The following is a 57671-nucleotide window of genomic DNA, read 5'->3' on the forward strand; positions in this document are numbered from 1 at the left end:
GCCTGTTCAGGTGACCAAGGCACACGCCTTCGGGCCTGCGCGCCTCGTGTACCACTGGGCGATCGGCGAAGAGCGGCCCTGGCGCCTGGTGACCAACGCCCCCTCGCCGAGCGCGGTGCTCCGGCACTACCGCACTCGGATGTGGATCGAAGAGCTCTTTGGGGACTGGCAAGGGGGCCGCTTTCAACTGCATCGCACGCGGCTGCAGGCCCCGGAGCGCATCGCGAGGCTCGTCCTTGTACTCAGCCTCATCTACGTCTGGCTCATCGCCGTCGCAAGCGCCGTCGTCAAACGAGGCGACCGATGCTCCGTGGACCGATCCGACCGACGGGACCGAAGCTACCTTGCAATCGGCCTGCGATGGATCCGGCGATGTTTGCAGAACGACGCCCCCATCGACATGCGATTTACCCCCTATTTTTGAAAACTGTCCGGTAGCTAGCTGTGAACGTTGAACCCTGAACTCTGAACCCTGAACGCTGAACTTTGAACCGTAACCGTTTTCCTCTACCTTACGTCTGATGTTTGTAAGCGGCATCTTTATTTATCGTACCGCACCTTTCCCTAATCATCGTTGAATCATGCATTTCGCTAACCGACTGGCGTGGGCCGTCCTCGCGCCATTAGTTTGCCTCGTTCTTGCCGCCGGTGCGCCGGATGCGCAAGCCGCAACGCCGGATACGACCGGCACGTCCTTCTCCGTCCCCGTCGAGTATCACACACTCGACAACGGACTGAAGGTGGTGGTTTCGGAAGACCATACTGCTCCCACCGCTGTCGTTGCGGTCTACTACAACATCGGCTTTCGCATCGAGCCCCGCGATCGCACCGGCTTCGCTCATCTCTTCGAACACATGATGTTTCAGGGCTCGGAGAACCTGGGCAAAATGGAGTTCGTCAAGCTCGTCCAGAGTAACGGAGGCATCCTCAATGGCTCGACGCGCTTCGACTTCACGAACTACTTCCAGGTCGTTCCCTCGCACAAGCTCGAGACCATGCTCTGGGCCGAGGCGGACCGGATGCGCAGCCTCAAAGTGACGCAGGCCAACCTCACCAATCAGCAGGGCGTCGTCAAAAACGAGGTCAAGGTGAACGTCCTGAATCGTCCGTACGGTGGCTTCCCATGGCTGGACATGCCGCAGTACGCCAACGAGAACTGGTTCAACGCGCACAACTTCTACGGAGACCTTGAGGACCTCGAAGCAGCGACGCTGGACGACGTGCAGTCATTCTTCGACTCCTACTACGCACCCAACAATGCCGTTGTGGTGATCGCTGGAGACGTTGACCCGAAGGAGACGCTGAACATGGTCGAAGAGTACTTCGGCGACATCCCCTCGCGCGAACGACCGGACATGCCGGACATCAGCGAGCCGCGCCAGACGAAGGAAAAGCGATTCACGAAAGTCGACTCGCTGGCGCAGCGCCCGGCGGTAGCGTTCTCTTACCACATGCCCGAGCGCAACACGCCGGAATACTATGCGATGGGCCTGATCGACCAGATTCTCGTTCAGGGCAACGACAGCCGGCTGTACCGCAAGCTGGTACCGGAGCGCGGACTGACCGGCAATGTGAGCGGCGGCATCAACCAGCTTGGCAACATGTTCAATTACAACGGGCCGATGCTGTGGACCGCGTCGCTCATCCACGACCCCAGCGTGTCGCCCGACACCGTCATGCAGGCGGTGGACACAGTCATCAAGCCGCTTCGCACAGAGCTCGTCGACGAGGCTGTGCTCGACCGCGCTCGCGTCAAGATGAAGTCGCAGCTCTTCGACACGCTGACGCAGTTTGGCGGCTTCGGGCGAGCAGATCTGCTGGCCTCGTTTGCGCTCTTCGACGACGACCCCTCGCGCATCAACGACATCCTCGCGCAGTTCGATCAGGTGACGCCGGAGCTGATTCGATCGACCGCGCAGGAATACCTCCGTCCCACGAACCGCACGGTGCTGGTTCTGGAAGCCGGAGCCGGAGCAGGCGATTCGGCCCAGTCATCCAACTAGACGTGGCCGTCTGATCCGTTTCCACACCCCACCGTCGTCTCCTCTCTGTATTCGCTTTTCCATCATGTCTCGATTTGTCGTTTCACTATTGTCCGTTCTCCTCGCGGCCTTCCTCGTCGCCGCTCCATCCCAGGCGCAGGAGCAACCGCCACCCGGAGGTGAACCTAAGCCGTTCTCCGTTCCCGAGCGTACGTCGCTTACCCTAGATAATGGGATGCAGGTCACGTTCGTCGAATATGGGAACGTCCCGAAAGTCACTCTCGCCGCCGTCGTGAGCGCCGGGAACGTCAACGAAGGTCCAGAAGAAGTCTGGCTCAGCGACCTGCTGGGCGACCTCATCTCGGAGGGCACAACCACGCGGACGAGCGCCGAGATTTCCGCGGAAGCCGCACGCATGGGCGGCGAGATCAACATCGGTGTCTCCCCGGACCGCACGCGCCTGACGACCGATGTCCTCTCGGAGTTCGCTCCGGATGCTGCCCGCCTCATGGCGGATCTGCTGAAGAACCCGAGCCTGCCGGAAGAAGAGCTGACCCGCCTGAAGCGTGACCGTATACGCCAGCTTTCGGTGCAGCTCTCGCAGCCGCAGCAGCAGGCATTCGCCGAGTTTCGCAAGGTACTCTACAGTGACGATCACCCGTACGGTCGCGTCTTTCCCGAGCAGAGCATGCTGGAGGCCTACACCATCGACGATGTCGAGCGCTTCTACGCAGAGAACTTCGGGGCGCAGCGCACGCATCTGTACGTCGTCGGCAACTTTGACCCAGGCGCCACGGAGCAGGCGATCCGTGACGCATTCGGCGATTGGGAAGAAGGCCCCGAGACTGCGACGAACCCGCCATCCCCGTCGAGCGAGCGGCAGATCCACATCATCGATCAGCCCGGCGCGAAGCAGTCGAACGTTTACGTCGGTCTGCCGGTGATCGACCCGTCACACGAGGACTACGTGGCGCTGCAGGTCACCAACTCCCTCCTCGGCGGCTCATTCGCCTCGCGCATCACGAGTAATATTCGCGAGGACAAGGGCTACACCTACTCGCCGAATAGCACGGTCTCCTCGCGCTACCGGGATGCGTACTGGGCTGAGATCGCTGCGATTACGACGGAAGCCACCGGCCCGGCGCTGAAGGAGATCTTCTATGAGATCGACAGCCTGCAGACGACGCCTCCGCCGGCCGAAGAACTCGAGGCCATTCAGAACTATCTGGCCGGCACCTTTGTGCTGCAAAACTCTTCTCGTGGCGGCATCTACGGACAGCTCGCATTCCTCGACCTTCACGGACTGCCCGATGACTTCCTGACGGGCTACGTCGACGCCGTCTATGCCGTTACGCCGGAAGACGTCCAACGCATCACGCAGACGTACCTGGACGACGAGAAAATGACTATTGTCGTTGCCGGAGATCGCAGCAAGATCGAGGAGCAGTTGAAGGACTTCGGGCCGATCGCGGAGTAAACTTGTTCGGTCGGATTACGTCCATCCGTCGCCCGGATCGGGTCGTGTGGTTTTCACCACGCGGTCAGGTTCGGGCGATGTTTATTGTACCGGTGCGTCAGGAGATGCGCGGTCCTCCAATCACGCCTGCACTCTCGCACCGGAGTTACACTGCCGAAACAGACTCTCGTAACTTCTCCCGGGTTCGCTGCGTCTTTGTGTATGGATATCGAGACCGCCAGACGGTTCGCGCAGCAACCAATGTGGCCTCCGCGGCTCTGCGGGCGGTGATTTTCCAAGATACCGTTGCTTTATGCACACCGACTCTCCCGATATGTCATGGACGTGGCTATTGCGTGAGGGAATGATCCCTGTGCTTGCTATGGCTGTGATCATATGGATCGCCAGCATCGACCTCTCCGTCACGCCAGCCTGGTCATCAGAGCCCACCTTCGGAGCGGGTTCGACGCCGGACGCACCGGTCTCATCCGCATCGCTGACCGGTGGCGACTCTGCCGTGGAGCCTCCGTCCTTTTCGCTGATGCTCCCTGTCGCCAACATGTCGGCATCCGATCTGGTCGACACCTTCGATGATGCGCGATCGGGTGGCCGAACGCACAAAGCCATCGACATTATGGCCCCGAGCGGAACGCCCGTGGTTGCTACGGCTGACGGCGTCGTCATGAAACGCCATACGGGAGATCTTGGCGGAAAAAGTCTGTACGTCGCGTCGCTCGATTCGTCGTACGTGTTCTACTACGCGCACCTGTCGCAGTACGCCTCGGGTGTGACGTCAGGAACGCCCGTGAGCGCCGGCGACACGATTGGCTTTGTCGGTACAACCGGCAACGCAAACACCCCGCACCTCCACTTCGCAATCTGGGCCGTGGATGGACGCCTTCAATCATCGTCCCGGCACCCCATCAATCCGTATCCGCTGCTCGCTCCGTAGTCGATGCCGGATCCGCTCATTCTGCTACCGGCGCGATGAGGTCCGGTGTGAGGTCGTCGACCGATGTGACGCCGGACAGACCCATCGCCACGTCGAGTTCATTTGCGAGAATCCGCAGCACGTCCTCAACTCCGGCCTGTCCGTTGGCGGCGAGTCCCCACAGAATCGGCCGTCCGATGCAGACCCCATCGGCCCCGAGCGCCAGCGCTTTGAGGACATCCGTCCCACGGCGGATGCCACCATCCATCAGGATCTCGGTCCCAGTACCTTCCAGCGCCTGCACGATCTCGGGCAAAACGGTAATTGTCGCCGGGGACGTATCCAGCTGCCGTCCCCCGTGGTTGGACACGATGACACCGTCTGCGCCATGTTCTGCCGCACGCCGCGCGTCGTCTCCTCGCACGACACCTTTGATCCAGACCGGCAAATCCGTCAGCCCCGCCAGCCAGTCAAGGTCTGACCACTTTAAGCTCCTATCGAAGTTCTGCTCGACGTACGCTCCGAGGCCAGACCCTTCCGTTTCCGGAAAGGTCGGTTTACCGGAGGCCTCCAGGTTCTGCATCGAAATCCCTTCCGGCAATGTAAACCCGTTCCGTTCGTCTCGCTCGCGCACGCTCCAGACCTGCGCATCGGCCGTGAGGACCAGGGCCGAGCAGCCCGCCGCCTCCGCGCGTCGCACGAGATCGCGCGTGGCCTGCCGATCCCGGTACACATACAGCTGAAACCAGACCGGTCCCGACGCAGCCGCCACGACGTCCTCGACCGCCGTTGTAGCGAGCGTGCTCAGAATCATCACCGTTCCGGCGTTCCCCGCAGCCCGAACCGTGTCCAGCTCCCCCTGTTCGCTCGCAAGCCGATGAAACGCCGTGGGAGCAATCAGGATGGGGCAGTCGATGCGCTCACCACCAATTGATATCGACAATGAGCGGTCTTCCACGTCCTGCATCACGTGGTACCGAATCGCCAGCCGGTCATAAGCTCGGTCATTATTCCGCAGCGTAATCTCGTCGCTTGCGCCCCCGGCGTAGTAATCGTACACCATCTTTGGGAGCTGTTTGCAAGCTTTCTCCCGATACTGCTCAAGACTGAAGATCGATGACATATCTTTCACGGACTGCACGCAAATAGATGAACGAATGGCCTTCTCCTCTACAAGAAGGTCTTTTCTCAAACAAATGAAACCGGGGGCAAAATCGGCTTCTTCTCTTGGCTTAAAGAAGGCGATATAACTGACTCACACCGATCTTGACCAATCAAAGTCAATTGAATCAACGGATATCCGGTTTGAGAACATCAATGCATTCCTTCTTGACGAGATGATCGGTGCCCAACCATATGAGTCATCAGTTTAGAGCATGCACGACTGAACACTCAGATGGTGCACCTCTACAATCCATTGGATGACAGACGGTATCATCCATTTCATCACCCCAGAAGGCACCGGATGACGGCGTTCGAACTCACTCACGGAGTGCTTATCCGAGCAGGCAAAGGCGTATAGTGAACATCCCACGTGCAGAATATACGTCGGTGCAGTATTCGTATGAGCCTGCGGCGAACGCGTCAGAAGGTACACTCGCTGCATCTGATGGGGTTAATTTTTAACCCGCATATGTAAAACGAAACGCCCCCTTGATCCAAGACTAAAAAGGTAACGGATTCGACGCGGCTCCTGCACACCCTGTTGGAGCTGTATAACAATCCGTTCCGAACGACGCCATGAAACGATTTCTCTCTCTTGCTCTCGCCGCTATTGGCGCCTGGGTGCTCGTCAGTTTTGGTGGTGCAATGATCGACACCGCCCGCGCCGAGTTCTGGACCCAGAGCCTGATGTGGTCGCTCGTCACGACGCTCGTGCTCGCGCCCGTGCTTATCCTGATGTCCACTCGATCGGACACCAAATCGGCTGAGCCGGAAACGCAGCCCGAAGCCGAAAAAGATCAGCCCGACGCGTTCGTGCCCGAAGAGTCCGACCGGATGCGCTCGCTCTGGCCAGAAGACGCATCGAAGAAAGGGGACAAGGAGGTCGCGTAACCCCTGCTGCGCCCCCTTCCTGTAGTGACGCGGGTTGTTCTGACGGCTCCAATCTCATACGAAACCCCGTCTTATCTCGCGATAAGGCGGGGATTTTTTGTGCTACGTAATGTCGAAGATCAGGTCACGCCTCCACTTGACCTCGTTCAGTTCTGTAACGGAGCTGATGTCATTTCTCCATAGGGTTGCCCGTCAAGACGGGCGCGGACTGTCGGCAGAGCATCGGGAAATTCGCGCTGAAGATACGCCACCATCTTCTCACGGATCTCGCACCGCAACTCCCATAGCACAGGTGCACTCTCGGCACTTGCCAGACACCGAAGCTCGATGGTCTTCTCCGTGGTCTCCGTTACGTGAAGCCTCCAGACTTCCCCGTCCCAGTGCTCAGAGGCTTCCACCACACGTCCCAATTCTTCTCGGACCGCGTCGATTGGCGTCGTATGATCGACGTAGAGATAAACCGTACCGAGCAGATCGGAGGAGGTCCTCGTCCAATTCTGAAATGGTTCTTCGACGAAATGGGTGATGGGCAAGACGATGCGCCGCTTGTCCCAGACCCGCACCACCACGTACGTCAGCGTGATCTCCTCCACCCACCCGAAGTCTCCCTGCACAACGACGACATCGTCCACGCGGATCGGCTGGGTGAACGCGATCTGGATGCCCGCGACCAGATTACCCAGCGTACGTTGGGCGGCAATACCGAAGATGATACCGAACACCCCCGCCGAAGCAAGAATGCCCGCCCCGACCTCACGAAAGGGCTCATACTGAAGCAGCACGAGTGCGGCTGCAATCACGACGATAACCGTCGACACGATCCGCCGCAAGATCCGCATTTGGGTTACGATCTTTCGCGCCTTCAGATTGTCCGGAACGTCCGTTGCGTAATGCTCTGCTATCGCCTCTTCGGCCGCATGGAGCAATTCGAGGATAAGCCACGTCGCCGCTCCTAAGAAAAGAACCTGCAGAATCCCCTCTACCCACGGCGTATACTCACCCAGACTGTCCCGCACCGTCGGTATCGAAATCAGAACGCCGATGGTCGGCATCAGAAGCCGCATCGGACCCCGGATATGGCGAAGCAGCACCCCACGCAGTGGCAACTCCATGTTCACGCGGCGCGTCACCACGCGGATAATCCGACGCATCAACAGATTGGCCACATAGCCAAGAAGGGCTGCTCCCGCCATCACCCCCAGCACTTCGAGCGGCGACAATTCAGGAGGCGGAGACTCACTGGAGAAAAGGTCGCTGAGTTGCATCGGGCTGGTCGAGAAGGATGACAAAAATGAATGCACAGTTCGCTTACGCCCCTCCTTCTCACAGTGTCCGTCACGCCCCTCCTTCTACGCTCCACCGTCGCACGGCCGTGCGACAGTGGTTGCATTGAGCGCTGCAAACGCTTTGAACCTTGAGAATCTGTTAGGCCGACAGCTCGCAGCCCCCAAGTGTACGGACCTTCCGACGGTCGGTCCTCGGGACGCCTGTGCAACCAGGCCTCGTTCGTTTTGCGCACCGTGTCTATGGCACACGTGCCACAGGATCACAATCAGGCCTGCGAATAAACAGGAACGTCCGAGCTTAGGTTTTTGAGACCCATCCGCTAAACAAGTTCTCAACGTATTAACGTATCAACGCTCCAACGTCCCAACGAACACACGCCCCTACGCTTACCCCGCCATCTCCACGGCTTCGTCGAACTCCACGCCGACCAGTTTCGATACCCCCTGATCTTCCATCGTCACGCCGTACATCCGGTCCGCGAGCGCCATCGTCCGCTGGTTGTGCGTCACGAGAATAAACTGCGTGTCTCCCTCGAACCGGCGGATCAGGCTCATGAACCGCTCCACGTTCGCATCATCGAGCGGGGCATCAACCTCGTCGAGAATGCAGAAGGGGCTGGGCTTGACGAGATAGATGGAGAAGAGCAGCGCAATCGCCGTGAGCGTCTTCTCCCCACTCGAGAGCTGCTCCAGCGTGACCGGACGCTTGCCTTTCGGTTGCGCGATGACATCGATCGCCGTGTCGAGCGGATTGTCCGGCTCCTCAAGTTTCAATTCGGCCGAGGCGCCAGCACCAAAGAGCTCCGTAAAGATCTTGGAGAAGCTCTCTTTGATCTGACCATAGGTATCAAAGAAACGCTCGGCGGCCGTCGAGTTAATTTCCTCGATCGTCTCGAGCAGCGTCTCCTCCGCCTCCTCCAGATCCTCGCGCTGCTCCGTCAGGAAGTCCAGTCGCTCTTTCTCCTCCTCGTACTCCTCCAGAGCCAGCGGATTGACGTTTCCAAGACGCTTAATTTTTCGGCGGAGGCTCTGCACCTCATTCTCCGCCTCCTTCGCGTCGAGCTCGTCCGGTACGTCGACCGGGTTCGTCGCGAGATCGCGCTCGTAGTCTTCGTCGACGCTCTCCAGCAGATCCTGCATGCGCGTGCCGATCTCTGCGAGGCGAACCGCCGCCTTGTTCTCGGCCTTGACAGCCGCTTCCCGCTCCTGACGGATTTCGCGGAGCTTCTTCTCGATGTCGTTGATCTGCGCCTTGGTCGCCTTCAGTGCCTCCTCTGCCTCCTCGACAGCGTCCTCCTTATCGTCACGCTGGAGACGCGCAGTCTCAATTTTCTCGTCCAGTTCCGACTGCGCATCCATCGCCGACTCGATGGTGTCACGAAGCTGGGCGATTTCTTCGGTTCGGCGCTTCGTCTGCCGATCGATTTCTTCGATCTGCTCCTGCGTCCGCTCCAGGTCGCGCTCCAGGTTCTGGACCCGGTTCCGCGCCTCCACGGCGGCCACGTTGGCTTCAGAAAATGCATCAACGGCCTGACGCTCGGCATCCTCCGCCTCGTCGAGTGCGTCCTCTGCTTCCCCACGGCGGGCTCGCAGCCGATCGACCTCTTCTAAGGCTTCATCGACGTCCCCGCGTAAGGCCTCGACGCGCTCCTTTCCTTCCTCCAGTTCGTCAGTCAACTCTTCCAGGCGCTCGTCCAGCTCATCGCGCCGCTCGTCAATCGATTCCCGTTCATAGCGGACGCGGTCGAGGCGACTGTCGGCCTCGGAGAGCTCGTTCTCCGCTTCCGTCAGAGCGTCTTCGGACGGCTCGACCCGGATCGAATCCAGGCTATCTTTCGCCTCATCGACGACGGTCTGCTGGTACTCGACGTCTGCTTCAAGCTGTTCAAGTTGTTCTTGCGCCCGCTCTAGCTGCTCCCGGCGGCCGAGACGGCTCGCGACGGGTGAGGTGTTGTCCTGCTTGCTTCCGCCTTTCATCACGCCGCGGGCATCTACCCACTCGCCTGTGTGGGCGAAAATGCGGGATGTGCCCGTTGCCTCCCGGGCAGCTGCCGTCGCGTCATCCAGCGTGCCGGCCAGATAGCATCCCTGAAGCAAGACGTCCGCCAGTCGATCGTATCGGGAATCGGCCGTCCGAACTGTTGACCGCAGGGCGCGCGTGCCGGCAGGCCCTTCCCCATTCGGAACCGGGGACGGCAGGCGGTCGAGCACGATGAACGTCGCCTGCCCTTTCTCCTGCTCGCGGAGCTGCTGAATAGCCGTCCGTGCTTCGGCATCACTTCCGACGACGACGCAGGAGGCCAGATCGCCGAGCGCGGCATCGAGTGCGACGCGGACATCGTCGTCACACGCCAGAACATCGGCGACGGTCTGCAGGTCGTCGAGCGGACCATCGGTCGCGAGAAATTGGACGGCATCGGAGAACTCGTCGTAGCTGGAAACGAGCCCTTCGAGCAGTTCAACCTCTGCCGCCGCAGCATCCCGACGCCGCTCGATGTCTCGGAGCTTCTCCGTTGCCGCCTCGACGTCGTCACGGGCGGCATCTTTTTCGTCCTGAATCGCTATGACCGCCCGCTCTGCCTCGTCGCGCCGTTTTTCCGCTTCGGCGCGAGCAGCCTCTGCCCGCTCCACCCGGGTATCGAGCACGTCGACATCGGCCTGCAACTCGCCGGCCTGGTCACGAGCACGATCCCGCTCCTCTTCCAGAAGATCGAGTCGGTTGGTTAGCCGGTCGAGTTCGCGGCGACGTTCCGATAGCGTTTTTTCGGCCGTCTGCGACTTTCCACGAAGAGAGCGAACCCGTTCCCGGAGCTCCTCTGCACGGTGCTTTGACGAGTCTCGGGCCTCACGTGCGGCTTTAAGGGCCTCTTCGGCTTCCTCCAGCGCCGGACGGGCCCGCTCGAGGCTGTCTTCCAGACGATCGACCTCATCCACAAGATCGGCGCGACGCTCAGTTGCCTCCGTCTGCGCCTGCTGTGCCCGATCACGATCCCGGCGTGCACGGTCGAGACGTTCACGCTGCAATCGCTGCTCCGACTCCATGTCGCGAACGCGGCTTCGGTGCTCCTGCAACGCCTCGCGCTTGTCCTGAAGCGCGTCCTCCCGCTGCTGCAACGTTGTTCGCAGCTCCGCGAGGCGTCCTTCGGCCGTTTCCTCCTGATCGGCCAGCGACAGATTCCGTTTCTCTTGCTTCTCCTGCTCTTCTTGAAGCGAACGCCGCTTTTTCGTCAGACGCGAGACTTCGACCTGCGCCAGAATCAACTCCAGCTCATGAAGGCGTTCCGTGAACTCATTATATTTCGACGCCTTCTTCGCCTGCTTCTTCAGCCGGCGCACCTGCGAGCCAATTTCGTCCGTAAGGTCGCGCAACCGGTCCAGGTCCGTCTGCGTGTTGTCGAGCTTTCGGAGCGCCTGCCGGCGGCGCATCTTGTAGCGCGTAATGCCGGCGGCTTCCTCGAACATACGACGACGATCTTCCGTCGACCCCGACAGGATCTCATCGATCATCTTGAGTTCGATGACGGAATACGCATCGGCGCCCATACCTGTATCCATAAACAGGCTGGTGATGTCCTTCAGCCGGCACTGCGTACCGTTCATCAGGTACTCCGACTTGCCATCACGGAACAGCCGCCGACCGATCGTCACCTCCGAGTATTCCGTCGGCAATACGCCGCGATTATTTTCGATCGTTAGCTGAACCTCCGCCATGCCTAGTGGGCGGCGATCCGCGGTCCCGTTGAAGATGACATTCTCCATCTTCTCCGAGCGCAGTACGGTCGGCCGCTGCTCACCGATCACCCATCGAACTGCATCGACAATATTCGACTTCCCGCATCCATTCGGGCCGACGATGGCTGTGACGCCGGGATCGTACGCTAATGTGGTCGGCTCGGCAAAGCTTTTGAAGCCGTGAAGTTCGAGTTTGCTGAGATACATATAAGGGGGTCATCAGGCGGGGCAATCACTCCGACGCGACCGCCGGAGCCAGGTCCAGCAGACGAGCATATCATTGTAATTAAGCGCCTCACGGTCCGTTATGCAACCGTTTTGGCGCCATAAATCTCCGTTCTCGAATATTGGCATCAGGTTCACGAACTAGGCATGGTTATCCCGCGCGCGGACCGATACGTCTGTTCGGCAAGGTGAATTCCTGTGCCCCAGCCTCTCCAATTTGTTCAGCTCAACCCTTTCAAAATCCTTCACCATAACACGTGCTGATGGCATAGCAGTTGCATTCGTGTTACAAAGAGCGTATTCTGAATTGCCTGAACACGGGTAATTTCCCGCAGCGATATACGCCTGCGTGCATTTTGTAACGAATCCCCACAGTGGTTCGTCTTTTTAAATCCAGGCATACGTACGACCGGGAGGAGGCGCCTCGTATACTCGGCATCACGACGATAGCATATCCGGCTGTGTGTTCGTGTCGGATGGTTTGTCCTCCTGTCGTATCGTAGAATAGAAGGAAGCAATATCCGTACGCTCGGCCGAACCCATTTAGTCCCCAGGACGGTTGCGAGCCCGGGTCCACAGCCCGGTCGCGCGGTGTCCAGGTCCGACCGATCGTTACGTTGCTCGCCCTGAACGCGGCTACTCCTTCACACCGCGGCTCCGTTCGCCGGTTGCCACGGTCTGCATCGTTGGTACCCGTCCGTCCTCGCGGACGCTCTCACGTTCAGCAAATTGCCCTCAGTCTTCGACTATGGCTTCCCCCGCCCCCATGGCGACGACAGCAGACGTAACGACCCTCCTCGGTCGGTATCAAAACGGTGATCGCTCTGCCGGAGATCAGCTCTGGCAGCAGGTGTACCAGGAGCTCCGGCAGGTGGCTCATCGCCGCCTCCTGGGCGAACGTGCCGGTCACACGCTCGGTACGACGGCCCTGGTTCATGAGTGCTACCTGCGACTCATCGACCAGACGCAGGTGGAGTGGCAAAGCCGTCTTCACTTTTTCGCAATGGCCTCTCGTGTCATGCGGAATATTCTGGTGGACTACGCTCGCCGGAAAAAGGCGCAAAAGCGTGGCGGCGACGCCCATCATCTTCAACTAGAGGATGTTAGCGTGGCGGGTCAAAATGGTTCGGCCGATTTATTCCTCGCGCTCGACCGTGCCCTTGACCAGTTGGAAGAAGTGGATGAGCGCCTCGCTCGGGTAGTCGAATATCGCTTTTTCGGCGGAATGAAAGAGAAGGAGATCGCGGAACTCTTGGACGTTTCGGCCCGCACGATACGGCGCGACTGGCGAAAGGCAAAACTCTGGCTGGCCCGCGCCCTCAAAGAAGACGAGTAGCTGTCTTCGTCTTACGTACCATACCCACGTACGGTCGGAGAAACAGGTTGACGTTTCTTCGACCGTTTCGTCGTATGTAATACTGCGCCGGATTACTCCTGTCGGCTCTACCGCCGCATCCGGCTGAATCATCGTCCCGTCTACGTGTCCCCTTCGTCCCGAACTCCCTGTTGTCAATGAACATCTCGTCTGAGCGCTGGAGCGAAATCAGTGACGTTCTCGACGAAGCGCTCGATCGAGCCCCGGATGACCCGCTGTCGGTGCTGGACGATATCTGTTCGGATCCAGACCTCCGAGAGGCCGTCCGCTCCTTTCTGGAAGAGGACGATACGATCGGTTTTTTGGAGGCAGACGCGGCCGCCCACGCCGCAGACCTGTTTGAGGGCGTAGACACAGCTGAATGGAGTAACGAGCTGGCAGGAGACATCGCCAGTGCTCTCGGAGGCGGGGCGGAGCCGGACGACGGCATCGAGCCGGGCACACGGCTCGGCCCCTTCCGCGTAGAGGGCGAAGTCGGGCGCGGCGGTATGAGCACGGTCTACCACGCACGTCGGGACGACGGGACGTTCCAGCAGAACGTCGCGATTAAGCTGATGCGGCAGCTCCCCGATCGCCATTCCGTCGAACGCTTTCGCGCCGAGCGCCAGATCTTGGCCTCGCTCGACCATCCCAACGTCGCCCGTGTCTTCGATGGCGGTACGACGGACGACGGGCGTCCCTACCTCGTGATGGAGTATGTCGAGGGACGCCCCATCACGACCTACTGCGACGAAAACGAGCTCTCCATCAATGAACGGATCGACCTGTTTCAGACAGTCGCTCAGGCCGTGCAGCATGCCCACCAGAACCTGATCGTCCATCGAGACCTGAAGCCAAACAATATTCTGGTGACACCGGATGGCACCGTAAAGCTACTGGACTTCGGCATTGCGAAGGTTCTGGACTCTTCCGCTCACCACGACCGGATGAATCTGCCATCGACCCGGACGGGCTTCCACCTCATGACCCCGGAGTACGCGGCTCCAGAACAGGTCAAAGGCGAATCGATTACGACCGCTACGGACGTCTACGCGCTCGGCGTGCTACTCTACGAACTCCTCACCGGCCATCGCCCGTACCAGCTGCAGCAGCGGTCGCCGTATGAAATCGTTCAGGCCGTCTGCGAGGCCGACCCGACGCGTCCCAGTACCGTCGTTCTAGAAACGAAAGAAGTCGGTCCCCCCAGCTCGGGCGAGCAGATCACGCCGGACGACGTCAGTTCGAGACGGAACCTCGAACCCGCAGAGCTCCGCCGACGGCTCCGGGGCGATCTGGATGCGATCATCCTTCGCGCCCTCCGCAAGGCGCCAGCGGATCGATACCGGACCGCAGACGCACTGGCGGAAGACCTGCACCGCTTCCGGAACAGTCAACCTGTCGAAGCCCGAACCGGCACCCTCCGCTACCGCGTCGAGAAACTCATTCAACGCAACCGTTCCGCTGTCATCGCGAGCGGGCTCGGCGTGCTTCTCCTTATCGGGTACGCACTGACCGTCACATATCAAGCGCGACAGATCGCCGCCGAGCGGGACAAATCGGAAGCTGTCACCTCCTTCATCGTGAGTCTTTTCCAGGCGTCAGACCCGTTCACGACGGGTTCGTCCGAGCGGATGACCGTTCGTGAGGTCGTCGACCGGGGCGCAACGCGGATCCGTTCGGACCTCGCCGGCCAGCCGCTCGTCCAGGCCGAAGTCGAAACCGTCATCGGCAACGTATACGCAAGCATGGGACGCTACCCCGAAGCAGACTCTATGCTCGTTGAGGCTCTGGCAACGCGCCACCAGAATCCGGATGTGCTTCCGCACGAACTCGCGGCAACCGAAAACTCGCTCGGCCGATCGCTCTTTCGCCAGGGACGCTACGAAGAAGCAGACTCTCTTCACCAGCAGGCTCTCGATCGGCTCGTACGCGAATATGGAAAGAACGACCCACGTACGATCCCCGCCCGCGCAGGGCGTGCCCTCGTGAACAGCGAATGGGGTAACCACGCGCTCGCCGAGTCGCTTTACCGGCAGAATATGGAGGTTCGCCGCAAGAATGATATGGAGGTCTCCGCGACCACGTACCACAACATGGCTAGCGCCATCCAGATGCAGGGACGTTTCGAGGAGGCCATTCAGAACCACTTAACCTCGATTGAGAAGTACCGGAAGCAGGAAGGAGACGTTAGCGTGGCCCTGGCAAACGCCTTTACACGCACGGCGCTGACGTATCATCGCGCGGATTCGCTGGACAAGGCCGAGATGTATTATCGTAAGGGTCTCGAGATGCGACGCGAGCTCCTTTCGTCCAACCATCCTCACATCGCGTCGTCAAATGTTCGGCTGAGCTGGCTCCTCGCCGAACGAGGGAAAACGGAGGAAGCCGAACCCCTGATTAACGAAGGAATCGATATTCTGAGGTCGGTGCTCCCATCTGACCACTGGCAAATCACGGCAGCCGAGGGGATTCGCGGCATCATCTGGGCTCAGCAGGGTCGCGTCCGCGAGGCCGTTCCGCCACTTCAGAAGAGCTTCCGCGTTATGAACCAGCGGTTCGGTGCAGAGGACTGGCGAACTCGCGCCGCCGGCGATGCACTATCGAGGATCTACATGGCCATCGGGCAGCGTCAGGCAGCGCAACAGGTACAAGCCGCCCTTCAGCAGGGCAACCGCTCCAACGCCGACGGGTGAGGCTGAGCTACCGGGACAACGGTGTGGTCTGGAACCAAGCCTGGACGCTGGCCCGGTGCCCCGCCTGATACGCCACTTCCATGGGCGTGCAATCGCAGGAGCCGTAGAATGAGCGTTACACGGTGAGTCGGCTGATACGAAACCACAGATGGGCGCCTACGTCCGAGGGACGCATCAGCCCTGTCGTTTTCAGATCGGCCATCTTCCTCACGTTGCTATGACGAACCGCTTCTTCTCCGCCGCTGCTCTTTGCCTCACTCTACTCATTGCCACTCCGGCCGTGCAGGCGCAAACGGCTCCGACACCGACAACATTCGGTCTATCCGTCGCCATCCAGGAATCGCCCTCGACGATCGGGCTCCCGGCCACCGTCTCCTCCCCGATCTGGCTCAGCGATCAGTTCGTTCTCGCCCCCGAACTCGGCTTCATCTCGCGGGAAAACGGTACCGACGTGCTGTCAATCGGCGCGGATGCACGGTTTACGCTGGGAGACGGTCAGCTCGTCCCGTACGCCGGACCCGGACTTCGCATTCTCGCGGTCGATCGCGACAACCCAAACGTCCCGGATGACGACAATGACCTCGTACTCTCCGGATTTGGAGGAGCAGAATACTTCTTCTCCTCAGAATTCAGTCTAGCGGTCGAGGGTCGACTCGACATTCGCTCCGGCGACAACAATACGGTGGTCGGTACCACGGGCGTCGTCCGAGCCTCGGTGTACTTCTAGCAGCAACGCCTACCTCGTGCCACACGCCACGCCCTTTGCTCTCTGATGCCATCGGTCGACCAAATTCGCACTCCTGACGTGACGCCCCTTCTCGTCACGACGAATCACGGGCTGGAGGACATCACAGCGAAGGAAGTGTGCGAACGGGCACACGCCCTTGGACTCCACGACATCCGCACGAAAGAATCCCCGAACGGCCGAACGAGCTATGTCCGGATATCGTCATCAGCCTCGCCGGACACCATGCTCGATCTTGCGCACAACCTTCGGTCCGTTCACCACATTCAGGCGCCACTTTTTCGGTTCACCCTGCCTTCCGGACCGGCGGAGGAACAGCTAGAAAACATCCGTGCTGTGCTCCGAACAAACAAGCTGCCGGGCATGGACGACGCCGAGACGTTTCGCGTCTCAACGAACCGACGCGGCGAGCATTGCTTTACCAGCGTGGATGTCATGCGAGCCGCCGGGGCCGGGCTGATCGACCAGTACGGCACGGATGTCGACCTCGAAGACTTCGACCTGGAGGTGCGCGTGGATGTGCGTCAGCATGATGTCACGGTCGGTATCCAGCACACGCAGGAACCGTTGAGCCGGCGGCAGGCTCGTGCATTCCAACCTCCAGCGGCCCTGAGTCCGAGCGTTGCGTACGCGATGCTCCGACTGCCGTACCTGGGCGGTTCGCCGAGCACCGTGCTCGACCCGTTCTGCGGCAGCGGCACGATCCTGATTGAGGCGGCGCGCCTCTGGCCAACCGCACGCGTCCTCGGGCTCGATCGCGACAGGGATGCCGTCGCTGGAGCGAGACGAAATGTACAACAGGAGGGATTGGCCTCGCGCATTCGTATCCACGAAGGCGACGCGCTCGGTCTGGCGTCGCAGAGCAACGACAAGGCGCCCGACCTGATCGTGACAAACCCGCCATTCGGGAAACGTCTCGGGAGTGAGATGGACCTCGTGACCTTTTACCGGAGGTTTCTATCCGAAGCTCATGAGGCCCTGCCGCCCGAAGGCTGGCTGGTCCTGCTTGTCCTCAAACCGGGAGCATTCAGCGGAGCCCTGCAGGCCGTGCGAGATCGGCGTGGGATTGCCTACGACGTACGGCATGTGCGACGCATCCAGCTCGGCGGTCTGCATCCACGCATCTTCGTCATGCAGGCGCACGACTAGCGTCGTAGCCCTCCGTAGCCGATACGGTTCGGACGGCTGACGGGGAGACAGTGTCGCCACCGAACGGCACGGGTTACAGCGTATCAACGGACGTATGGCTTCCGTCGCAGAAGGGCTTGTTACCCGACGCGCCGCAACGGCAAAGCGCGCCCTTGCTCCCGCTGCACTCGCGGCTGTCACTTCCCGTTATTGTCACCGAGCCTTCGACCAGAAGCGGGCCACCGGACGTCATCTGAATACGAAGCGTATCCCCCGCCTTTCCGTCATTCAGTTGCTCGACCTGAAGGGCGCCGCGGTCCTCGAACCCGTCGCTATGGCTGCCATCGCAAAGCGGCTTGTTCGATGACAGGCCGCACCGGCACAGCGCGATTCTCGTATCCGACAGTAGCACGTCTCCGTCGGCGTCCAGCACCTCCACGCGACCCCGAACATACAGAGGACCGTCCGGCTCGACTGAGATATGATTCGACGTCGGCGCCGTCTCCTGATCTACGCCATCATGCGTGACATGCAGCGCACCGGTCGGGCAGCGCTGAACGACATCAGCAACCGACGCTGCATCCGCTTTATCCGGATCGATCCAGGGACGCCGCTCCGGGTCAAAAACCTCGGGTAACCCCTTGACACACTCCTCGGCGTGAATACACCGCTTCTGGTCCCACGTCACGGTCACTTCTTCTCCCTGATACGTATATGTCTTTCGTTCCATGATCTCCCGGAGCAACCGTATGAGTAGATGCGAAAACCGATGATTTCGCGAGCGTGACCAAATCCTGTCGTACACGGCTCAACGATCATATCGCTGAGCCGAAGATACGTTCGCGACGTTCGAACCCCGAGCGGTTATGCTTGTGGCGGGATTTTCCCCACGGTGAATCCGGGCTCGATCTGACCGATCGTTAAGCTTGCCCCATGCAGCCTGAAAGGCATCGTCCATCGATCTTTACGGCAGATTCTGCTCCGTGCATTCGGAGTCTATTTTTCCTTGACTCTCGGTGATCGACATGATCAAATTCCTCGCTTCCCCTGACGACGTCGTCGCCATCAAGATTGACCAGACGGTCGATGCCGAGCAGCTGAAATCGATTACGAACCGAATCGATGATCGATTGGCCGAGCACGAGACGATCGCCATGTATCTCGACCTGCGCGGGCTGGAGCGATTCACACTCGCAGCGATCCTGGATGACCTGCGGTACAGCCTCAAACACATCGGCGATCTGTCGCGCATTCGGCGCGTCGCTCTGGTCACTCGGGCCCGCTGGATCGATGTCATCGCATCCTGGGAAAACCGCGTCCTCCCGAGCATCGACATCCGGGTCTTCGACCCTGAAGACCGTCGATCGGCTCTCGACTGGGCGTCGGAGTCGCTCGAAATGCCCGCACCGAGCCTCCGGCGAATAACGACAGACAAAGACGCGGTTCGTGCCTTTGCGCTGACGGGCCCCCTTCGCTCATCCGATATTCGGTTGCTCGCAGACGACCTCGATGCCGCATACGCGCGCCACGGGACGATTCGGTTACTGATGCGGGTTGAGCACTACGGTCTCCGTCCGAGCGTCTTCACACAAGACATCGTCAAAATGAAGCTGCGCGCTCTCCAGCACGTCAAAGCGTACGCTCTCGTCGGTGGACCATCGTGGATGGCGGGTGTTGCCTCACTACTAGATCCACTTATGTCGATGGAGGTCCGGCACTTCGGTCTTGACGATGAGAACGACGCGTGGGAGTGGCTGGGCGCAGCCCCGGTGGGCGAATCCGCGGGCGTCGTCGCCTGATCCGCTTGACCGCTAGTGGTTCTCGGCCGTAAAAAAAAGAAGCGGCAGCCCAGGATGTATGCTCCAGGGCTGCCGCTCGTTTATTGCAAACGATGAATGGAATACTAGCGAACGACCGTAATCGATTCCGTCGTCGAGAACGATTCGCCGTTGATCCGCAGGAAGTAACGTCCACTCCCAAGCGCGCTGGCATCCAGCGACAGATCGTTTTGACCGGCCTTCATTGGTCCGTCGTGCACCACCTGCACCTCCCGGCCCAGCACGTCGTACATCGTCGCCCGCACGGTCTGCGCGTCCTGTAGCACCAGCGTCCCCTTCGCCGCCGACCGCACCGGGTTCGGCCCGAGGCTCAATTCGAACGCCGTGTCGAGGCTGACTTTGATCGTCCGCTCGCCCAGGACGGTGGCTGTACCATCCACGTCGATCTGGCGGAGGCGGAACGTGTGGGTCCCAACCTCAAGCTCGTCCAGCGTCAACGAGTAGCTCTCCGGCTGCGTCGTCGTGCCCGCGCCCTCGACCGTTCCTGCTTGCACGAAGCTCGTTGCATCTGGCGCCTGGTGCTCGATCTCGAAGCGGTCGTTGTTCTTCTCCGAGAGCGTCTGCCAGGTGATCCGTGCGCTCCGTCCATCCGTCGGCAGGACATCAAACGAGGCCAACTCAACTGGAAGCTGATCCGGGGGCGTGCTAAACTCGCTGGTATTTCCGACGTCATCAACCGTCACGCCGACCAAAAAGTCCTGGTCGGAGACCGCAACACTTGGCGTAAATGTCACCGTTGCCGTGCACGGCGGCGAACCGCAACCCGAATAATCTGTCGCCTCGTATTTGTCCGTTCCGATATACGTACGACCGACCGGACTCGTCCCATCGGCGATGTAAAAGTCAACCATCAGTGGATAGGTGCTCGCGCCCGATCCAGTAAGCGACGGATCGCTATTCACGCTGTACGTAACGCTGATCTCGTTCGCTCCGGAGTCATAGTCTCCATCCGATATCGTTGGCGCGTTCTGCAAGCGGTTCGTTCCATCGTCGGCGTCTCCGGCGTCGTTCGCCGTCGAGCCGTCCGAATCGATGTCGATGCCAAGCGTGCCGACATTGCTCATGCTATTACCGCGTATCATGTGACCGGTGCCGGAATCGATACGCACGCCGGTCTCAACATTCGCAATGGTGTTGCCAGCACCCGGATTCGTCGTTCCGACGACCTGGCTATTGCCTTCCAGCACGATGCCATTCGTGACAGGCATTGCTGTACCGTTGGGGTGAACACCGATGTAATTTCCCCCGACGATATTAAACGACCCAAGCAATCGGATGACATTCGAGGGCGTGTACCCGAACACATTCTCGGTTCCTGATGTCGTACCGCCAATCGCGTTGAGCATCGCGTTCGGGCCGGTGCGCAGCGAATTTGACGACGTCGAGAGGTCATCAGCATTCGCATTGGTCTCGAAATAATTTCCTTCGACGGCATTGTTCGACGACTTGATATAGAGGTCGACGTTGTTGCCAGCAAGGACGTTGCCTTCCCCTGCAGCTGCACCGCCGATCTGGTTGTCGTTCGCGTCGACGTCGATCAGAATTCCGCTGTCTCCATTACCAATAAGTGCATCTGCGGCGTCGTTGGTACCGACGCGGTTGCCGATAACCTGATTATCCTGCGTGGCGGCCCCAGACAGGACGATACCGTCCGATCCATTTCCGCTGACGACATTGTGCTCTTCGTCGCCGGTCCCGCCGATCACGTTACTGGCTGAACTGAAGAGGCCGATACCGTAAAACGTGTTGCCAATCGCGGCATCTTGGCGGGTTACCCCGATGAAATTGCCCATGATCTCACTTCCGGTCGTTCGGAAGAACCGGATTCCACGCTGGTTGCCCCCAATGATATTGGCGGAAGCTGAAGACGACGCTCCGATCGTTAAGTTGGCTGACCCGCCGACAGTACTGATGCCTTCCTGCGCGTTGCCGAATATGGTGCCTGAATCATTGACGCCGATAAAGGAAGCTTGGACCGTGATGTCTTCGCCGTAGATTTCGACTCCGTCCTCCCCATTTCCAGCAATGACAACCGGGGCAGCAAGAGTCGACCCGATCGTGTTATGATTGGCTCCATCGATCGAGATCCCATTTTTTCCATTCTGAATCGCCTTCGATTGGCTGGCGCTGAGACCGATAATATTCTTCGAGACGGAGTTGTTCGACGTGCTATTCGTCTGGTTGACGTCCCCGTCCATGTGGATACCATCTTCGTTATTTCCACTGATGACATTCGGAAGGTCCCCCGTCTGAGCTGAACCGATGGCGTTAGACGACGTGGAATTCAGCAGGTGGATGCCGTGAACAGCGTTCCCAAGATCCGTTTCGCCATCAGCAGCAACACCGATATAGTTTCCGCCGATCGTATTGTTTGTCTGACCGGGTGCACCGCCATCGATGCGGATGCCGCTTCCGCCGTTCCCGCTGATGATATTACGGTCGTCGGAGTCCGACTGACTTCCGATGCGGTTCAGCGTGCTTCCGTTCGTGATGAGAATGCCGTGCCCGCCATTCGCATAGCCTGCCGGCTGATCGCTCTGCGTCACGAAGTCACCAATCTGGCAATTCGTGATCACATTTTCGTCTCCCCCGTCTAAAACGATTCCATTCCCCTGAAAGCGGAGGATCTGGAGGCCTCGGAGGGTGGTACCTCCCGACTTCACCACCAATCCGTCGCCCGGACCGCCGTCAATCCGAATACGAGGAATCGCGCCCAGTGGCGCTGTTTCTCCGTCGATGACGACAGGATCCGTAATCTCAGGAAGGGAGGATGTGTTGATCACGCTGCTCGTACCGATCGAAAATTCGATCACGTCGAGCTGTCCACCCGCGCCATCTCCATCATTTGCCTCCTGCATGGCGGCGCGCAGCGTGCATTCCGGTGCGCCGGATGAGGTGACCTGCCCAGTATCACATGTGCCATCCAACGTCGCATCCGGGTCGTCGCCGTTACTGTTGACGGTGAACGTCTGCGCCACAGCCTCACCGTGGGAAGCGGTCAACAAAAACAGTGCAGAAATCAAAAGCAGTCGTGCGATTCGTACCGATCCTGACATAGGAGGTGAAGTGTGATAGATGAAGTAAAGTGGGGTTTTCCTTCACATACATCTACGAAAAGTACGCACCCGATAGGACAAATGAACCAGATGATACAGCCCCGACAACGTCGTCAGCGGCTGATCCGTCCGCGTCAACATGCGAATGGGGCGATCGACATGCTGCAGCAGGATGAATATCTACAAACCACGCTGGGTATCTTCAGCGATCACTAAATGTATCGGTAACGCCCTTTCTTCGGAAATGCTCACCTAGACGGTACGGTCGTTTTACCTCGTGTTGGTGTGTCGGCATCGCCCTTTGTACAATGATTAGGGGCAAGCCACACGGTAACCATTCTGGTTCTTCGGAATCTGATCACGCTCTTGATTCACAGAGCGACGCATCTCGCTTGCCTTCTCAAGGCTGCACTCTTCGGGTCGTCAGCCGCTTAGTGTTGTTCGCACTCATTTTCAATCCGCACGATGTCATCTAATCGCTCCTCCCGCGTCGAGTCACTTTTTGAGGAGGCCCTGGACTACCCGGAGAGCGAACGGGACGCGTTTTTAAAGTCGGCCACGGACCATCCTGAAGTCCGTGAACAGGTTGAAGCACTTCTCCACCGGTTTAAAAAGCTCGACGCCTTCCTCGAAACGCCGGCCGTCGAAGCCGCTGCCGACTTTTTAGACGAGATCGACGAACCGACTCCTTCTCCTCCTGACCGCAGCGGTGAACGTGTCGGACCATTTACACTTAAGGAACGAGTTGGCCGAGGCGGGTCCGGTGTCGTCTATCGGGCGGAGCGCGAGGACTCCTTCGAGCAGCAGGTGGCCATCAAGCTGCTGACCCGACGGGCGGACACGAGTGCCGTTCTCGATCGATTCGCACATGAGCAGCAGGTGCTGGCCGCCCTTACGCACCCTTGCGTTGCCCAAATATACGACGGTGGAGCCACAGCCGACGGGCAACCCTACTTCGTCATGGAATATGTCGCAGGTCGTCCGCTCGACGAATACTGCGACGATCAGCGACTCAGCATCCGGGAACGGCTCGAGTTGTTCACTTCCGTCAGCGACGCGGTCCACCACGCCCATCAAAACCTCGTTATCCATCGCGACCTCAAGCCGTCGAACATTCTCGTCACGGCAGATGGACGCCCGAAGCTTCTCGATTTTGGTATCGCCAAGGTGATCGGGGACGAAGGGACCGGGCTGACGCAAACCGGGGAGCGGTGGATGACCCCGGAATACGCTGCACCGGAGCAGATCCGCGGTGAGTCCATTTCGACGGCGACGGACGTGTACCAGCTCGGTGTTGTGCTTTACGAGCTGCTGATCGGCCGACGTCCGTACCATCCCGACTCCCGTTCACTCTTCGCGATCGAACGGGCGGTATGCGAGGAACAGCCCACCCGCCCGAGCACAGCCGTCACCCAATCGACGAACTCTCCGACTCCGGATGACATCAGCAAAGCTCGCCGCACGCATCCGTCTGCTCTTCAGAGCACACTTCGGGGAGATCTGGATGCGATCGTGATGAAGGCGCTTCGGAAGGAGCCCAAGCAGCGATATCGCTCGGCGGAGGCGATGGTCGCCGATATCCAGCGCTTTCTGAACGATCAACCGGTGGAGGCACGCGACGGTCAGTGGTCCTACCGGGCGCACAAGTTCATCCGTCGACACACGCGTCCGATCATGGCAACCGCTGCCGTTCTCCTGATTCTCGCGACCGGGGCGGTGGCTTACACCATGCAGATCGCGGAGGAACGTGACCGGGCCCGGCTCGCCGAGCAGCAGGCAAGCACCGTCACGGGGTTCCTGGTCGACCTGTTCAACGACAACACCCCTCGAAACACGTCCGGCCAGACGCTGTCGGCTCGTGACATTCTGCGCCGCGGCGAAACGCGGATGGCCACACTGGATGCAGAACCTCGTGTCCGCCTTCGCCTGCTCCTCGTCCTTGCCGAAGTGCGCGCCGACCTAAACCACACATCACGGGCCGACAGCTTGATCGACCGTGCAGAAGTCGTCGCTGCCCAGATTAACGACCTTTCTATGCTCGAACAGAGTCACCTTCTGTACAAGCGTGGCGAAATCAAGCGGCGAAAGAATGATTACGCGAGTGCCGATTCCCTATTCCGGCTCGCGCAGCAGGCGTATGATCGGTCCCCCAGGTCATCGCCCGACCATCTGACCAACATTTTGAACACACGGATGGAGACGCTTCAAGCCGTCGGTGATCTTCAGTCCGCCGACTCCGTCATGCAGCGGCTCCTCCCCCTGAGCGAGGCGGTCTACGGCGCCCGGAGCACCGAACACGCGACAATCCTCCACAATGCTTCCTCCGCTCTCACCGAACTTGGGCACGTTAATCAAGCGGAGTCAGCGGCTCGTACGGCTCTGGACATTCGCCAGGAGCATTACTCCACCCCGCACATTGATCTTGCATACGCTAAAGAAAGTCTCGGATCGGTGCTCATGGAACAGGATCGCACGGCGGAGGCAAAACCGCTTCTGGAGGATGCAGTGCACCAGAGCGAGCAGGTTCTGGACGCGGATAACGACCGACTCGACAAGTTCAAAATCAGCCTGGCTCTGCTGTACAGTCGCCTGGAACGGTACACCGAAGCCGAGAAACTCTATCTTGATATCATCGATCGACGCGAGCGGGTTAACCCGAATGGGCTAACTGTGCTCTACTCGAAGAACAATCTTGCGCTTACGTATCAGCGACAGGGCCGATATGAAAAAGCGGCATCCGTCTACCGCGAGGTGCTCGACAAAAAAGAGTCGGTTGTCGGTCATGATCGACATCCAAGTATTGTCGTCACGCTGTTTAATCTCGCCAGCGCACTGCATGAAGCGGGCGAATTGGATCAGGCAGAGTCGCGATATCGGCGTGTCGTTCAACTCGACCGCGAACTGTTGGGCGAAAGCCACCGAGAGGTTGGCGTGGACATGACAGCCCTTGCGACGCTCCTCGTTGACCGAGGCGCACTTGTCGAAGCCGACTCCTTGTTTGAACGCGCGCGTCCGATCATCCAAAACGGATTCCCCGACGCACACCGACGAGTCGGAGAGTTTCTAATCGGACGTGGCAGTCTTTTCGTCCTTGATGGCCGCCCGGAAGAAGCCGAGCCGCTTCTACGTCGAGCTGTCGATATCTTCGAATCGGGAGCCTCCGGGGCTCCGTGGCGACGTGCCGAAGCCAAAGGCTGGCTCGGGACCGCCCTTCTCCAGCAGGGAAATGCGACGGGCGCGTCTTTCCTGGATGAGTCGCGCACCGGCCTCGAAGAGATTCTTGGAGCCGATCACTGGCGCACCGCCCGAATGCAACAACACGCGAATGACCTCGAGCGTGCGTCCCAGTAAACCATCGCAAAACCTAAACGGCGACCGAGTGTGCTGCTATCACTGCAGCTCCCACCGGTCGCCGTTAAATGTCGTGCCTACACTTGCTTGCTACGCCCCGGACCGCGCGAGATTCGTGATGCGAGTCGGCCCGACGTCAGCGATTGCGGATTTCACCTCTTCCATCGTCAAATTCTGCGCAGTCACTTCTACGAAGAATCGCCCGTCTACGACCATCTGTACCTCGCCGCGCATGGACATGTCGGTCGTCCGGAACGTCTCTTTCGCCGGGTGGCCCTGAATCTCGGTCGTTTTCTCGTAGCCATTGTCGCTTTCCTTATTCACGTCGAACATCATCCACGTCGCTCCCGGAAGGACGCCGGTTTCAGGGACGACCTGCACGTAGTCAATCACGTGCATGGACAGTTGCTTGTCGCCATCTGCGTATTCGGCCTCAGCGCGGACGACCGACGCGTTCTCTCCAAGCGCCTGCGTCTTACTGCTCGAAGCGGACTGCGTTAATCCAGCAAGCGTCGCCGGAAAGAGCGCTTTCAACTCGTTGGCATCGACGGGCGTGCGAGAAACGGGTTCTCCCTCCGCGGACGACGCCGCGTTTTTCTTTTCTGCCTCGCGAAACTCTTTGTACATGTCGGCGACTTCTTCTTGCTTCCCGTCGTCGACGCCTACACCTTCGTCCTTCATCCCTTCGAGCGCGTCAAAATCGACCGAACGAGCGGCGGCTTTCATCTTGTCCATCGGCACGTTCCGTCCATCAACCTGCACTTGAAAGCGCTCGGCCACGATGAACTGCAGCTGACCTGTCGATCCGCCGTTCCCATACGAGCGGAATTTCTCTCGACCGTCGTATCCGGCAATTTCTGCGGAGCGCTCGTAGCCATCCGTACTCTCCGTCTCACTCTCCGTCCACGCGCTCATGCGGCTGGACAGGGAAGACAACCCGCTCATCGACCCCATGTCCGTCACCGCGATCGTCAAACTCTGCCGTTGCTCGCCGTCGGCCTTGAAGTGAGCTTCGGCCTTCGAGGTGCTGAATCCCATCTGACTGCTGCGGGATCCTTTCACGTCACCCGCCTCCATTCCATCGATCGATGCCGGCAGGACCGGCTTCAGCTTTCGAAAGTCGATGGCCTGCACAACTTTGCCACCGCCGGCCGTTTCGCGGAGCTTCTGAAACGCCTCCCCCATGCGCTCACCGGCTTCCTGCGAATTTGCCGCATTCTCAGCCTGCTCCAGCGCCTTCGACGCATCCTCAGCGGCCTTCTTCATGTCAGAAACCTTCTGACACCCGCTGCCGGCACCGGCCACGAACAAGAGGGCGAACGAAAGAAGCAATGTCAGGACAGGATGTAAGCGAGCCGCTTTCGTTTGAAACAACGGATTGGATCGAGACATGGCGGGACCGAACGGTGAGAGGTTGAGGCAACGAGGCATCTCTATCTCTCATAGCGAAAAACGTCGACCGAACCGGCCAGGCTACGGTTCAGGGTTCAGAGTTCAGGGTTCAGGGTTCAGAGTTCAGGGTTCTAACGTGCAACGTCTAACGTTTTACGTTCCAACGCCATAACGAAAAAGGAGCCACCGTTGCCGGCGGCCCCTCTCCTGGTTTGCTGAGTCTGATGGGGTCGTGTGTGCTACATGCTGACCGCGCCGTCGCCTGCCGGTTCTGCTGTTTCGGCGGCCTCCCCGGTCCCATCCGCTCCGGTCCGGACGGCCTCGAACGTGAGGTGATTTTGTTCGGGGGCAAGATCAATCCGGACGGTGTCGCCATCTTCAACAGAACCGCCGAGTAGCTCCTTGGAAAGCTGGTTCGAGACCTGTCGCTGCATCACGCGCTTGAGCGGGCGAGCGCCGAACGCCGGATCGAACCCGCGATCGGCAAGCCAATCTTTCGCTGCGTCGGACAACTGCAGCTGCAGGTTGTGGCTCTTCTTTGCAATGCCCGCGATGCGGTTGAACTGCAGCTCCACGATCTCGCGAATGTGCGACCGTCCGAGCGACCGGAAGGTGACGACTTCGTCGATCCGGTTCAGGAATTCCGGACGCAGCCGCTGACGAAGCATCTTCAGCAGCTTCTCCTCGAGCTCCTGACGCTCCAGATCCGAGAGATAGCCTCCGTCGACACTGTCCATCTTCTCCGTAATCACCTCCGATCCCATGTTGGAGGTCATGATGATGATGGTGTTGGTGAAGTCGACGGTGCGCCCCTGGTTGTCGGTCAGACGTCCATCATCGAGAACCTGCAGCAGCACGTTGAAAATCTCCGGGTGCGCCTTCTCGATTTCGTCGAGGAGCACGACGGAGTACGGCTTACGACGCACGGCTTCCGTGAGCTGCCCGCCTTCCTCGTAGCCGACGTAGCCGGGAGCCGCACCGATGAGACGGCTGGCCGTGTGCTTCTCCTGGTACTCGCTCATGTCGATGCGAACCATCGCGTCCTCATCGTTGAAGAGGAACGCTGCCAGCGTCTTCGCCAGCTCGGTCTTACCAACCCCCGTGGTACCGAGGAACAGGAACGAGCCGATCGGACGGTTTTCCTCCTGTAGCCCCGTTCGCCCACGGCGCACAGCATCCGAGACAACCTCAATGGCTTCCGGCTGACCGATGACGCGCTTCGACAGCTCCTCTTCCATGCGAACGAGTTTCTGCCGCTCGCTCTCGAGCATCTTCGACACGGGAATTCCCGTCCAGTTGGAGACGATCTCGGCGATGTCTTCGCCATCGACCTCCTCTTTCAGTAGCGCACCGTCCTGCTGCACCTCTTGCAGCTTCTCGTTTGCCTCCTCGGCCTGCTTCTCAAGGTCGGGAATCTCGCCGTAGCGAATTTCGGCCACGCGATCGTATTTTCCCTCGCGTTCCAGATTCTCCGCCTCGACGCGCAGCTCGTCGATCTTCTCCTTCGCCTGGCGGGCGGTTTGAATCAGATCCTTTTCCTCTTTCCAGCGGGTCTTCAGCGCATCCCGCTCGTCCTCCAGGCTCGCGATCTGGTGGTTAATGTTCTCCAGCTTCTCCTCGTCCTCGTCCCGCTTGATCGCTTCGCGTTCGATCTCAAGCTGGCGAATCTCACGGTCGAGCTGGTCGAGGTCGGCCGGCATGGAGTCGATTTCAATGCGCAGGCGCGCGGCCGCCTCATCGATCAGGTCGATCGCCTTATCGGGGAGCTGGCGATCCGTGATGTAGCGGTTCGACAAATCGGCCGCGCTGATGATGGCGCTGTCCTGAATGCGCACGCCGTGGTGCACCTCGTAGCGCTCCTTCAGGCCGCGTAGGATCGAGATGGTGTCGTCGACCGACGGTTCGTCCACGACAACCTTCTGGAAGCGCCGTTCGAGTGCGCGGTCGTCCTCGATGTACTTGTACTCATCGAGCGTCGTCGCGCCGATGGCACGGAGCTCTCCACGAGCCAGCGCCGGCTTCAAAATATTTGCCGCGTCCATCGCGCCTTCAGCCGCCCCAGCACCAATCAGTGTGTGCAGCTCATCAATGAACAGAATGAGTTCGCCATCCGATTCCGAGACCTCCTTCACCACGGCCTTCAGCCGATCCTCGAATTCGCCCCGGTACTTTGCACCCGCGACGAGAGCCCCCATATCGAGTGCCACGATGCGCTTCGACTTCATGCTTTCCGGCACGTCCCCCTGCACGATGCGCGTCGCGATGCCTTCGGCAATCGCCGTCTTACCGACTCCGGCCTCACCAACCAGCACCGGGTTGTTCTTCGTGCGACGCGAGAGAATCTGCAGCACGCGACGAATCTCCTGGTCGCGCCCGATCACCGGATCGATCTTCCCCCGGCGGGCGAGATCATTGAGGTCGCGAGCAAACCGGTCCAGCGCTTCGTAGCGACTTTCCGCGTGCGGGTCATCCGCACTTTGTCCGCCCCTGACGTCTTCGAGGACATCACGCACCTTATCCTTCGACGCTCCCTGATCGCGCAGCGCCTGCCCGACCTCGCCCTTGCTTTCCACGAGGCCGATCAGCAGGTGCTCCGTTGAGACGTACTCATCATTCATCAAGTCCGCCTCCGCCCGCGCACGATCGAACACCTTCTTGAGCTCGTCGCCAAGATATTGCCCCGAGACGCTCGCCCCGGTCACCTTCGGCAATTTGTCGAGAGCGGAATCGGTCCGCTGCCGGAGCGTGTCGACCGACGCACCGAGCCGGCGAAGAATGGACGTCGTGATTCCTTCCGTGTCACTCAGAAAGGCCTTGAGCACGTGCGCCGGCTCCACACCCTGATGGTTGTTCGAGGCGGCAATCTCCATAGCGGATTGCACAGCCTCCTGGGCTTTAACCGTAAACTTCTGCAGGTTCATGTTTAGTAGGTACCTATTTCTGAAAGTCGGGCGGCGAGCAAGCGTCGATCGATCGCAGCAAGCGTCGACCACTCGGTCACCGTTTTCTGGTGCGAAAGCGATGCCACAGCCATAAACACTGACAAACTGGCACACCACAATGCGAAAACGGACCCCATTGAGGTCGTCTCAAGGGAACAAGACTGAACCAAACATTAAATTTATGCCTTTGACACGATGCGTCAACCAATTCCGGAACCCATGACGCGATGCGTTATTTAATAAAGCGACGATCACGGAATCTGCGACGGCAGAGAGGTTTGCTGCCGTACTCTGGCGTCACCGAATCGTGCCCCGGCGGATTCGACCCCGTCGGCCGTGCACATGCCCGTACGCACACGCCCTCTCGAATTGACGAGTGGAGGACCCTTATGAGCACCAACGACACTTCTGTAGAAAAGAAAAAGAACGACCTGTCCAACCTGCCGACGGAACTGACGGAGCGGGGACGGGAAATCTGGCTGGCCGGCCTCGGCGCGCTGTCTCGCGTGGAAGAGGAAGGCGACAAGGTGTTCAAATCCTTGGTTGAGCGCGGACGCGACTATGAAGGTAAGCGCCGCAAACAGCTCGACGACGCCGCCCACAGCCTCAAGGAGCGTCAGGATGCACTGACGAGCGATGTCAGCAAGCGAATCGACGACGCGACGAAGACCGTCGAGGACGTGGTCAATCGCACAGTGAACAGCACCCTCGGCCGAATCGGCGTCCCGACGCGCCATGAAGTGAAGGGCCTGTCCGACAAGGTCGGCGACCTCTCTCGCAAGCTGGACGCTCTCGGCTCCATGCTCGCGACGCAGGTGCAGGATGCCGAAGGCGAGGTTGTCTACCACGTCTCTCCGCACGAGGAGGGCTGGGCCGTCATCCGCGAGGGCGCCGAGCGCGCGACCAAGCTCTTCGGCACGAAGAAGGAAGCCGTTAGCGCCGGTCGCGATATCGCGAAGAGGCACATCCCAAGCCAGCTCGTCGTCCACAAGCAGGACCGCTCGGTCCAGGAAAGCTTCTCCTACGCGGAAGAAGACGACGAATAACTGCGTCGACATCTCCTACCGTGATCCATTTCGGTAGACGATAGAAAAAGCCCGCTTCCGGTCATGGAAGCGGGCTTTTTCTGTTCAATGTTCAGGGTTCAGAGTTCAAAGTTGACCACCGTCGCACGGCCGTGCGACGGTGGTTTCCTACTTTGACACGTCCACATTTTCAAACGTTCACACTTCCACACTTTCACACTTCCACACCTCCTCACCTCACTGCCTTTCTCGGAGGGACTCGACGGCGTCTTCGCGGCTGCCGTTGCGGAACTGGAGCGCTGCTAAGTCACGATACAGGCCGTCCTGGGCGAATAGCTCTTCGTGCGTTCCTCGTTGCACGATGCGTCCGTGATCGAAAACCAAAATTCGGTCGGCGTCCTGAACGGTGGAGAGACGGTGGGCAATGATAAGGGTTGTTCGCCCCTCCATCAGCCGATCCAGCGCCTCCTGAACGAGTGCCTCTGACGCGGAGTCGAGGGACGAGGTAGCTTCGTCCAGCAGAAGGATCCGAGCGTCGCGGAGAAGTGCCCGTGCAATCGCGATGCGCTGGCGTTGCCCGCCAGAGAGTTTCACGCCACGCTCCCCAACCTCCGCCTCGTATCCGTCGGGCAGCGACGCGATGAACTCGTGCGCATTCGCCGCTCGAGCCGCATCTCGAACCTCCTCGTCCGTTGCCTCAAGCCGGCCATAGCGAATGTTTTCGGCGATTGTCGAGTTGAACAACTGCACATCCTGCGAGACCGACGCCACCTGCGAACGCACCGACTGAATCGTCACGTCGCGGAGGTCTTGCCCGTCGATCATCACGCGCCCCTCCTGCGGATCGTAAAACCGCGGAATGAGACTCATCGCCGTCGACTTCCCCGCCCCGCTCGGCCCGACGAACGCTACGGTTTCGCCCGCGGCCACCTCCATGTTGATGTCCCGTAGCACGGGCTCCTCCTCGTAGGCGAACGTGACGTGGTCGAACGTGATGTCGCCGCGAAGGTCCGTCAGAGGTACGGCATCCGACGCGTCCTGAATCTCCGGCTCCGTGTCCAGCAGTTCGAACAGGCGCTCCGTTGCCCCGGCCGCCGAGTTGAATGTGGAGTAGAGCCGTGACATCCCGCCAACGCTCCTGGCAATATTGAATGCATAGAAGATGAACGCGACCAGATCGCCCGTCGTGAGTCGACCGGCGAGCACCTCCGTTCCGCCGTACCAGAAAATGGCCGTAAGCGCCGAGAAAAACAGGAGTCCGACCACAGAGGAGAAAGTCGCAGACACCAGGACGCGCACACGCGACTCCTCGAACAGGTCGTCCACAGCACGATTGTACCGGTCGACCTCGTAGCCTGACCGGGCGAACGACTTGACGAGACGAACGGACGATAGCGCCTCCTCCGCGATGGCCGTCGTGTCCGCGAGCCGGTCCTGGATGTTGCGCGCGAGCGACCGAATCTTTCGACCAAAGTAGATCGCTGCGATCGTCACCACGGGAACGATGACGAAAATGATGACGCTCAGACGCCAGTTGAGCACGACCATCAGGACGACCGACCCGATGAGCGACAGTGACTGCGTCAGCAGGTCCGCGAGCGCCTGCGTCACGGCGCTCCGCACGGAGCCGACGTCGTTCGTGAGGCGGGACGTCAGGTCGCCGGTACGGTGGTCGCTGAAGAAGCGGAGCGTGAGCCGATGGAGATGCCGGTAGATGCGCTGCCTCAGATCGGCAACGACGCGCTCGCCGGTCCACTCCAGCAAATAGTTACCGCTGAAGGAGACGACGGCCTGGATCAGAAAGAGAACGACCAGTCCTAGCGTGAGGCGATCGAGCATCGCCCGGTTCGCATCCTCGAAGACTGCATTCAGCAGTTCGCGGAGCCCGAGCGGAACGACGAGAGCGACCAGAGATCCCGCCGAGAGCAGGATCAGTGCGCCGAAGAGGCGGCCCCAGTATGGCCGGCTGAGCAGAAATATCCGCCGGAGGGCCGTCCACAGTTTCTTCGGTGAACGACGCGATTCGGCCCCCCCATCCGGGGAGGAGCTTTCTTCAGCCGACGCTTTCAACGGCTGTTCTTCTGTATCCGTCGCTTCGTGTTTGGACGAGCGGTCGCGGGCCATGGACGATACGTGTGCGAGGTGAGCACCCTGCTAGCGTTGACAGGGAAAAGACGCCTGACCTTTCCCTACGCATCGGATGACCGTGCAGGTTCTCTACACGACCGTGCAAAACCCGTAATTATCGCGCGAATGCGCATGCGGACGCCGTGATAAAGAGATGTACTCGAAGCCCGTTCGCCGCCCATCTTATGTCAGTCGACGACAGCATCCGCCAGTGCGGGCGACGTCACCGCGACATCTTGCTCAAGCTTCCCGTCGCGGAGGCGGAGAATCCGGCGGGCGTGATGGGCGATGTCCTCCTCGTGGGTGACGACGAGAAGCGTGTTGCCCTGTCGGTAGAGCGACTCAAACAGCATCATAATCTCGTCGCCTGTTTCTGTGTCGAGATTTCCCGTCGGCTCATCCGCGAGGATGATCGAGGGCCGATTGACCAGGGCCCGGGCCGTAGCGACCCGCTGACGCTGTCCACCCGAGAGTTCATTCGGGCGATGATCCATGCGGTCGCCCAGCCCCACCTTCCGCAGCGCTTCGGCGGCACGCTCGCGGCGCTCCGAACGTGACATGCCGGCGTAGATCAGCGGCAACTCCGCGTTGCGGAGGCAGTCAACACGCGGCAACAAGTTAAACGTCTGGAAAACGAAGCCGATCTCCCGATTCCGGATTTCCGCCAATTCGTCGTCGGTATAATGACTGACATCCTGACCGTTCAGAAAATACTGGCCGCTCGTTGGCGTGTCGAGGCAGCCGAGCATGTTCATCAGTGTCGACTTGCCCGACCCCGATGGTCCCATGATGGCGATGTACTCGCCGCGCTCTACGGAAAGCGTGATGCCGTCGAGGGCCCAGACGACCTCAGATCCCATCTGATAGCGCTTTTTGAGGTCGTTGACCTGAATCAGCGGCCTCTCTGCGCTGGGCGTGGTTGCTGCGTCGGTTCGCGTCGCTTCCATCGGTTCGAGTCGAGATACGTTTCGTAGAGAAGAGCGGTCCGTCGTGCGCCGGTTAGTCGTTCGATGCAATCTCCATACTTGAGCCGTCCTCCGACTTGTCACGGATCCGGACGCGGTCCCCTTCGGAGAGTTCGCGACTCACGGCACTATATGGACCAATGATCACGTTTTCGCCCCCCTCGAGACCCGCAACCACAGCCACGTGCGTATCGTCCGAGATGCTGGTCTCGACCTCAACCATTCGTGCCGTATCGGCCTCGGCAACGAAGACCACGCGCCGCAGATCTTCTTTGCGGTCGAGGCCTTCCGGTTCATCAGAACCGCCGTCCAACGCGTTGAAGTCGCGCACGGTCACCGCCTGAATCGGGACGGACACGACATCCGCCATCGTCTGCGTGAAGATGTCGACGGTTCCGCTCATACCCGGTCGGAGGTTCGGCGGTGCATCCGGCCCCGTTGGCACCTCCTGACGCGTTACGCCGCTGCCGTTTGAAGCGACCTGGCCCGCGTCGACGTTGTGCGCGTCCAAGACGCGAACCTTCACCGGGAAGTTCGTCACCTGATCCTGCGTTCCCTCCCCGCTAACGCGAGCGGAGTTCGCTATTTCCGTGACCGCACCTCGAAAGCGGCGGTCGGGATAGGCGTCAATCTCGATTGCTGCCGTATCCTGCAGTGCCACGTTGACGACATCGTTCTCATTGACGTCGACCTCGAGCTCCATCTGGTCGAGGCGAGCGATATTCATAATTTCGGTTCCCTGCATCTGCGACGTTCCCACGACGCGCTCCCCGGCTTCCACGTTGAGCTTACTTACGGTGCCATCCATCGGCGCGTAGATGCGCGTTTTCTCCAGCTGCTCGCGGGAATCCTGCAGCCGTGCTTCGGCGCTTTCGACCTGGTAGCGTGCGGCTTCCAAGCGAGCGACCGACTGGTGATAGGTCGACTGCGCCGTTTCAAAGTCGGCGTCCGACACCACGCCCTTGTCGTACAGCTTCTCCTGACGCTCGAACTGCTGTCGCGCCTGCAGCGAATCGGCCCGGCGCTCCGAGAGCGTCGCCCGTGCCTGCGAGACCTCAGCCCGTGCACGCTCGACCTCTGCGACGTAATTGTCCGGGCGGAGACGCGTCAATAGCTGGCCCTTCTTGACCTGATCCCCCTCGCGCACCGTCAGCTCCACGATCTCTCCCGATACATCCGGGCTGATCGTCACTTCGGTCTCCGGCTGAGCTCGACCGAAGGCCGTCACGACCTGCGTGATCGTGCGATGCTCGGCTTCAGCGACCTCCACGGGTCTTCCTTCCTCCCCGTTTCCAAGAAAACCGGTGGACCACGCCGTGACGCCAGCAGCGAGGCCGACGACGAGAAGACCACCCACGATATAAAGGATGCGACGCGTGCGACTGGATGATGACGTAGCCATGAGTCAGAGCAGAGAGATCAGAAAAAAGCGGAGCGGGCCGAACGAAACCGCTATAACGCTACACTAAAATAGCGACTCGTTCGGGTTGAGGCTGCCCACGTAGTAGGCAATAAGTTTCTTCTGGAACACGTAGTTGTATCGAGCGCGGATGCGCTGGCTCGCCGCCTGCACAAAATTTCGGTTCGCGTTCGTCAGCTCGACGATATCGGCCGCGCCCAGGTTGTACCGTTCTTGAGCGGCTTCTCGGGCCTGACGGGCCGCTCGCAATTGCTTCTCCGTGACATCGAGTTGCTTGACGGCCGTCTGGTAGTTCAGGTACGCCTCTCGAACTTCGAGGGCGATGTCGAGCCTGGTATCTTCGAGGTCGTATTGGGCGTTCAGCTTTTGAACCTGTGCATTCTCAACCTGCTGCTCCCGGCGCAGTCCATCGAAGAGGTTGTACCGGAAGCTGATACCAACATTTCCACCACGGCGGCGGTCGAGAATATCGAAGAACGAAAAGGTCTCGATCACCTGACCGTTCGGCCCCACAAGTTCTGTGGCCGTGCTGGACCAGTTCGATCCGTACCCAGCGCTGAGCGACACCGTCGGGAGGTACGAGGAACGGGCAGACGTCACTTCTCTCTCGGCGGCACGTACGCTAGCAGCGTTGGCCCGCAGGTCTGAGCGTTGATTGTACGCCTGCTGCATGAGAGCATCGAGCTGGTACGGCGTTTCTGGTTCGACGTCTTCCTCAAGTTCAGGCGCCTGAAAGTCATACGCCGTCATCGGATCGAGGCGGAGAACCTGAATGAGGCGTGATTCCGCAAGCTGAACGTCTCGCTCCGCCGTCAGGACAGCCGATTCTGCTTCCGCAACCGCAGCTTGCTGCTCGTAGAGTGCCGAGATGGGTCGAGAACCCGCATCTACAAACTCTTCGATCTGCCGCAACTGCTGGCGGCGCGCTTCGAGCTCCTCCTTCTGTACGACGAGAATTTCGCGTTGCTCGAGGAGGCTGATGTAGTTGTTCATGACGCGAAACACAACGTCCTGCCGGCTTCGCTCAAGCGAGAGGTCAGCCGACGTGGACTGATACTCCGCACTGCGCATGGACGACCAGTTCTGCACGCCGAGTCCCTGAAATGTGAGGCTCGCGTTGCCGTCGATGGAAAAGAAGTCGGTAGACTCATTGACGATTCGGCCCTCCTCCTGCGAGAAGCTCCGACCGAAATTCCGAGAGAGTCGGGACGTGACATCAGCCGACGGCATCCAGTCCAGCCGCTCCGCCCACATATTGGTTTCTGCACGGCGCGCTTCGGCAGACGCCCGTTTCAAATTCGTGTTTTGATCCAAAGCGATGTTGACCGCCTGATCGAAGGAAATAACCGTTGAGTCCGCGCCCGTCGTTTGAGCCACAGCAGGCCCGGCGGGTGCAACCATAGCCGTCAGGATGCAGACAAGAACGGCTGCGATCAAGCTTCGAACTGGGGAAACCGCGCGGGCGGCGTTCCCGGACGCCGGAGGAAAGAGTCTCGCCATCATAGAGGAGCGTACGTCGTCAATCAGAAGGATAAGAGCGAAGGATGAACGAGGCGCGAGGCGGCGGGCCGGACCAGGGCACCGAGCGAGGAACGTGGCTATTGCGTAGGACAACAGCGTCCCTCCCATGAGCGTCGGGGGTAACACGAGAGGCAGAGGTCGACTGTTACAGCCCCCGTGGAATTTGTTATGATCGTGTGCCGCCGGGCCAGAACGGAAGGTCTCGTTCGGGAGATTTACACGATCCCTGTCCGTCCAGGTGCCGTTTCACGGATCCGTTCGTGGTACGCGAGCCGCCGTTTATGACAAACGGTTTTGATATTTCGCAGCGTCTCGGGTGGTGCCTATGGTAGGACAGCGAGCGGACTGTTCACCAGCAGAAGTCCCATGGAAAGACGATTCGCCTTTCTTTTCACAAATACCGCGTCTTTACACGCCACATCCCCTCGGAGCAGCTACGAGACGTTCGCGATGGTGCGCGCAGACATTCGCCTCCACCGATCAAACAGAAACGTGGATAGGGCGAGAGCCGGATGGACAGGTGTCCGGCAACACGAGAGATGCGGAGGGGGAGGGATTCGAACCCCCGAGACCCGCGAAGGGCCTGCCGGTTTTCAAGACCGGTGCATTCAACCAGGCTCTGCCACCCCTCCATGTGCAGCGACGCTGCAGGATGGCGGTCTCGATCGGCCCTCAGGCACCGGAAGCGGCGGTTTCGGGGCGAATGGGGAGGAATTTCGGCTCCCCGGGATCGAGATTGGATGTCTTTGACGCGACGTCGCAATGCAAAAAGTCGCGCTTCTCATCGAGCTCTTTTGGCTCGGTGCATCGTACAATACTTTACGAGGTGAATCAAGGTCCGTAGTCCGTGGTCGATGAACCGAGGATCTGCTCCTCTTCACAGAGTTTCCGACGATGCTAAGCGACCGACCAACCGTGCGTCGCCGCCCTGTCTCTACTTCGTGATCCTGTCGTTCTGATGAAGCGTTCGTTGTGCGGATGTCAAACCCGGCCGTGGCTGGTCCACAAGGCGTCGTGCGAATGAGCCAGATACGGTTGGAGAGCGATGACACGATTGTGTACGGTGCAGTCATCAGAACAGACTGCGACGCCGAAATGAATCTGCCATTTACGGAAGAACAGTTTTTCGCTGTTTTCAGCGACTACAATGAGGCCATCGGGTGGGTCCCGGTCGTTGCCTACGCACTCGGCCTGCTCGCGGTCGCCCTCGCTGTTCGGGGTACACTGCGAGGAACCCGCGTAATTTCGGCGATCCTAACACTCTTCTGGGGCTGGATGGGCGCGGTCTACCATCTGGAGTTCTTCATCGAGATCAACCCGCTCGCCGTCGCATTCGGTGTCGCATTCCTCTTGCAGAGCGCGATCTTCCTCCACGCCAGCATCCGCTCCCAACCCATTCCTCGCTTCACAGCGCGAGCAGACATGCGTGGCGGACTCGGCGTCGTTCTGATGCTGTACGCAATGGTGGTGTATCCTATCGTCGGCATCATCCTCGGGCGAAGTTATCCGGCCGTCCCCCTCTTCGGTGTGGCGCCGTGCCCGACCACCATCTTCACACTGGGCCTTTTCCTCTGGTCCCGTGGACCGCTGTCAGCTCGCCTCTGGATGATTCCCGTCGTGTGGGCCCTCGTCGGAACGACGGCGGCATGGACGCTCGGCGTCTGGGAAGACCTCGGCCTCCTCGTCGCAACTCTGCTGACGGTGCCCGCACTCATTCACAGTTCCCGACATCGAAAACGGGACATGCCGTTGACCTAAACGGGTCGCAGCGAACCAAGGACGGCAGATTGCCCACAAGGTCGTCGGAGGTTTCGCACGAGCACGCAGACGGATGCGCGATGCTCTGACGGGGATTGACTCCGACGGCGCCATGCTTGATGTCCCGTAGTGACGGCAATTTTCGCCCTCGTTCATATTCTGGGTTATTGAAATGATTCTTTGTGCATTTCCTCCACTTCTGGTTCAGCATTCCGTCCTCACTTCTTCACTGAACGCCACGCCGTTATATCCCGAACGACACACGTCACTACACTTCTGCTCGTCCTCCTCATCGGAGGTTTGACACGTCCTGCGGCTGCACAGGTCACCGAAGTAACGACGCAGGATCTGCTCAACCTCGTCGGCACGAGTGACATCGCGCAGGTCTTCGAAACAGGCGAGCTTGATTCCAGCACAAATGTTGACCTGAACGATCTTCTAAATGCCACAGGGGCAAACCAGGTATATGATATTCGGCCGTTCACTTTTTCGCTAACAGGTGAAGGACTGATTCGCTACCGCACGGTTACGGAAGCTCAGGCACTTGGCTGGCCCGGCTCCAACGACAGCTACTTTTCGCAAGCGTCGGATGCATTCGCACTCGACCTGCGCGACACCAATGGGGACGTCGTCGGCAGCGTCTACTCCTACCACACGATCGAAACCTCCGGCGCAACGGAAGGCGACAACAGCTACGGCAGCTCATTCGAAACGTCGAGCGGATCTTTTACCTTGAAATACGATCCTCCGCTCCTGCAGTACAAGACGCCGCTCGTGTTCTCCCCAACGCCCACAACATGGAGCAGCTCATCGACCGAGGAATCTTTCGCCACGACGAGCAGCATCACAGTGGACGGTGAAGTCGAAGGCTACGGAACGATCCGTACGCCAGCTGGCGACTTCGAGGTGATGCGCGTCCGACGCGAGACGACACAGTCTGGGTTCACGTCAACGGACTACGAGTTCATTTCTCCAGATGCCGGATTTACGGTGGCTACGATCGAAGGAGACGGCTTCGGAAGCTACACCGTCACGCTCACAGCCATCTCGGATAATTTCGCCGAGACGAGCATCGCCTCGAACCAGACGGGGGCCATCCTCGACAGCGATCGGCTCGCGATCTCATTCTCCTCTGGAAGTAGCACAGACGGACAGATCGCGCTCGCAACGTACAATCGCCGGCCGTACAACGACGACTTCGACGGTAGCTCCGCGACATCCGGCGACGGTACGAGCATCACGCCAGATGTTCTATTCGACGATCAGTATTACCTCGTATATGATGTCGACGACACGCTAAGTGGCTTTACGGCGGAGGTCTGCTTCGACGCAAGCACCGTCCCGGGCGTCTCGGACATTCAGAAGCTCGTCCTTCTGACGCGCGACTTCCCGAATGAAGCGTGGTCTCCGCTCAACACCACGGTGAATGGGTCAGCCGTATGCGCGTCGGTCTCCGACTTCTCACAGTTTGCGCTAGGATCGAATACCACGTACAACGCGCTTCCGGTGGAGCTATCCGCCTTCGACGTGGTCGCGGATAACGGGACCGCGCTCCTGACCTGGTCAACGCTCTCCGAGCAGGCCAACGACGGCTTCCACATCGAGCACCGGACGGACAAACGCGCAGGCTGGTCGCGGATTGGTTTTGTGGATGGCGTGGGTACGACCGATCAGGCGCAAAGCTACCGCTTCCGCACGGACGCGTTGACGCCGGGCGTCCACCACTTCCGCCTCGTCCAGGTCGACCTGGACGGCACCTCGACGCTCACCTCGGAGCGAACCCTCCGAATCCGTCCGTCAGACGCCGTGATGCTGATCTCGCCTGCACCGAACCCGGCCGCATCTAATGCACGGATCGGTCTCGTGCTTCGCGAATCGGCCGATGTAACCGTCGAGGTGTTCGACGTGCTGGGTCGCCGACAGGCGTTGCTCCACGACGGGCTGCTCTCTGCCGGTCCCGAGCACAGCTTCCGGGTTGACGTGTCGACATGGGCCAGCGGAACGTACCTCGTCCGTGTGACGGGCGCCGGCTCACCGACCGCGACGCGACTTACGGTGGTTCGCTAGACTGAACCCCCATTCTTTCCACCCAATCGCCCCGTTCGGCTCTCGGCTGAACGGGGCGAGCTCATTAGGGGCAATGTGACCTTCCTCGTCCGGCATTACCGTGGCCCGATCGCGGGCCGGGTCTGTGCATCACGACTCCCGGAATCGTCCGCCGGACCGAATCGGCCTCTCAGCCAGGGTGACGTGACGCCTCCAAGCAAAAATCCGCTGGCGACGGTGATAAGACCAAAGACGGAGAAGGCCTGCAAAGCAGGTGGTTGAAGTCGCTGCGTGCATCGTAATCCATAATGTGAAGCATCCAGAGCCCGTCGAACCAGCGCCAGGTGTTGTTTCGACGTGCCTCGACACGTGCCCGGTCGGCCGAAACGTAGATGCGCGTGTCGCTCGGGTGGTCGAACACGACACGGTACGCCGGCAGCGTGACACCACGATATTCGCTTCCCTCCGGTGCCGTATCGAGCCGGTCCACGCGCCGAACGGGGACATCAGGTGTAAAATCTGCCCGAGCAAGGCGGACGGCCTCCTTTTCCGCAAGCGGCTGGCGCAACCCGCCCGTTCGGGCATCGGCAATGGCCACGTGCGTTTCATTTCCCGCGTAATAGGTCACTTCGTAGATCGGCTCGTCGAACAGCGAGCGGAGTTCAAGCGAATGGAGATCGACCTCACCGTGACGCTCGGACAGGGCACTAACGACGGCCCTGGGCGACGACAGGGAGTCATCGGCGAAAGAAAGAGGGACCAACTCAGAGACCAGGTCACGCACTGGCGACCTATCAGTTTTCATCCACGCGCATCACTGGGCCACCCGGCGGTTGCGGCGGATCGAGAGGCTCAGTCGCAGACGGCCCGCTCGACGGCATGCCTTCTGGAACGGATGGCATCCACCCCATGGATGTGTCCGGCGGCAGAGCATCGGTCCATTTAGGACACTCGTTTCGCGAGCCCCGGACCAGGCAGCACTGAATCTGAACCTTATGCTCGGTTGACCGACCGATCGCACTCCGTGCCGTCACCATACCTTTTCCGTTTTGCTCACGGACGGCAATCGACCGCTGGCTGCGCGTTCCGGGCGTTCCTCTCGGGTCATCCTGCACGGTCACGTCAACCCACAAATTCCCTTTCGAAGCCACGGTTAGCGTACCGGCTGGACGGATGTTAAAGAGATCCTGATTCGCATGATTTTGGATCTGGTAGCGGCACGTTCCTCCGTCGTCGTACACACGGATGAGGTAGCGGTCCGAGCGGTTCTGACCGGCAGCCTCCAGTGGAAGGAGGAGGAATGATGCAAGCACGAGGAGGGCAATACGACCGTACAACATGAGGTTCAGGTAATGTAGAAAGTGGAATGGAGAGAGCCGGAAAGAGGTCGTCAGCTACCGTAATCCGGAGGATGCACTCGATCAATTGTTGGGCGATCCGGTACTGCGCACATCGTTTTTCTGAAGACGATCGACAACCCGGGGGTCGCGACGCAAATCGTCGAGGAACGGCGAGTAGGCAAGCTGTATCCAGCCGTAGTTGCGGTCAAGGGCTGACTGGATCCAGTCCCACGCCGTTTCGCGCTCGTCTAGCGACTCGTACAGTGCTCCGATGCTGAATGACATCACGACATCCGTGCTCTCCTTCTCGACGACAGATTCGAGGCGGCGAAGCCACACGCGGGCGCTATCCGTGTGTGCCAAGCGCTGGTAGTACTGCGACAAGCTCGCGAGCACCCACGGATCGCGGTCGCGCACGGACAACTGCTCCTGAGCGAGATCAATCGCCCGTCGATACGAGTCCGGAGCCCGATCCGCCAGATGGTCGCTCCATACCTGCGCATCGGCGAGAGCCCCGGCGAGACCGTAATCCTTCGGATGCTGGCCGAGCGCCCGGTCGTAGAGTCGAGCCGCATCATTGAAGCGCCCGACATAGAAATATGCCGTGGCCAGGTTGGGGACGGCGGACGCGCGTGTAGAGTCGAGTTCGACAAGGTGTTCGAACGACGAGATCGCCTGCTCGAGCTTTTGCATCTGCCAGTAGGTAACGGCGATGTTGTTGAGCAACGTCGGATTGGCCGAGGCCAGACGGAGGCCCCGCGTGTACTGCACGACGGCATCGGAATACCGGCCCTGGCTGTAGTAGAAGGCACCGAGCACGTTGTAATTCTTCCAGTACTCTGGCTGCCTCGCGATCGCCTCACGATACGTCAACTCCGCCCGCTCGATTTTCCCCTGACGCCGATATACTGTCGCTAGATGGCGGTACGGATCCGATGCTCTGGGGTCGAGCGAAATGGCCCGCTCAAAGGCTTCGATGGCTGCGTCCTCGTGGCGCTGATCGCTTCTCAAGATACCGAGGGTGGTCCATGCCGGACCGAGGGTGGAATCAATCGACAACGCCCTCTGACTCTGCCAGATCGCGGCGTTCACCCACTTCACGTCGCTCGTGCGCTTGTACTTTTGCCAGTAGGCTTCGCCTAAACCGGCTGCAGCGAGTGCAAACGTCGAGTCAATCGCAACGGCCTGGAGAAACCGGTCGATGGCCGAATCGATCTCCCGAACGGACGTGGCCCCGCGCAGCAGACCGCGCCCCTCCACGTAGAGTCTTCCGGCGTCGGGATCTTGCGTGCGCCCTTGATGCACCAGCGATGCCTGTCGGACCGCGACGTGAACGTCCAGCATCCGAGCGAGATGGTGCGTTGCTTCGTCCTGTAGGTCGATGACCCGACCCTCCGCAACGTCGATCTGCCGGGACTGCATCTGCCGCCCCGAACGCGCATCGATCAGGTTGAGTGTCAGCCGCACACGTTCCTCCGCGAACTGCATGCTGCCGCTGACAACGAGGGACACCCCGAACTGCTGCCGGGCCGTACTGGGCGTCATGGTTCCAGTAATTTCCGCAGACGGAACGACCCAGAGCGCTTCGTCAAACTGGCTGAACTGCGTGACAGCGCTTGTCAATGTTTCCATCAATCCGGCTGCGAGCACATCGGCATCGGGCTCTGTCGCGCTGACGACGCGAAACGGAAGCACGGCGATATGCCGAGGGCGTGCCGCATCAACCGTCGAAAGAGAAAACAAACCGGCTCCGAGCGCGATCGCCATCACGATACCAACCGTAGCCACTTCCCAGGAGGCCAGGCGACCCAGCAATGATGACTCGTCGCCAACCGCCTCCTCAACGTTGGAAACAGCACCCTCGTCTTCGTCCCCGTCGTCCCGGAGGATGCCTATGGTCGTCCATTCGTACGCCCATGCCAGTACGCAGGCGACTGGAAAGCCCGCTATGAGTGCGATGAGCATCGCGCGCATCACCCAGTCGGGCCAGCCGAAGGCGGGTATGACGATCGACGCCACCTGGACCAGGAGCCACCCGGACACGGCGTATCCGGCGGCGACCTTTACGACGCTTCGACGCTGTAACTCACCCAGAAATTGAGACGGAAACGGCATGGACTTCGGGTGCCGAAATAGGGGGGCTACGCAATTTAGGGAACGCCCTGACTGCGACTAAGGACCAAAAGGCGTGGTCGAGCGAGCCTCTCACCTGGTGCTCGCTCAACCGAAACGAAACCGGATATTCCCACCATCATGCAATCCGGTCTCGTGAATCGTCTACCACGTATTTACTTCTCGTCGGATACTGTCGCGGTGGGTTTGGACGCTTCGAGCCCTGAGTTCCAGACTTCACGATCGATCTGCCACTGACCGTTCACATTTCGCCAGACGGCCATGTAGCGTCCCTCCTCCACGACCTCCTCACCCGCGTACACTTTGCTCTCACCCATCTCGACGGCCTGGTCTCCGAACGCTCGGATCTCAGCGGTCTCGAGTTCGATTCGATCCATCCCCGTTAACCCAGCCGCATACATTTCTCGAACCCCATCACGTCCGCGAACAAGTGGTCGATTGGGCGGCGCGACAACAGCGTTCTCGGTGTACATTTCGCTCAGCTGGTCAACATTTTTCGCCGCCATGGCGTCCTCGAATTGTCGGTTCACCTTCTGAATCTCCGCCTTCACGATGTTGGTCTTGCTGATCTCAAAGTCCGCATCGCGCTCAAGAGCCATTTTGAATTGCTGAATGGCTTCATCGTACCGGTCGGTGGTGAGATACAACTCCCCGAGTGAATCGTATGGGTTGGGCTCGTCGGGAGCCGCCTCGACGTACGACTTCAGCGCTTGCTCTGCCGCGTCATAATTCCCGGCCTCGAGCTCGATATAGCCGAGCATGTTGTAGGCGGGCGCAAACTCCGGCTTCATTTCCAGAATGTGCTGCGTCGTCGCGCGAGCCGCCTCATACTCTTTCCTTCGATACTCCTGCCACCCGACGTGGAGCGATGCGTAGACATCGTCCGGATACGTCTCGGCCGCCTTCTTAGCGAGTTCGTACTCCTTTTCGTGGTTACCGTCCAGGTGAGCTCCGTACGATTGAATGATCAACTGCTCGCCCTCGGTCACAGCGTCCAGCCGCTGTTCTGCTTGCTCGAAATGCTTCTTCCGTTTCTCTCCATCGAGCAAGGAGGCTAAATAAAGATGAGCGAGAGCAAAATCGGCGTCTTCCTCAAGGGCGACCTTAAATCGATCGATCGCCTTTTCCTGGTGGACATTGGCTGCATGCTCGCGGCCCTCCTCAAACGCCTCCCGGGCTGCGTCGGATGTCGTCGTGATCGTGATTTCCTGACCGTAAACCAGCGAGGTCGGAAGGAGAAGGACAAGTAGTAACACTAAAAATCGATATGCCATGGGTCTACCTGACTGAAGATGCAAATACGAGATAACGTAGACACCGACCGGCCTCATATTGACGTAGCCGGACGCCGCGATACACCCGCCAAAGAGGCGAACACGTCGATCCCTCGAACCCACGAAAAGTGTCGGCCTGCCTCACCCACACCTTGATTTAAAGACGATGTCGCAAATCTACCGCACAGCCGTCGCACCGGTGGCTCCGTACGTACATATTCTGCCATGCGTCTGCGCACGATAGGAAGAACCCCTCTCGACATGACGGATATACGGCGCACATGTGGGTATGCCGACGGCTACTCTATTTCCCCAAAGGAATATCCAATCAGGGGAATACATCGATCATCGATTTCCGAACATCCTAGCACACGTCTCTCGACCGGAATCTAAACGGAGTCTGATATCCGACGCGTCTGGTTGTGGAAGTGCAATACGATTCGGATTATATACCGTCCAGAGACATTTCCTTCACGAGCCGCTGCCCGTATGCCTCGTCTTTCACGTCTCCTCCCCTGCTTGCTTTTTCTCGCGGGGCTTCTGCCTCTTTCCGCTTCCGCGCAGACCGCCGCGTTGACGTCACCCTCGTCGTCGGGCGCCGGTGGTTTTGGTCATGCTCTGGCTATGTCCGGTGACGTCCTGTTTGCCGGTGAAGCCCGAAGCATTCACGCTCCCGGCCGCGTGTTGGTATACCGATGGACGGGCGACGCCTGGGAACAACATGCCGAACTGACGGCCGCGGAGGCCGAGGTGGGTGATGGCTTCGGTGAGGCTCTCGCCGTGGATGGCGATCGGCTGGTTGTCGGTGCGTCCTCGTCCAACGCGGCTTATGTGTTCGACCGCGAAGGCGAAACATGGACACAGACAGCCCGCCTCACGCCTCCGGACGAGGCGGTAGCGGGTCCAAAAAAACGGGCATTCGCTACGTCCGTCGCCGTGGATGGCAGCACGGTTGCCGTCAACGTCACCGACCCGCCTTTTACGTTCGATCCCGGCAAGGGCGCCGTCGTTGTTTTCGAAGAGGGACGTGACGGCTGGTCTCCCGGTGAGGTGGTCGCTCCGGCCGAGCGTGTAGATGGCGATGGCTTCGGCGACGCGATCGGGTTGCAAAAAGACGAACTATTCGTCAGTGCTCCCAGCGCGAACGGCAATGCCGGACACGTCCTCCGCTTCGTTCGCACGGACGACGGCTGGCAAGAGACAGAGACCTTCACCGGTATGAACGGTCAGTTTGGCACCGCCCTCCACCTGGACGGGGACGAACTCCTGATCGGAGTACCGGGCGCGATGAATCGCGTGGGAGCGGTCCAGATCGCTCGTCGCAGCCAGGATACGTGGGCACTTCAGGATACTCTAACGGCCGGCGATGAATCGCAAAACGGTCGCTTTGGCCAGTCCCTCGCTCGCACGAACAACTTCACGTGGGTCGGCGCACCGGGCACAGAGAAGAATACGGGTGCCGTCTACCGCTTCCCACGCGAGGGCGGTCGTTCGGCCGAACGCCTCGTGCACCCGGCCAGCACGCCCGGAGACCGGCTCGGTGGCGCCCTTGTCGGACATGGCGACCGGATCGTTGCTGCCCAACCTGGACAGAACTACGGCGCACGCATGACCGGATCCAGCTCGATCACAGCCTTCAACGCTAGCACCAACACGTGGTCAGACACGCCGATTTCCGCCCCGAGCCGAGACATCTTCACGGCTGTCACCGGCGAAAAGACGACGTGCTCCGGCGGGAAAGCGTCTCTCTTTGACTGCAAGGAGGTGGATCTGCTCTCCTTCCTGCCGGTGGACGCCATCAGCGACACGCCCGGTGTACGCGTGAATGACGTCTGGGGCTGGACCGACCCGGAGACGGATCGGGACTACGCCGTCGTCGGCCGCGTCAACGGGACCTCGTTCGTGGACGTGACCGACCCGATGCGCCCCGTCTATGTCGGCGAACTCCCCATGACCGAAGGCACGGAGGCGAAAATCTGGCGCGACGTCAAGGTCTACGAGAACCATGCGTTTATCGTCGCAGATAACGTCGGCAAACACGGGATGCAGATCTTTGATCTCACGCAGCTCCGGGACGTCGCGGAAGAGGAGCAGCCGAAAACGTTCGAGGCGACCACTATTTACGACGGCGTTCACAGCGCGCACAACGTGTTCATCAACGAGGACACCGGTTTCGCCTACGTCGTAGGGTCGAACGGCGGCGGTCAAACGTGCGGCGGGGGCCTCCACATGGTCGACGTGCGCGAGCCGACGAAGCCCTCGTTCGCGGGCTGCTACACCGACGTGGGTACCGGCATGACGGGCACCGGCACGACCCACGACACGCAGTGCGTCGTGTACCGTGGCCCCGATGAGCGCTATCAGGGCAACGAGATTTGCTTCGCGTCGAACGAGACCGCGGTGAGCATCGCCGATGTCACCGACAAGTCGAACCCGAAGAACCTGTCGCGCGCAGAGCATCCACGCAGCGCCTACATCCACCAAGGCTGGCTGACGGAGGATCAGCGCTACCTCTTCGTCAACGACGAGCTCGACGAGATGAGCGGTATCACCGACCGGACCCGTACGATGGTGTGGGACGTGAGCCGCCTCGACGATCCGCAGCTCGTGACGGAGTTCTTCCTGTCCGTCCCGGCCTCCGACCACAATCTCTACATTCGTGGCAACACGATGTATCAGGCGAACTACTCCAGCGGCCTCCGTGTGGTGGACGTTTCTGACCCGACGAAGCCTCGCGAAATTGGCTACTTCGACACGCTTCCGTTCGGGAAAGATGCTCCCGTATTCGAAGGCGCCTTCAGCAACTACCCGTTCTTCGAAAGCGGAATTGTCGTTGTCACGAGCATGCAGGAAGGTCTCTTCATTCTGAAAAAAGCCGACCCCGAGATGTAGCGTCTGGATGCCGTCGAAATATCGGCCCTGTAACCCGAGTGCTTTCCTACACGGGCCCGCCCTTGCCTTCCGTCACTCATACGGAGGACGGGCGGGTCTTCTCGGTTCGACCCGAAGCGATGGATGTGGTGAAGCGATCCGCGAGCCACGGGGCGGAATACCCGGACCCTTGCCCCAAACAAAGGATGACATTCATCTCCGAGGATCCCGGTACCGTCACGCGCAACCAGGTTGTATGCTAAACCCGACCGCACGTCCTTCCTGACGACGCACGCCGGACTCGAACCATGAATATCGCACGCTGGCGCCAGGTGATAGCAATCGCAGGCACCCTTCTCATTTTCAGCACGCTGGGGGCAGAAAGCCTTCAGGCGCAGAACAGGCAGAACCGCTGGGTTGCAGACAGCACGTATGCTCGCCTGTATGACCCGGCGACCCTCGACACGCTGCATGGCACCATCGCACGGATCGACCGCATCGCTTCTCCCGGTCGTAGAGCCACGACCGGCATCCACATCGAGTTGGACACGGGTGCGGAGACGCTCCCGGTGCATCTCGGGCCGGCCTTTTTCGTCGAGGATCCAGAGCAGCCGCTTCGGGTCGGAGACGAGATCAAGGTGACCGGCTCGCGCGTCACATTTCAGGGAGAGGCGGCCCTGATCGCCACCCAGATGAGGCACGGCGACCGATTCCTGCAGCTCCGGACGGCCGACGGACGGCCGATGTGGCGCGGACGGCGTGGGCCGCGCTGACCCTGACGGCGAGCCTGCCCTTACTCCCGAAAAGCCAGAAGCCGGAGTCCGTTCAGGGAAACGACCACGGTGGAACCCTCATGACCGACGACGGCCAGCGGCAACGCGATCCCGGCCGTGAGGATCGTGGCGATCATGACGATGATGGCCGCGAACGCAATCGACAGGTTGACGCGAAGGGTGCGCCGGGTGGCGTGGCTCAGCGAAAGAGCGTACGGGAGCTTGGTCAGATCATCGCCCATTAACACCAGGTCGGCAGTCTCAAGGGCGACATCGGTCCCTGCGCCTCCCATCGCCACACCGACGGTCGCCGTGGCCAGAGCAGGTGCGTCGTTCACGCCGTCGCCCACCATGGCCACAGACCCGTAGCGAGCCACGAGCTGGCGCACTCGGTCGACCTTCTGCTCCGGCAAGAGCTCGGCGTACACCTCATCCACTCCGACAGCCTCCCCGATGCGGCGGGCAACGGTGGCGTGGTCCCCCGTGAGCATGACGATATGTTCGACGCCCTGAGCCCGAAGGGCCTCCACGGTGCGACGCGCCTCGTCACGAACGACATCGGCGTAGGCGATCCATCCAATCACCTGCACACCCGCATCCGTCTCGGCAGCGACCAGCACGCTGGTCTTTCCATCCTCCTGCCATTCCCGCACGGCCTTCAGCCCCTCGTCCAGGCCTGTGATCGTCCCACCGTCGCGACTTTCGAAGTACGCTGGATTGCCGATGTGAACTGTGCGACCCGCGACATCAGCACGAACGCCTTTCCCGACACTCGCGTGGAAGCGGGCGGCCGGAGGAAGGTCGAGTCCCCTCGTCTCGGCTGCGGCCACGGTGGCCCGCGCGAGGTGATGCTCCGAGCGTGACTGTACTGCCGCAGCGAGAGTGAGCAGGCGCGTCTCCGTCAGTTCCTCCGTGCCGAGCGTCGATCCGGGTCGAACTTCGAGATCCGTGAGTTCGGTATCGCCCTTCGTGAGGGTACCGGTCTTATCGAACGCGACCGCACGCACCGACGCTGCCGCTTCGACGTGGGCACCACCTTTAAAAAGAACGCCGCGCCGTGCACCTGCCGCGATGGCCGACAACACGGCCGCCGGCGTCGAAATCACCACTGCGCACGGTGACGCGGCCACCATCAGCGTCATCGCACGATACAGAGCGGTCCCCGTAGACTCGCCGACGAGCAACCCGACCACGGCGGCGGTGACCGTCAAGCCGAGAACGCCCAGAACGTACGGTTGCTCGAGCCGGTCGATCAGCCGCTGCGTCTGGGCCTTCTGCCCCTGCGCGTGCTCGACCATGCTGATAAGTCGTGCGATGGCCGACTCCGTCGCTCGACGCGTCACACGCACGTCGAGGCTGCCGTCCTCGTTGATCGTTCCGCCGTATACGTCGTCCCCAGCGGACTTGTGAACCGGCACAGACTCCCCGGTCAGTGCCGACTGGTCGACGGCGCTCTCTCCAGCTGTCACCGTTCCGTCGAGGGGTACGCGGTCACCCGGCCGCACAACGAACACGTCGCCCACGTCGACCTCCTCGATCGGAAGCGTCACTTCCGTACCATTCCGGCGGACCTGCGCCTCCTCGGGCCGGAGCGTCATGAGGGCTTCGATCGCCCGCCGCGATCGGCCGATGGCGTAATGCTGAAGGACGTTCGACAGAGAGAACAGGAAGAGCAACATCGCCCCTTCGAAGGGCGCCCCGATGGCAAGGGCCCCCACCGCAGCAAGGATCATGAGCAGGTCAATGTCGACGGCCCGATGGCGGAGCGTCTCCAGCCCGGCCACAAGACCGTACCACCCGCCGAAGACGTACGACACCGCATAGCTGATCCAGCGCACGGTCGTGGGCAGGTCGAGCCAGCCGGCAACCAGTCCACCCACCATGCCGGCAAGTGACAACGCCACGAACACCGACTCCCGCCGAAGCTGAACCCGATCGACCGGAGCCTCCTTCGCGTCGCCGGTGTCATCCGACATCGGAAGGGCCGCCGACTCGCCGAGCGAGTGAACCGTTCGAACGAGATCTTCGGGTGAGGTGACGCCTTCGTCGTACGTCACGCGCAGGATACCACTTCGAAACGACGCCTGCGCCTCCTGAATGCCGGGCACCGACCGAAGCCGATTTTCGAGGTTGAGAGCGCACGTCTCACAACTCCGTCCGCCCCGCCGTTCCAGACGCATCGTGCAGGCTGACATCGGTTGGTGGATGGCCGCGGCCATTTCGCGCACGAGCCGCTCGGCTTCCCGATCGGAAAGGCGCGTCCGGTCGTAGTCGAGAGCAAGGCGACCGCGCGTCGTATCGAGTTCGACCCTGATGAGGCCTTCCGCGTCTTGAGCCGTCGCGTCGATGGCCTCTGCACAGGTCACTTCCGGTAGGTCAGGCGATGTTGATGACATCGAAGACATACAACTTGGCGTTCAATGGTCGACTCTCCGCGAAAAACGAGTGCCGTACGAAAAACGATTGCCGCGATACGAGGGCGCATCGTCGATCTGGAAGAGGAAACGCGCCCCGAAGCGAATAGCTCCTATTGTGACACCCACGGAGCTGTAGTACAACATCAATCGTGCCCAAACCGCAGACGGCCTGCCCCCGAATGAATCGGAGGCGGGCCGCGGCGTGTCTGGGTTTTCGTTTCGAAGCGGCGTCTCTTTACGTCGACATAGCGCGATACGCGCGACCTTACACGCGGCGTTTCTTCATCGCGTCGGCACGGACGATCGCATATTCGACCGAGTTGAAGTTGTGGCGCGCGACGTCATCGTACGCCTTTCTCGATGCCTCGATATCGCCGGCCAGCTCATACGCCTGAGCCAGCTGAAAGCGAATGCCGATGTTGTTCGGATCGGCTTTCGACAGATGACGTACGGCCGTCTCTCCGTCGCCGTCAATGAGAGCCGCCAGCCCGAGTAGGTGATGCTGGTTTTCAAACCGCTTCGGATCCGTCTGATCCTTGACGCTCTCGTAGTAATCGTTCGCAGCCTTGCGTGCCATCTCGGTATTGCCACTCATCGCCGCCAGATATCCATCCCAGTAGAGGCGGTCGGTGCTTATGTTGGCCTTCATCGTGGCATCGACGGTACGATCTTCGACCTCCTCCGACAGCAGGCGCCGCTGCGTGATCGTGGCCTCGGCTTCTTCGATCATGTCGTTGTGTACCGCAACGAGGAACTGATTGTTGAGCGTGAAGAACGTTACCCCGGTTTTCTCCTCCACAGGGAGGTCCATATTCTCGATCATCACGATCACATCGCTCAACTCATCGTATGCGGCCTCGGGATTTCCTTCGTGTAGCGCAACGAACGCGCGGTAGTTCGCGAGCTGGGCCTTCGCAACACCTCGTCCCTGCTGCACACCCTGGTCGTAGCTGGCACGAGCCTCGTCGTAGGATCCGAGGAAAGAAAGAACGTGACCGAGCTTAACGTGCGCCGGTGCATAACCGGCATTCACTTCCACCGCTTTCTGGTAGGTCCGTCGAGCTTCTTCGAGGTCACCGTTCCCACGATAGGCGTCGCCCAACCATACCTGCAGAACGGCTTCCTCCGGTTGAATGGCAACAGCCTGTTGGGCGAACAAAATGGCTTTATCGAGATCGCGCGGCTCGCTGAATGTGTAGGAGTTCGATAACCGCACGTTCGACACGATCAATGTGGAGGAGTGCTTCGACGCTGTTTTCCACGCCTCTCGGGCCTCGTCCACCTCTCCCCGCGAGTTATAGACATCTCCTCGCTCCACCCACGCATATGCGGACGCCGGGTACGCCTCCGTCAGGCGGGACGCTAGCTCCAGGCGGCGTTCGGCGTCGTTCGTGATGTACGTTTTTCGAATCTGAGCGAGCAGTTGCTCGCCTTCACTCTTGTCCGAGCTCGTTTCGTTCGCCTTCCCTAAGTTCTTTTCGAAGCTCTCCGGCGAGAACGAAACATCGGCCAGATAGACGTACGCATACGTGAAGTCCGGATCGATGGACACTGCTTTCTGGAAATGCTCTTGAGCCGTCTGCTGGTCGCCAATCTCCATCGCGTACAGACCATCGAGGAAGACGGCTCGTGCGTCCTCGGAAACAGTTGTGATTGGGATCTCGGTGTCTGGATCAGGAGACGGCGTCGCCTGGACTTCGTCCTCCGGTTGGCAACCTGCCGCCGTGCCGACAACCACAATGAGTAATAAGAGGGACAGTAGGGAGGAAATAAGAGTTCGAATGATCATGAGGGCCACCTGGGTCGATGTAAACATTGGTCAGACGAGATCGGCTTCATTGCACATCTCCCACGGCAGACCTACGGGAGTGGCGAATAGTCGAAGGGGATCAGGAAACAGATGTGATGGGAAAACTCGTCCCGACCTGGACATACGGACTGGAGTGCCCGACCCTTCGGCACAGACTCGAAAAATTCGATCATCGCGTTGCCGTTATCGTCGTGCCGGAGAATCCGATTTCCAATCAGCAATAGCAATAGACGATGATCGATTTGCGCCTCTGGTGTACCGGAGAACGCGCAAGTGTGGTGCGCCAGCCCAGCCCCGGCTCGAGCAGAGGGATCGTTTGAATCTCACAGCAAGACTCCCATCAGACAGCGCTATGACTCCAGAACAGGAGATGAGTAACGGTCACGCGTGTAACCCTGCGCCGGAGCACCCGTCCATTGAGCCGACGTGCCGGTCGCCACAGCCGGCCCCCGACCTCCTCTTCAAAAGGATTCTTCCCCCATATGCAACTTCCATCCAACCTGCGGCACATTCTGTCCGTGGTAGCTATGTTTGCTGTCATCCTTGTCGGATGCGACAGCGGCGGTAGCGGCGGCGGCAGCGACGTGCCCGAACCGAGCATCACAGGCGTAAGCCCGACAGAGGGTGCCATCGGCACCGAACTCACCCTCGAAGGCTCCGACTTTGAAACGGGAGCCAACGTTACGGTCGACGGTGTGGCGGCATCGTCGGTTACCGTCGAGTCTCCAACCAGGCTCTTTGCCGTCGTCCCCTCGGGCATCACGACCGAAACGCCGGTCGACGTGACGGTGCTCAACAACGAATCGAAGACCGCATCCGAGGCCGACGCGTTTACCGCCATCCCGCCGAAACTTAGCTTTGTCAACAGCGCAACCCGCCCCTCCGGACAGGTTGGAAGCACGGTCATTCTCGATGGGGATGCCTTTGGCGATGTCCAGGGTACCGGAACCGTGTACTTCAACTACGACGAGTCAGCAGGAACGGGTATTGCCGCCACCATCCAGGCCGATGACGACTGGACAAACTCGTTCATCGTGACGACCGTGCCGAGCGGTGCATCCGACGGACCGGTCGTGGTTGAGACGGAAGTCGGCGTCAGCGAATCGATCCCGTTCAACGTGACGGACGGCGCCAGCTTCAGCCCGTCGAACATCAACTGGACGCAGACGTCGAGCCTCCCGACGGGCGTGAGCAGCCACGACGCGAGCTTCGCCCAGTTCGAGAACGCCAACGGCGACACGAAGCGCTACGTATACGTCACAGGCGGCATCGACGCCCAGGACAATGCCCTCACTCAGGCGATCGGCGGTGAACTTGTCCAGCAGGGCGAAGTGAGCAGCTGGGCCCAGGTCACGGACCTTCCGAACAGCCTCGCCCATCACGCAACCGTCGCTGCGACGCGATTCAACTCGCGCGTCGACACGACCGGGCATCTCTACTCAATTGGCGGCATCGACGCCTCCAGCAACGTCGTCAGCAGCGTCAACCGAGCCCAGATCAACCCGGACGGTACGCTCGGCACCTGGAATAGCGAGACGGCGCTACCGCAGCCGCTTCACAACGCCGATGCTGTGCTCTTCCGCAGTGCCATTTACGTGGTCGGTGGTGCAACGACCGGCAATGCACCTGTCGCCACGGTCTACAAAGCCGAGATCGATACGAGCGGCACGATCGGCACCTGGGAGCAGCAGCAAGATCTCCCGACGGCCATCGCGCACCACGGTCTCGTAAGCTTCGGCGGCTACCTCTACACCGTCGGCGGCAACACTGCCGCGGTGGACCCGAACAGCAACACCAACAGCAACACGCGCACCGGCGCCATCTCGAACGGCGAGATCAACCTCCGCACCGGCGAAATCTCCGGCTGGAGCGCCAACCCGAACGAGCTTGGCAAGTCACGTGAGAAGCATAGCACGCTCGTTAGCGGCGGCTTCGTGTTCGTAAGCTCGGGCATTTACTCCGCGGCCGCGCAGGGCTCGAGCGAAAACACGTACGCTCAGATCAACAGCGACGGAACCATCGGGTCGTTCAGCGGCGCTACGGGTTCGAACACCCTGCTTTCGGAGGGCGGCAACAACCTGTACAATCAGGCTGCCGTCAGCTACACCGATAGCCAGGGCGTCGCCCACGTCCTGATCATCGGTGGCGACGACGTCAACGTTCCGGGCAATAAGCAGGCAGACGTGCTGTACTACTAGTGCGCTGCTCCAACATCAGCGGCAACGCCAAACGCACCGCTTCCCACGACCGGGGGCGGTGCGTTTTTATTATTGTGTATGGTCGATCGGGGGTTGTGGATTGGATTCAACCCGGAGCGTCGAGCAAGACCCAAACGGTGTCTCGTGATTTCATTGGAGGGAGTGTGGCTCTGCGCAGTGCACCGACACGCTCAGGGCCATTCCTCGACCTCGGTGCGTTGATAGCGGCATGGATGAATGCCGCTTCACCTCGACGTAGATACGAGGCATCCTCAAACGCCGATCAACTCCCGGGTATTACGTGGCAGCCCAACAAACCAACACGCCAGGAAAATGCCGGCACGTACCCTCCTACCTCCTCCCGACCGAAATCAATCCAATCCACTATTCCCCAACCCACAATCCACAATCCCTAATCAAAAACGCCCCCGACCGTGCGAGGCACGACAGAGGGCAAATAGCAACCAGGGTGGATCGTAGTACACAAATGTCCCAGCCTCCTACCGTCCGAAGTCCACGCCGAAGCGGACGAAGGACGCCTGCTCGACCCATTCGTTATTGACTTTCAAAAAGGCCGGCTGCCACTTCATCTGGGTCGTCGTTCGCATGGCGATTCCGTCGAGTGTCGGATGGAGACTCTCTACAACCTCGATGCCTTCCGGCTCGCCGTTCGCGTTGACGAAGACCTGCAGCTCGACCGTTCCCCGGTTCTCCTCGTTGCGCAGGCTATCCGGAAACACCATCCCCTCCCCGGTTTCCGTCCGTCGCGGTTCGCGATAGTGGTTGTTGATGGCCTTGTATGCCTTCTGTTTGTACTCGCCCTGAACTTTCTCGCGGATGTCGCCCGAGAGCGAGACGTCAGACAGTACCGGCACCGCCTTCGCCCGGAAGAGTGAGTCGATCGTCTCCGGGTCATGCTGGAAGAGAGGCAGAATGGAGCGCTTCACGGCTTCTTGCATCTGAGCGCGCGTCATCTGTCCCTGCGAGATGGAAAGGGTCCGCGTGTCCGTAATCCCCATCGCCTTCAGCGATTCCAGATTGCGAAACACGGTTGAGGTGTCCACGCCACTCTTCCACCAGCGTCCGTCAGCGCTTTCCCAGCCGCTCGGCGGGGCCGACGGGTCCTCCGAACTGCACCCGGTAAGTACCAGGGTCACAGCCATTGCGAGTACGAGCATCCAGCGCGAAGCAGTCATGGAAGAAGCGAATCTTGGGAAAAGGGGTGAACCGCACGGTCATTCGGTCGCCGACATCAAAAGATAAAGCCCACCTCGGTCGCTCGTTCCACGCCGGCTATTCGACGAGCACCGGCGTCCCGACCTGGGTCCACCACCAGAGGGTGTTCATGTCCTCGTTCGTCACGGCGACGCAGCCCTGCGTCCAGTTGGTGGCCGCCCCGGTACCATCACCGTGGATCTCAACCCATCCGCCCAGCTCCGTATTCATCGGGGGCATGCTGATCCTTTCGTCGGCTTCAATGATCGCGTCGCGCTCCGACCGAGAAATGATCCCGTTTCGGTAGCCCCGGCGCGCGTCGGAGGCCGTCGGATAGTTGAGAACGAGGGCCTTGTAAAACTGGCTGTTGGGGTTTCTGCGCACAACGTAGAACTGCCCCTCCGGCGTTCGCCAGTGGTCCCGCAGGCTTGTGCTCCCGCGACGCTCCTTGTCGGAGAACGCGTTGTAGCCGAAGTCGGCCTTGAACGTCTTCATAAGGCGCGTGCCCCGGTACATGTAGACCCGCCGGTCGGCCTTCGAGGCGCGAATCCAGATGTTGGAAATCGCCGTCTCCGGCACGAATCCCTGCTTTCCATCATCGGTGCGCACCTC

Annotated in this window: 36 protein-coding genes and 1 tRNA gene (1 of these 37 running past the window's edge); 17 read left to right on the plus strand and 20 right to left on the minus strand. The window is 60.1% G+C overall.

Going from position 1 to position 57671, the window contains the following annotated elements:
* The 4 genes from CRI94_RS16715 to CRI94_RS16730 form a co-directional block, all read left to right on the plus strand.
* The coding region (locus CRI94_RS16715; RefSeq protein ID WP_143815465.1) for a transposase at nt 1–424 on the plus strand (424 nt) is incomplete at its 5' end.
* A 157-nt stretch (nt 425–581) separates the two neighbouring features.
* A complete protein-coding gene (locus CRI94_RS16720) occupies nt 582–2003 on the plus strand; it encodes a M16 family metallopeptidase (RefSeq protein WP_098078887.1) in 1422 nt (473 codons plus the stop codon).
* A gap of 64 nt (nt 2004–2067) precedes the next feature.
* Complete coding sequence (locus CRI94_RS16725; protein ID WP_098078890.1) at nt 2068–3459, plus strand: M16 family metallopeptidase; 1392 nt, start codon at nt 2068–2070, stop codon at nt 3457–3459.
* Between the two features lie 292 nt (nt 3460–3751).
* Complete coding sequence (locus CRI94_RS16730; RefSeq protein WP_098078893.1) at nt 3752–4390, plus strand: M23 family metallopeptidase; 639 nt, start codon at nt 3752–3754, stop codon at nt 4388–4390.
* Nucleotides 4391–4406: 16 nt separating this feature from the next.
* Here CRI94_RS16730 and CRI94_RS16735 read toward each other — a convergent pair whose 3' ends face one another.
* Nucleotides 4407–5492, minus strand: coding sequence for an alpha-hydroxy acid oxidase (locus CRI94_RS16735; RefSeq protein ID WP_098078898.1), 1086 nt, complete (start codon nt 5490–5492; stop codon nt 4407–4409).
* A 617-nt stretch (nt 5493–6109) separates the two neighbouring features.
* On the opposite strand from CRI94_RS16735, the gene CRI94_RS16740 reads away from it, so the two are divergent.
* Entirely contained in the window at nt 6110–6424 is a 315-nt protein-coding gene (locus tag CRI94_RS16740) for a hypothetical protein (RefSeq protein ID WP_098078902.1), read from the plus strand.
* Nucleotides 6425–6570: 146 nt separating this feature from the next.
* Here CRI94_RS16740 and CRI94_RS16745 read toward each other — a convergent pair whose 3' ends face one another.
* Nucleotides 6571–7689, minus strand: coding sequence for a mechanosensitive ion channel family protein (locus CRI94_RS16745; protein WP_098078906.1), 1119 nt, complete (start codon nt 7687–7689; stop codon nt 6571–6573).
* Between the two features lie 408 nt (nt 7690–8097).
* Nucleotides 8098–11649 carry a chromosome segregation protein SMC gene (smc, locus tag CRI94_RS16750; protein ID WP_098078911.1) on the minus strand — a complete coding sequence of 1184 codons (3552 nt, stop codon included), beginning with the start codon at nt 11647–11649 and terminating at the stop codon, nt 8098–8100.
* Between the two features lie 766 nt (nt 11650–12415).
* Here smc and CRI94_RS16755 point away from each other — a divergent pair.
* The 4 genes from CRI94_RS16755 to CRI94_RS16770 all read left to right on the plus strand — a co-directional run bounded on the left by CRI94_RS16755 (nt 12416) and on the right by CRI94_RS16770 (nt 17608).
* Nucleotides 12416–13003 (plus strand): sigma-70 family RNA polymerase sigma factor, encoded by a 588-nt coding sequence (locus CRI94_RS16755; RefSeq protein WP_218919419.1) that lies wholly within the window; start codon nt 12416–12418, stop codon nt 13001–13003.
* A gap of 176 nt (nt 13004–13179) precedes the next feature.
* A complete protein-coding gene (locus CRI94_RS16760; RefSeq protein WP_098078919.1) occupies nt 13180–15714 on the plus strand; it encodes a serine/threonine-protein kinase in 2535 nt (844 codons plus the stop codon).
* 217 nt (nt 15715–15931) lie between these two features.
* The gene (locus CRI94_RS16765) at nt 15932–16441 is read left to right on the plus strand and encodes a porin family protein (RefSeq protein WP_098078922.1); all 510 of its coding nucleotides are present in this window, start codon (nt 15932–15934) and stop codon (nt 16439–16441) included.
* A gap of 45 nt (nt 16442–16486) precedes the next feature.
* Complete coding sequence (locus CRI94_RS16770) at nt 16487–17608, plus strand: methyltransferase domain-containing protein (RefSeq protein ID WP_098078925.1); 1122 nt, start codon at nt 16487–16489, stop codon at nt 17606–17608.
* Between the two features lie 73 nt (nt 17609–17681).
* Here the strand turns inward: CRI94_RS16770 and CRI94_RS16775 are convergent, their stop codons facing one another.
* Nucleotides 17682–18317 carry a CDGSH iron-sulfur domain-containing protein gene (locus CRI94_RS16775; protein WP_098078928.1) on the minus strand — a complete coding sequence of 212 codons (636 nt, stop codon included), beginning with the start codon at nt 18315–18317 and terminating at the stop codon, nt 17682–17684.
* Between the two features lie 295 nt (nt 18318–18612).
* Here CRI94_RS16775 and CRI94_RS16780 point away from each other — a divergent pair, with 295 nt between their 5' ends.
* Nucleotides 18613–19386, plus strand: a complete 774-nt coding sequence (locus tag CRI94_RS16780) for a SpoIIAA family protein (protein WP_098078932.1) — start codon at nt 18613–18615, stop codon at nt 19384–19386.
* 104 nt (nt 19387–19490) lie between these two features.
* Here the strand turns inward: CRI94_RS16780 and CRI94_RS16785 are convergent, their stop codons facing one another.
* Nucleotides 19491–22430 (minus strand): T9SS type A sorting domain-containing protein, encoded by a 2940-nt coding sequence (locus CRI94_RS16785; RefSeq protein ID WP_179862378.1) that lies wholly within the window; start codon nt 22428–22430, stop codon nt 19491–19493.
* A gap of 516 nt (nt 22431–22946) precedes the next feature.
* On the opposite strand from CRI94_RS16785, the gene CRI94_RS16790 reads away from it, so the two are divergent.
* Nucleotides 22947–25832: a serine/threonine-protein kinase gene (locus tag CRI94_RS16790; RefSeq protein ID WP_098078939.1), complete on the plus strand. Its 2886-nt coding sequence runs from the start codon at nt 22947–22949 to the stop codon at nt 25830–25832.
* A gap of 90 nt (nt 25833–25922) precedes the next feature.
* Here CRI94_RS16790 and CRI94_RS16795 read toward each other — a convergent pair whose 3' ends face one another.
* Both CRI94_RS16795 and clpB read right to left on the minus strand, forming a co-directional pair.
* Entirely contained in the window at nt 25923–27224 is a 1302-nt protein-coding gene (locus CRI94_RS16795) for a hypothetical protein (protein WP_098078943.1), read from the minus strand.
* A 239-nt stretch (nt 27225–27463) separates the two neighbouring features.
* The gene (clpB, locus tag CRI94_RS16800) at nt 27464–30145 is read right to left on the minus strand and encodes an ATP-dependent chaperone ClpB (RefSeq protein WP_098078947.1); all 2682 of its coding nucleotides are present in this window, start codon (nt 30143–30145) and stop codon (nt 27464–27466) included.
* A gap of 410 nt (nt 30146–30555) precedes the next feature.
* On the opposite strand from clpB, the gene CRI94_RS16805 reads away from it, so the two are divergent.
* Nucleotides 30556–31212 carry a phasin family protein gene (locus CRI94_RS16805; protein WP_098078952.1) on the plus strand — a complete coding sequence of 219 codons (657 nt, stop codon included), beginning with the start codon at nt 30556–30558 and terminating at the stop codon, nt 31210–31212.
* A gap of 216 nt (nt 31213–31428) precedes the next feature.
* Here CRI94_RS16805 and CRI94_RS16810 read toward each other — a convergent pair whose 3' ends face one another.
* The 5 genes from CRI94_RS16810 to CRI94_RS16830 form a co-directional block, all read right to left on the minus strand.
* Entirely contained in the window at nt 31429–33315 is a 1887-nt protein-coding gene (locus tag CRI94_RS16810; protein ID WP_098078954.1) for an ABC transporter ATP-binding protein, read from the minus strand.
* Nucleotides 33316–33506: 191 nt separating this feature from the next.
* Nucleotides 33507–34265 (minus strand): ABC transporter ATP-binding protein, encoded by a 759-nt coding sequence (locus tag CRI94_RS16815; protein ID WP_098078956.1) that lies wholly within the window; start codon nt 34263–34265, stop codon nt 33507–33509.
* Nucleotides 34266–34317: 52 nt separating this feature from the next.
* Complete coding sequence (locus CRI94_RS16820; RefSeq protein WP_098078960.1) at nt 34318–35685, minus strand: efflux RND transporter periplasmic adaptor subunit; 1368 nt, start codon at nt 35683–35685, stop codon at nt 34318–34320.
* Between the two features lie 63 nt (nt 35686–35748).
* Entirely contained in the window at nt 35749–37104 is a 1356-nt protein-coding gene (locus CRI94_RS16825) for a TolC family protein (RefSeq protein WP_179862379.1), read from the minus strand.
* A gap of 662 nt (nt 37105–37766) precedes the next feature.
* A tRNA-Ser gene (locus CRI94_RS16830) sits at nt 37767–37856 on the minus strand.
* A 463-nt stretch (nt 37857–38319) separates the two neighbouring features.
* Between CRI94_RS16830 and CRI94_RS16835 the strand changes: the two genes are divergently transcribed.
* Both CRI94_RS16835 and CRI94_RS16840 read left to right on the plus strand, forming a co-directional pair.
* Complete coding sequence (locus tag CRI94_RS16835) at nt 38320–38982, plus strand: DUF6064 family protein (protein WP_143815467.1); 663 nt, start codon at nt 38320–38322, stop codon at nt 38980–38982.
* A gap of 300 nt (nt 38983–39282) precedes the next feature.
* Nucleotides 39283–41049 (plus strand): T9SS type A sorting domain-containing protein, encoded by a 1767-nt coding sequence (locus CRI94_RS16840; protein ID WP_098078973.1) that lies wholly within the window; start codon nt 39283–39285, stop codon nt 41047–41049.
* A gap of 169 nt (nt 41050–41218) precedes the next feature.
* On the opposite strand, the gene CRI94_RS16845 is transcribed toward CRI94_RS16840, so the two are convergent.
* The 4 genes from CRI94_RS16845 to CRI94_RS16860 form a co-directional block, all read right to left on the minus strand.
* Nucleotides 41219–41812, minus strand: a complete 594-nt coding sequence (locus CRI94_RS16845) for a hypothetical protein (protein ID WP_098078977.1) — start codon at nt 41810–41812, stop codon at nt 41219–41221.
* Between the two features lie 10 nt (nt 41813–41822).
* Complete coding sequence (locus CRI94_RS16850) at nt 41823–42368, minus strand: ATP-binding protein (RefSeq protein WP_098078981.1); 546 nt, start codon at nt 42366–42368, stop codon at nt 41823–41825.
* Between the two features lie 81 nt (nt 42369–42449).
* Nucleotides 42450–44483, minus strand: a complete 2034-nt coding sequence (locus tag CRI94_RS16855) for a tetratricopeptide repeat protein (RefSeq protein ID WP_098078984.1) — start codon at nt 44481–44483, stop codon at nt 42450–42452.
* A 173-nt stretch (nt 44484–44656) separates the two neighbouring features.
* A complete protein-coding gene (locus tag CRI94_RS16860; RefSeq protein WP_179862380.1) occupies nt 44657–45757 on the minus strand; it encodes a DUF4440 domain-containing protein in 1101 nt (366 codons plus the stop codon).
* Nucleotides 45758–46264: 507 nt separating this feature from the next.
* Here CRI94_RS16860 and CRI94_RS16865 point away from each other — a divergent pair.
* Both CRI94_RS16865 and CRI94_RS16870 read left to right on the plus strand, forming a co-directional pair.
* Nucleotides 46265–48667 carry a choice-of-anchor B family protein gene (locus CRI94_RS16865; protein ID WP_098078993.1) on the plus strand — a complete coding sequence of 801 codons (2403 nt, stop codon included), beginning with the start codon at nt 46265–46267 and terminating at the stop codon, nt 48665–48667.
* A gap of 287 nt (nt 48668–48954) precedes the next feature.
* The gene (locus CRI94_RS16870) at nt 48955–49419 is read left to right on the plus strand and encodes a MamS/MamX family magnetosome protein (RefSeq protein WP_098078997.1); all 465 of its coding nucleotides are present in this window, start codon (nt 48955–48957) and stop codon (nt 49417–49419) included.
* Nucleotides 49420–49439: 20 nt separating this feature from the next.
* Here the strand turns inward: CRI94_RS16870 and CRI94_RS16875 are convergent, their stop codons facing one another.
* Together CRI94_RS16875 and CRI94_RS16880 are read right to left on the minus strand one after the other, a co-directional pair.
* Nucleotides 49440–51638, minus strand: coding sequence for a heavy metal translocating P-type ATPase (locus CRI94_RS16875; protein ID WP_342751899.1), 2199 nt, complete (start codon nt 51636–51638; stop codon nt 49440–49442).
* A gap of 463 nt (nt 51639–52101) precedes the next feature.
* A complete protein-coding gene (locus tag CRI94_RS16880; RefSeq protein ID WP_098079001.1) occupies nt 52102–53652 on the minus strand; it encodes a tetratricopeptide repeat protein in 1551 nt (516 codons plus the stop codon).
* A 476-nt stretch (nt 53653–54128) separates the two neighbouring features.
* Between CRI94_RS16880 and CRI94_RS16885 the strand changes: the two genes are divergently transcribed.
* Nucleotides 54129–55844, plus strand: coding sequence for an IPT/TIG domain-containing protein (locus CRI94_RS16885; protein WP_098079004.1), 1716 nt, complete (start codon nt 54129–54131; stop codon nt 55842–55844).
* 500 nt (nt 55845–56344) lie between these two features.
* On the opposite strand, the gene CRI94_RS16890 is transcribed toward CRI94_RS16885, so the two are convergent.
* Nucleotides 56345–57040, minus strand: a complete 696-nt coding sequence (locus CRI94_RS16890) for an energy transducer TonB (protein WP_098079009.1) — start codon at nt 57038–57040, stop codon at nt 56345–56347.
* 97 nt (nt 57041–57137) lie between these two features.
* Nucleotides 57138–57671: the 3' portion of a L,D-transpeptidase family protein gene (locus CRI94_RS16895; protein WP_098079012.1), read on the minus strand. Its footprint extends 303 nt past the window's final position; the window shows 534 of its 837 coding nt (coding positions 304–837); its start codon lies off the right edge, out of view; the stop codon is at nt 57138–57140.

Source organism: Longibacter salinarum (assembly GCF_002554795.1).
Taxonomy (GTDB): domain Bacteria; phylum Bacteroidota; class Rhodothermia; order Rhodothermales; family Salinibacteraceae; genus Longibacter; species Longibacter salinarum.

Excerpts from the sequence above, each read along its gene's own strand:
- CRI94_RS16720 (WP_098078887.1), top strand. The coding sequence starts at position 582 with ATGCATTTCGCTAACCGACTGGCGTGGGCCGTCCTCGCGCCATTAGTT.
- CRI94_RS16725 (WP_098078890.1), top strand. The coding sequence starts at position 2,068 with ATGTCTCGATTTGTCGTTTCACTATTGTCCGTTCTCCTCGCGGCCTTC.
- CRI94_RS16730 (WP_098078893.1), top strand. The coding sequence starts at position 3,752 with ATGCACACCGACTCTCCCGATATGTCATGGACGTGGCTATTGCGTGAG.
- CRI94_RS16735 (WP_098078898.1), bottom strand. The coding sequence starts at position 5,492 with ATGTCATCGATCTTCAGTCTTGAGCAGTATCGGGAGAAAGCTTGCAAA.
- CRI94_RS16740 (WP_098078902.1), top strand. The coding sequence starts at position 6,110 with ATGAAACGATTTCTCTCTCTTGCTCTCGCCGCTATTGGCGCCTGGGTG.
- CRI94_RS16745 (WP_098078906.1), bottom strand. The coding sequence starts at position 7,689 with ATGCAACTCAGCGACCTTTTCTCCAGTGAGTCTCCGCCTCCTGAATTG.
- smc (WP_098078911.1), bottom strand. The coding sequence starts at position 11,649 with ATGTATCTCAGCAAACTCGAACTTCACGGCTTCAAAAGCTTTGCCGAG.
- CRI94_RS16755 (WP_218919419.1), top strand. The coding sequence starts at position 12,416 with ATGGCTTCCCCCGCCCCCATGGCGACGACAGCAGACGTAACGACCCTC.
- CRI94_RS16760 (WP_098078919.1), top strand. The coding sequence starts at position 13,180 with ATGAACATCTCGTCTGAGCGCTGGAGCGAAATCAGTGACGTTCTCGAC.
- CRI94_RS16765 (WP_098078922.1), top strand. The coding sequence starts at position 15,932 with ATGACGAACCGCTTCTTCTCCGCCGCTGCTCTTTGCCTCACTCTACTC.
- CRI94_RS16770 (WP_098078925.1), top strand. The coding sequence starts at position 16,487 with ATGCCATCGGTCGACCAAATTCGCACTCCTGACGTGACGCCCCTTCTC.
- CRI94_RS16775 (WP_098078928.1), bottom strand. The coding sequence starts at position 18,317 with ATGGAACGAAAGACATATACGTATCAGGGAGAAGAAGTGACCGTGACG.
- CRI94_RS16780 (WP_098078932.1), top strand. The coding sequence starts at position 18,613 with ATGATCAAATTCCTCGCTTCCCCTGACGACGTCGTCGCCATCAAGATT.
- CRI94_RS16790 (WP_098078939.1), top strand. The coding sequence starts at position 22,947 with ATGTCATCTAATCGCTCCTCCCGCGTCGAGTCACTTTTTGAGGAGGCC.
- CRI94_RS16795 (WP_098078943.1), bottom strand. The coding sequence starts at position 27,224 with ATGTCTCGATCCAATCCGTTGTTTCAAACGAAAGCGGCTCGCTTACAT.
- clpB (WP_098078947.1), bottom strand. The coding sequence starts at position 30,145 with ATGAACCTGCAGAAGTTTACGGTTAAAGCCCAGGAGGCTGTGCAATCC.
- CRI94_RS16805 (WP_098078952.1), top strand. The coding sequence starts at position 30,556 with ATGAGCACCAACGACACTTCTGTAGAAAAGAAAAAGAACGACCTGTCC.
- CRI94_RS16810 (WP_098078954.1), bottom strand. The coding sequence starts at position 33,315 with ATGGCCCGCGACCGCTCGTCCAAACACGAAGCGACGGATACAGAAGAA.
- CRI94_RS16815 (WP_098078956.1), bottom strand. The coding sequence starts at position 34,265 with ATGGAAGCGACGCGAACCGACGCAGCAACCACGCCCAGCGCAGAGAGG.
- CRI94_RS16820 (WP_098078960.1), bottom strand. The coding sequence starts at position 35,685 with ATGGCTACGTCATCATCCAGTCGCACGCGTCGCATCCTTTATATCGTG.
- CRI94_RS16825 (WP_179862379.1), bottom strand. The coding sequence starts at position 37,104 with ATGGTTGCACCCGCCGGGCCTGCTGTGGCTCAAACGACGGGCGCGGAC.
- CRI94_RS16835 (WP_143815467.1), top strand. The coding sequence starts at position 38,320 with ATGAATCTGCCATTTACGGAAGAACAGTTTTTCGCTGTTTTCAGCGAC.
- CRI94_RS16850 (WP_098078981.1), bottom strand. The coding sequence starts at position 42,368 with ATGTTGTACGGTCGTATTGCCCTCCTCGTGCTTGCATCATTCCTCCTC.
- CRI94_RS16855 (WP_098078984.1), bottom strand. The coding sequence starts at position 44,483 with ATGCCGTTTCCGTCTCAATTTCTGGGTGAGTTACAGCGTCGAAGCGTC.
- CRI94_RS16865 (WP_098078993.1), top strand. The coding sequence starts at position 46,265 with ATGCCTCGTCTTTCACGTCTCCTCCCCTGCTTGCTTTTTCTCGCGGGG.
- CRI94_RS16870 (WP_098078997.1), top strand. The coding sequence starts at position 48,955 with ATGAATATCGCACGCTGGCGCCAGGTGATAGCAATCGCAGGCACCCTT.
- CRI94_RS16875 (WP_342751899.1), bottom strand. The coding sequence starts at position 51,638 with ATGGCCGCGGCCATCCACCAACCGATGTCAGCCTGCACGATGCGTCTG.
- CRI94_RS16880 (WP_098079001.1), bottom strand. The coding sequence starts at position 53,652 with ATGTTTACATCGACCCAGGTGGCCCTCATGATCATTCGAACTCTTATT.
- CRI94_RS16885 (WP_098079004.1), top strand. The coding sequence starts at position 54,129 with ATGCAACTTCCATCCAACCTGCGGCACATTCTGTCCGTGGTAGCTATG.
- CRI94_RS16890 (WP_098079009.1), bottom strand. The coding sequence starts at position 57,040 with ATGACTGCTTCGCGCTGGATGCTCGTACTCGCAATGGCTGTGACCCTG.